The organism is Arthrobacter sp. M2012083 (genome assembly GCF_000281065.1).
GTDB lineage: Bacteria > Actinomycetota > Actinomycetes > Actinomycetales > Micrococcaceae > Arthrobacter.
On sequence record NZ_AKKK01000067.1, the window covers coordinates 1 to 57,671 of the forward strand.

Consider the following 57,671-nt stretch of genomic DNA (forward strand, 5'->3'; position numbering starts at 1 on the left):
GCCTTGACGTTTTCCTTGACCTCAGCCGCGAAATCCGCGTTATCCCACTCACGCCGGCCAAAACCCACCAACGCGAAACTCGGCGGTAACAACCCACGATTAGCCAAGTCATAAACCGCCGGCATGAGCTTCTTACGGGCAAGATCACCAGTGACTCCGAAGAACACCAACGACGACGGCCCGGCAATACGATTCAGGCGCCGATCCCGCGGATCCCGCAAAGGATTCCGGAGACCGGCGTTCTTCCTGCCGTTTTCAGTTTCTGGCATGTTTGGTTCTGTGCCTTAGCTTTCGAGTGCGCTGGCTTGGTTGGCCAACGCAGCGACGACTTCCTGGAGTTGGGCTACGCCCGCAGCGCGCTCAGTGAGGTGCAGGCGCAATACGGGGCGGCCATGGCCTTCCAGGACCTGGGCGTCGCCCGAGGCCTGGGCAGCAATGAGCTGACCGAAAGTGAAGGGCCGCTCCGGGATTTCAAGATCAGTGGAGGATGCTGCAGTGACCTGCAGGAACACTCCGATGGCCGGTCCACCCTTGTGGAACTGGCCAGTGGAGTGCAGGAACCGCGGCCCCCAACCGAACGTCACCGGACGCCCGCTGACGGCGGCGAGTTCATCTCGGATGTCTTCAAGCGGTGCATGGGAAATGCGGTCAAGATAGGCCTGAACGCTCAAGTAGCCATCTGTGCCGAGCTGGCCAAGGAGCGCCTGGACGGCTTCGGAAACAGTGGAGGCAGAGCCAAGCCAGTCGGCGCCGCGAACTTCCACAGCGCCATCGGTGAAGGCTGCCGGTGTGGGTTCAGGGCGGGCGTCCAACAAACCACGCGCAGCCACCTTGGCGGCCTCGACGTCGGGCTGGTCAAACGGGTTGATGCCCAGCAGGCGACCCGCCACGGCGGTGGCAAACTCCCACACAAACATCTGTGAAGCCAGGCCACCGGCAATGGCAACCTCGTTTTCACGAAGTTCCACGTCCGCATCGGCGTCCACCAGCCGGACCACAAGGATGTCCTCGGCACCGTTCAGGGCTTCCGGGGAATCCGGGCCGGCTACGACCGGCAGCACGCCGGTGCCCAGCTTGCCTGTGGATTCAGCGATGAGCTGTTCGGCCCAGTCGGCGAAACCGACTATGCCTGAACCATCCTCGGCGATGACCACCTTGTTGCGCAGCGGGGTAGTACCACCGAGGGCGATACCGAGCGCAAGTCCGATGTTGTCAGTTGAGTCCTCGTTGAGGATCTCAGCAGCCTCTTCTGCTTCGTCCAGGAACGCCTGGATGTCCACGCCGGCCAGTCCGCAAGGCACCAAGCCAAATGCGGTCAGCGCCGAGAAACGGCCGCCGACGTTGGGGTCGGCGTTGAAAACTGCACGGTAGCCGGCCTCGCGGGAAGACTTATCCAGGGGAGAACCCGGGTCAGTGACAATGATGATCCTGCTCTTGGCGTCGATACCGGCATCATTGAATGCCTTCTCGAACACGCGGCGCTGGGAGTCGGTTTCCACGGTGGATCCGGACTTGGAGGAAACGACGATGGCGGTTTCCGCCAAGCGGTCCGCCAAGGCAGCACTGACCTGTTCCGGATCGGTGCTGTCCAAAACAGTCAGCTCGACGCCGGCAGTGCCGGCAGTGCCGGCAATGACCTCGGGAGCCAACGAAGACCCACCCATGCCGCACAGGACAATACGTGAGACGCCGTCGGCGCGGAGGGCATCGCGAAGTTCCAGAATGCCCTCAACCAAAGGTTGGGACACGGTGGCAGCCTCTACCCAGCCGAGACGAATCGCCGACTCAGACTCCGCTTCAGGACCCCACAGAGTGTGGTCTTTCGCGAATATCCGGGTTGCGATCTTTTCCTCGACCAGGCTGTCAATGTGCTGGGCGATGGCCTCTTGGGCAGCACCGCTGGCGTCGTAGCTGATTGTGCTCATGATGGGTTAGGAAGCCTTCCGTGCGGTGACGAGTGCGCCTTCGACGTCGGCGAGGAGTTCCTTCCAGGAGCCCACGAACTTCTCGAGGCCTTCGGTCTCGAGGAGCGTGACGACGTCGTTGTAGGAGACGCCGAGGGCTTCGAGGGCGTTGAGGGTCTCGTTCGCTTCGTCGTAGGTGCCGGTGATGGTGTCACCGGTGACTACGCCGTGGTCGAACGTGGCGTCGAGGGTCTTCTCCGGCATGGTGTTGACCACGCCTGCTGCGACGAGTTCGGTCACGTAGAGGGTGTCCGGGTAGGCCGGGTCCTTCACGCCAGTGGAGGCCCACAGGGGTCGCTGGGGGAGCGCGCCGGCTTCGGCCAGCACTGCCCAGCGCTCGGTGGAGAAGAGCTCTTCATAGACCTGGTAAGCAAGGCGTGCGTTCGCAACACCGGCTTTGCCCTTGAGTGCCTTGGCTTCATCGGTGCCGATGGCGTCAAGGCGCTTGTCGATCTCAGAGTCCACGCGGGAGACGAAGAACGACGCCACGGAGTGGATCTTGGAAAGGTCGTGGCCGTTGTCCTTGGCCTGCTCAAGACCGGACTGGAAAGCGTTGATGACCGCGCGGTAGCGCTCCAGGGAGAAGATCAGGGTCACGTTGACGCTGATGCCCTCGGCCAGGGTTGCCGTGATGGCTTCGAGGCCTTCAAGGGTAGCCGGGATCTTGATGTGGACGTTGTCCTTGTTGACCTTGGCGTAGAGGTGCTTGGCCTCGGCGATGGTTCCTGCGGTATCCCAGGCAAGGCGGGGGTCAACCTCGATGGAGACGCGGCCATCCACACCGTTGGTGGCGGCGGCGATCGGCGCGAAGAGATCGCAGGCGTCAGCGACGTCCGTGGTGGTGATTTCGAAGATCGTTTCTTCGACGCTGGCACCGGCCGCGGCCTGCGCCGCGATGGTGGCGTCGTAATCCGTGCCGGCAGTGATGGCGGCGTGGAAGATCGACGGGTTGGTGGTCACACCAACGACGTTCTTTTCGTCGATGAGCTTCTGCAGGGTGCCCGTCTCCAAGCGGTTGCGGGAAAGGTCATCAAGCCAGATCGAAACGCCGGCGTCGGAAAGCTGCTGCGTGGGAGTTGTAGACATGTGTTTTCTCCTGTGAGAGGGAACAGACTGTTATGCGTTGGAGTCTGCGAGGGAGTCTTTTGCTGCGGCGGCAACGGCTTCGGCAGTGATGCCGAATTCGTTGAAGAGCCGCTTGTAGTCAGCCGATGCGCCGAAGTGCTCCAAGGAGATGGAACGGCCGGCGTCGCCGACGAATTCGCGCCAGCCCAGTGCCAGGCCGGCTTCAACCGAAACACGGGCCTTGACGGCGGCCGGGAGCACGGACTCGCGGTAAGCCTCGTCCTGCTTGTTGAACCATTCAACGCAGGGCATGGACACAACACGGGTGGCGATGCCTTCAGCCTGGAGGGCTTCGCGGGCCTGCACGGCGAGCTGGACTTCAGAGCCGGTGCCGATCAGGATGACCTGCGCGTCAACGGTCTCGCCGTCCTTGGAGGCTTCGGCCAGGACGTAGCCGCCCTTGGCAACCCCTGCGGTGGAGGCGAACGTGTCGCCGCTTGCTTCACCTTCGCCGCGGGCGTAGGTAGGGATGTTCTGGCGGGTCAGGACAATGCCGGCCGGGTTCTCGTGGTTCTCCAGCATGGCCTTCCAAGCTGCCGAGACCTCGTTCGCGTCGCCGGGCCGGACGACGTCCAGGCCCGGGATGGCGCGCAGGGAGGCGAGCTGCTCCACCGGCTGGTGGGTGGGGCCGTCTTCGCCCAGGCCGATGGAGTCGTGCGTCCATACGTACAGGGATGGCACACCCATCAGCGCGCCGAGGCGGATGGCCGGGCGCTGATAGTCACTGAAGATCAGGAACGTGCCGGAGAACGCACGGGTGCGGCCGTGGAGCGAGATGCCGTTCACGATGGATGCGGCGGCGTGCTCACGGATGCCGAAGTGCAGGACACGGCCGTACGGGTTGCCCTTCCAGGCGTCCGTGGAGCGCGAGGTCGGAATGAACGACGGCGAGCCTTCGATGGTGGTGTTGTTGGACTCGGCGAGGTCGGCCGAACCGCCCCACAGCTCGGGAAGAACCGGTCCGATGGCGTTCAGGACCTTGCCCGAAGCCGCACGGGTGGAAACGTCCTTGCCGGCTTCGAACACGGGAAGCGCGGAGTCAATCTCAGCCGGGAGCTTCTTCGCTTCGACGCGTTCCAGCAGGGCGGCGGCGTCCGGGTTGGCGGACTGCCATGCCTCGAAAGAGGTCTGCCATGCTGCGCGGGACTCGGCGCCGCGGTCCAGGACCTTGCGGGCGTGGGCCAGGACTTCTTCGTCAACGTCGAAGGACTTGGCCGGATCGAAACCGAGTACGGTCTTCAGTGCTGCGACTTCCTCGGCGCCCAATGCGGAGCCGTGGATCTTTCCGGTGTTCTGCTTCTTCGGGGCAGGGTAGCCGATGATGGTGCGCAGCGAGATGATGGACGGCTTGTTCGTCTCAGCCTTCGCGGCGAGCAGTGCCGCGTAGAGTTCCTGGACGTCTTCGACGTAGTCGCCGGTCTTGGTCCAGTCGACGCGCTGGGTGTGCCAGCCATAGGCTTCGTAGCGCTTGAGGACGTCTTCGGTGAAAGCGATGTCGGTGTCGTCTTCGATGGAGATGTGGTTCTCGTCGTAGATCACTACGAGGTTGCCCAGTTCCTGGTGCCCGGCGAGCGAGGAAGCCTCGGAGGTCACGCCTTCCTGCAGGTCGCCGTCGGAAGCGATAACCCAGATGGTGTGGTCGAACGGCGATTCGCCGGCGGGAGCATCGGCGTCGAACAACCCACGTTGGCGACGCTGGGAGTAAGCGAAACCAACAGCCGAGGCCAAGCCCTGGCCCAGCGGGCCGGTGGTGATTTCCACACCAGCGGTGTGCTTGTACTCGGGGTGGCCCGGGGTCAGTGAACCCCAAGTACGCAGCGCCTCAAGGTCCTTTAGTTCCAGGCCGTAACCGGAGAGGAACAACTGGATGTAAAGGGTCAACGACGTGTGACCGGGGGACAGGACGAAGCGGTCGCGGCCGATCCAGTCCGGGTTCTTCGGGTCATGACGCATCAGCTTCTGGAACAGCAGGTACGCTGCCGGAGCCAAGCTCATAGCCGTACCGGGGTGGCCATTGCCGACCTTCTCCACGGCGTCAGCGGCCAACACGCGAACGGTGTCAACAGCCTTCTTGTCCAGATCGGTCCATGACAGTTCTTGCTCTTCCAAATGTGGCACGAAAACCGAGCCCCTCTCTGTGCTGACGGCAGGCGTATGGACACGGCACGCAGGAAGCACAGGATGGCGCCCGCTGCAATGTGTCTACCAGCCGTTCACCATTGAAACGTTGATCTCTCATCCAGACGCACGGATATCCAAGAATACGGTTTCCCGGATCGTCAACGTGTGCTGATCTGCTCAACAGCTTAGCCCTAAACGTGTCATGGAACTCAGGGAATCCCACTAACTGGACAGAATTTCCCTTATATGAATCACGATGGCCCGGCGGAAGAGTGAAGATTTGGAAACATTGGCGTATTTTGCGGACATCGGGCCTCTTTCCGCCACGGTATGATATTTGGAGGCCAGCAGCGGTTCATGCGCCCGGTTTGAGGGACGGCAGCCGCTGCGAGAACCCCAGAGCATAGAACAGAGTGACTGCCGCCGTGAGCACAACTGATACGCCCCTTAACGCGTCCCCGGCCCGGGGAAGCATCGGAATGTCCCGTAAGTTCAAGGCGTATCTGGCTCTGACGAAGCCCCGTGTCATTGAGTTGCTCCTGGTCAGCACGCTTCCCACCATGATCTTTGCACAGCGCGGATTCCCGTCCATCGGCTTGATCCTCGCCACCCTCGTTGGTGGCGCATTCGCTGCGGGCAGCGCCGGCGTCTTCAACTGCTACATCGACCGCGACATCGACAAACTGATGCACCGCACGGAGAAACGTCCGCTGGTGACCGGTGAAGTGACTCCCCGCGAAGCACTGGTCTTCGCCTGGATCCTGGGCGCTGCCTCCATCGCAATCCTGTGGTTCGGCGCCAACCCGCTGTCTGCTTGGTTGGGCCTCGGTGCGATCGTCTTCTACGTGGTGATCTACACCATGATCCTCAAGCGCCGCACTGCCCAGAACATCGTCTGGGGCGGCGCTGCCGGATGCTTCCCGGTGCTCATCGCCTGGGCAGCTGTTACCAACACTGTCGAATGGCCCGCCATCGTGCTCTTCATGGTGATTTTCCTCTGGACGCCTCCTCACTACTGGCCGCTGTCCATGCGTTACGGCGAGGACTACCGCAACGCCAAGGTGCCGATGCTCGGCGCCATTGCCGGCGCGAAGGTGGTCTCCGTGCAGGTAGTTCTTTACGCCTGGGCCATGGTTGCCTGCTCACTGCTGATGATCCCGGTGGGCGGGGCCGGATGGGTCTACACGATCGTGGCTGTTGCTGCCGGAGCCTGGTTCCTCTACGAGAGCCACGCATTGTACAAGCGTGCACAGGGTGGCGACGTTTCCAACAAGGGTGCCATGAAGGTGTTCCACGGCTCCATCAGCTACCTGACGTTGCTCTTCATCGCGTTGGCCGTTGATCCCTTCATCGGCTCAGCGATCGTGGGCGGCTAGCCCACCAACGCTCTCTCACGTCCCCCGGGGTTGAGGCCAGCGCTCTCTCACGTCCCCCGGGGTTGAGGCCAGCGCTCTCTCACGTCCCCCGGGGTTGAGGCCAGCGCTCTCCCACATCACGATTCGAAAGATGCAACCAGTCGAGCCAGCGGAGGAGACGCCTGCCCTTCCGGTAGCGCCTTGACTAGCAGGGGTGTATATGGGATCTTGTTCCCGCTGCGCCCCCGAAGAACCGCCGTGACCGCCGTTCCACTGACCGTTCCCGCAACGAGGGCTGGCGTTGCAGGAGCTCAAAGGACCCGAGCTCCCCTTGGTCCGCAATGACGTTGAGCACGGCGTTAACGCCAAGGCATCGGATGAGTTCGTCTTCCAAATCGGCCCTAAGGGCTTGGAAGCCTAGGTCTTCCAGCGGGCCTGTCCTATGCCGGCCCATAGCGGTCGACGAAGTGCACGATGCTTGATGCGCCATTCTGTATCCGGCCTTGGTGGCTTCGCGCTCCAAACCCGCGCAGCTCAACCGGGCATGGAACGAGCTAGTTGGCGGGGCTGTGCTTCGCTAAGTCGGCAGCGTTGGTGGCCGCGCTCATCAGCACGGCGGCGCCGAACATATGTGCACCCACCAGGAGGGCAGGGATTCCGTTGTAGTACTGGGTGAAGCCGATGACAGCCTGCAGCAGTGTGACACCCAGCAGAAGATACGACGCCGAACGGAACGGACCGCCGATCTTGTGCCGGATCACCAGGTACACCGCGAAGAGCGTTCCGGCGGTGATGAGGTACGCAGGGACCGCGTGGATGTGCGAGAAGAGGTCCCAGTCGAGGTCGTTGCGGGGAGCGTCAGCGTCTCCGGCGTGGGGCCCGGCTCCGGTAACGACGACCCCCAGCATCACAGAGAGCGCGGAGAAAAGCGCGACAGCAAGCATCACGGGGCGAGCAAGAGCGGGGAGGGCCGGCAAGGTGCGGTTCATGAAGCGCCCGGCCCGCCCGTAAGCGCGGTTGACCAGCAGAGTGGCAAAGACCACCAACGCCATGGACACCAGGAAGTGCAGGCCCACAACCCAGGGGTTGAGGCCCGATAGTACGGTGATTCCACCGATCACTGCCTGTGCCGGGATGCTGGCAAGGAGTCCCAAGGCAAGCATGAAGAGGTCGCGACGTTCCTTGCGGAGGTTCCACAAGTACACCAACATCATGGCCGCCACTGCGGCGAGGGCGAAGGTGAGCAGGCGGTTGCCGAACTCAATGAACCCGTGAATGCCCATTTCCGGTGTGTTAACCAACGAATCGCTGGTGCAGCGCGGCCACGTCGGGCAGCCCAGGCCGGAGGCCGTGAGTCGTACCGCACCACCGGTCACCACCAGAACGGTCTGCCCAATGAGCGACAACAATGCAAGGCGGCGCACGGCCTTGTTGACCTCGGTTGGCAACTTGGAGGTCAATCGCTGGACGGTTTTTGGTAGGCGCGATGCCGTGCTCACAGGTTTCTCACTTCTCAGTTCTGCGTTGGTGGTTGATGCCTGGTCGGGTTAGTTCCACTTGAACCATCGGACGGCCGCGGCGCCGGCCAGTATGGTCCATAGCAGGAGGACTACTACTGCGGGGAAGGGAACAGCGCCCAACAGGAAGGCATCCCGAAGTGCTTGGCCCAAGGCCCCGGAAGGTAGGACCTGAACGATCCCTTGAAGCAACGGCGGCAATCGTTCGGCGGGCACCACAATGCCGCCTAGTGCCCCAAGGAGGATCCACAGCAGGTTGGTAATCGCAAGGGTAGCTTCCGGCCGCACCGTGCCCGCCACAAGCAAGCCCAATGCGGTGAAGGCGGCAGCGCCGAGAACCAGAACCCCCACGGCTGGAAGCCAAGCTTCCAGCCGTGGTTGCCATCCCAGCAGGCCCGCAACTGCACCCACCACCAGCACCTGAAGGAACAGAACAACCAGCACGGCGAGAATCTTGCCCGCGATGAGTCCGCCCCGGCCAAGGGGAGTGGTGGACAGGAAGCGGAGAACTCCGTATCGGCGATCAAAACCCGTCGCGATGCCCTGGCCGGTGAAAGCCGTGGACATGGCGCACAGCGCCAGGATCCCGGGCGTGGCAACGTCTACGCGGGACCCGCCGAGGCCGTCGAGCAGTGGGGTAACAACCAAACCCACAAGGGCCATCAGGGGCAGGACGACAGCGAGGATGAGTTGCTCACCGTTGCGCAGCATGGTGATGGTTTCGTAGCGGCCCTGCTGCATGATCCGGCGAGGCAGGGATGCTGGTCCGGCGTTGGGAGAGAGAAGCTTGCTCATCGGAGGTCCCTTCCGGAGATGTCCAGGAACACGTCTTCCAGGCTACGCGCTTCCAGTCGCAGCGAAGCGGGCATGATGTTCCGTTCAGCCCACCACGCAGTCAATGATGCAAGGTCTTTCGGCGTGATGGCACCGGTGATTGAGTAACTCCCCGAGCGGGTCTCCGTTATCTGAAGGCCGCCACTGACAGCGCCGGTGAAATCCAATCCTCCAGGGGCATCGAAGTAGAGCGTCCGATCCGTGATGGCAGAATCTGCGGCATGATCGTGCCGGAGTAGCTCGGCGACCGTTCCCTCCACCACGTTGTGACCGCCGTCGATGATGTACACGTAGTCCGCAAGGCGCTCCGCGTCATCCATCAGGTGCGTTGTCAGCACTATGCCCATCCCGGCGTCCCTCAGCTCGGCGATGAGCTCAAAAACCATTTGCCGCGACTGCGGATCCAGACCGGCGCTGGGTTCGTCGAGGAACAGGATTTCGGGATTGCCGATAAGAGCGGCCGCCAGTGCCAGCCGCTGCTTCTGCCCCCCGGAAAGGCGGCGCACGCTTGTCCTGCTGAACTGGTTGATTCCCAGCCGTTCCACCAGCGCATCAACGTTCATGGGCTTTTGGTACATGCCGGCGACGTGCCGCAACAGAGGGATGGGACGGGCCGACGGCGGAAGGCCGCCGTCCTGGAGCATCACACCTACGCGGGACCTCAGGTCGGCACCTGCAGTGTCAGGGTCCGCTCCCAGCAGGGAAATGCTTCCGCCCGTTCGCTTCTGCAAGCCTTGGGCGCACTCCAGGGTGGTGGTTTTGCCAGCGCCGTTTGCACCCAGCAGGGCGGTTACTTGGCCGCGTTCGGCCACGAGGGACAGGCCACTGACCACCCTGAGCATTTTGCCGTCAAGGGAGGCGAGGGGGCCTACATCCTTGATGAGTCCATTTATAGTGAGGACAGGGGAATCGGGGGATCGCACCAGAGTATTCTACGGGAAGTAGTACGGTCACACTTGGCCGCTGGCTAAGGTCAGTCTTGCCTTACTGGATGCATGAAACAAATTACGACATGATTGTGTTGTGTATTCCATGAGCAGTCAAACGTCCATGCCCTCAAGGCGGCATGCCGCAGCGGCAGAGGCTTTCGGCGCCTCGCCTGTGCTGCCGGACGCGGATGACCGTACACGGGACCGCGTCTTGAGCGCTGTACTGGAGAACGGTCCGGTAAGTGCCGCGGAACTTGGCGACCTTCTGGGATTCACGCCGGCTGCAGTTCGTCGGCACCTTGACCATCTGGAACGCAGCGGCGTTATCGAGGTTAAACGAGTGGCCAAAGCTGGGTCCGGTGCAGGCCGCCCGGCACGCCGTTACGTCCTCAGCTCACAGGGGCAGTCCAAGCTCGGCGACGATTACTTGAATATAGCCAGCTCCGCGCTCAGGCGCCTCCAGGAACTTGCCGGCGAGGATGCAGTCCGGGAGTATGCGGAAGAACGCTTCTCGGACATGGAACGCCGCTACGCCCCCGAAGTGGAAGCCGCCGGTGACGACATCACGGCCCGCGCCATGGCACTGTCAAAGGCCCTCAGTCGTGATGGTTTTGTTGCCTCAGCCCACTCCATAGAAGCCAAGGCACCTTTGCCGGCAGCGTTGTCCAGTGTCCAGCTCTGCCAAGGTCACTGCCCGATCCAGCGGCTCGCCGCAGAGTTTCCCGTGTTTTGCGACACGGAGACCAAAGTCTTCTCGCGCTTGGTGGGTGTCGATGTCCGGCGCCTCTCCACGCTAGCGCAGGGCGGACACGTCTGCACCACCCACATACCTACCGGGCGTCCGGCTGCCACGGCATCCCCAGATGTCGCAGAGCAGCCCGGGAATCCGTACCAGGAATCAAACAACCAGCAAGAAAGGCCGTGATGACGGACCAAATAGCAGAGAAAGCGGTAGCTGACGGCACTGTGATCTCGGAGATTCTGGAGAAGAATCCCGAACTGCACGGTATCGGAAACTACGAGTACGGCTGGGCCGACAAGAACGACGTAGGCGCCAACGCCCGTCGTGGCCTCAACGAGGAGGTCGTCCGCGACATTTCCTCGAAGAAGAACGAGCCCGAATGGATGCTCGATCTGCGGCTCAAGGGCCTTAAGTACTTCGACCGCAAGCCCATGCCTACCTGGGGTGCAGACCTCTCCGGCATCGACTTCGACAACATCAAATACTTCGTGCGCTCCACTGAGAAGCAGGCGGCAACGTGGGAAGACCTTCCGGAAGACATCCGGAACACCTACGAAAAGCTGGGCATTCCGGAAGCTGAGCGCAGCCGCTTGGTCTCGGGCGTCGCAGCCCAGTACGAGTCCGAGGTTGTGTACCACCAGATCCGCGAGGACCTGGAAGCCCAGGGCGTCATCTTCCTTGACACTGACACCGCGCTGCGGGAACACCCGGAGATCTTCCAGGAGTACTTCGGCACCATCATCCCTGTGGGCGACAACAAGTTCGCGTCGCTGAACACGGCCGTATGGTCCGGCGGATCGTTCGTGTACGTGCCCAAGGGCGTGCACGTGGACATCCCCCTGCAGGCATACTTCCGTATCAACACGGAAAACATGGGCCAGTTCGAGCGCACGCTGATCATCGCCGATGAGGACTCCTACGTTCACTACATCGAGGGCTGCACCGCTCCGATCTACACCTCGGACTCGCTGCACTCGGCCGTCGTGGAGATCATCGTGAAGAAGGGCGCACGCGTCCGCTACACGACCATCCAGAACTGGTCCACCAACGTGTACAACCTCGTGACCAAGCGCGCAATCTGCGAAGAGGGCGCCACCATGGAGTGGATCGATGGCAACATCGGTTCCAAGGTGACCATGAAGTACCCGGCCGTCTACCTTGTGGGCGAGCACGCCAAGGGCGAGACACTGTCCATCGCTTTCGCGGGCGAGGGCCAGCACCAGGACACCGGGTCCAAGATGGTGCACATCGCACCGAACACCAAGAGCTCCATCATTTCCAAGTCCGTGGCCCGCGGCGGCGGACGCGCTGCTTACCGCGGCCTGGTACAGGTCCGTGAAGGAGCCAAGCACTCGGCCAACACGGTTCGTTGTGATGCCCTCCTGGTGGACACCATCTCCCGTTCGGACACGTACCCGTACATTGACATCCGCGAGGATGACGTTGTCATGGGCCACGAGGCCACCGTTTCACGCGTCAGCGAAGAGCAGCTCTTCTATCTGATGTCCCGCGGCATGCCCGAAGATGAGGCCATGGCCATGATCGTGCGCGGCTTCATCGAGCCGATCGCGCGTGAATTGCCCATGGAATACGCTCTCGAGCTGAACCGCCTGATTGAACTGCAGATGGAAGGGTCCGTCGGTTAACAATGACTGATATCACTACTGAAAAGGCGCGCATCGGCGCGCCCTCGGCCCAGCCGTTTATCAACGGCTTCACCGAGGAAGGCGAGAACCTTTCGCCCGTCAACACCGGAACGAACACCAGCACGACGTCGGAGCAGCCTTCCGCTGGTCCGCTTGCGGGTGCTTCGGCCAAGAGCCACTCGCATGGCGGCGGCGTAGGGATTCCGGACAGCTCCCGTGCTGGTCGTCTCACGTCTTACAAGATGGCGGACTTCAAGCCGTTGAACGGCCTTGAGGAAGACTGGCGCTTCACGCCGCTGAAGCGCCTGCGTGGCCTTCACACCGAGGTCCTCAACGGCGTAGCTCCGGCTGTGAGCGTTACTGCACCGGCCGGCGTCGTCGTTGAAACCGTTGGCCGCGATGACAAGCGCATTGGCCAGGCGGCCATCCCGGAGGACCTCGTGTCCGCCAACGCCTGGGAGAACTTCGCCGAGGCCACTGTCGTCACCGTGCCCGCCGAGCTGCAGGCCGAAAGTGAAGTTTCCGTCCTGATTACCGGCGCTGGAGAGGCACCGTCTGCGCAGCACATCGTGATTGTGGCAGAACGCTTCTCCAAGGCCGTTGTAGTTCTGGACCACCAGGGTTCCGCGGTTGTGTCCGAGAACGTGGAAATCATCGTTGAAGATGGCGCTGAACTGACCGTTGTGTCCTTGCAGGAATGGGCAGATAACGCTGTCCACGCGTCATCGCAGCAGGCAAAGATCGGCCGCGATGCCAAGTTCAAGCACATCGTGGTCAGCCTTGGCGGTGACCTCGTACGCGTTACGCCGTCCACGCGCTTCACCGCGCCGGGTGCCGACGTCGAAATGTTCGGCCTGTACTTCGCGGACGCCGGACAGCACCTTGAGCAGCGACTCTTCGTTGACCACGCAGTGGCCAACTGCAAGTCACGCGTCCTGTACAAGGGTGCCCTTCAGGGCCGCAACGCCCACAGCGTGTGGGTGGGCGACGTCCTGATCCGCAAGGAAGCCGAAGGCACGGATACCTACGAGGCCAACCGTAACCTGGTCCTCACCGATGGCGCCCGCGCGGACTCAGTTCCCAACCTCGAAATCGAAACCGGTTTGATCGAAGGTGCAGGCCATGCCAGCGCCACCGGCCGTTTTGACGACGAGCACCTGTTCTACCTCATGGCCCGTGGCATCCCGGAAAAGGTTGCACGCCGCCTGGTGGTCCGAGGCTTCCTCAACGAGATCATCCAGCAGATCAAGGTTCCGGCAATCGAAGAGCGCCTGACCGCAGCTGTTGAGCGCGAACTCGCCGCGACCGACAACTAAGACAGGCCAGGCAGAGCAACAATGAGTGAAGAAACCAAGGGCGAACTGGTATGCAACGCCAATGACATCCAGGTCAAGCAAGCGCTGCGCGTCCTGATTGATGACTACCCCGTAGCCATTGTCAAGGACTCGATGGGCGACATCCACGCCATCGCCGATACCTGCTCGCACGCGGACATCTCGTTGTCCGAGGGTGAGGTTGAAGGCTGCGCGATTGAATGCTGGGGACATGGTTCCCAGTTCGACCTCCGCAGTGGACAGCCCCTCCAGCTGCCTGCTTACGACCCCGTCCCCGTTTTCGCTGTCACCATCGACGGAGACGACGTTTACGTGGACGTGACCAACGTTGTGAACGGCGCCTCGGTAGATCACTACTGAGCGCCCAGTACCGCCAGACTTACGAACGGAAAGAAAGAAGAGCATGTCAACTCTTGAAATCAAGGACCTGCACGTCAGCATCGAGACGGAGCAGGGCACCAAGGAGATCCTGAAGGGCGTCAGCCTCACCATCAAGACCGGTGAAACGCACGCCATCATGGGCCCCAACGGCTCGGGCAAGTCCACGCTTGCCTCCACCATCGCCGGCCACCCGCGCTACAACGTCACCAGCGGTACCATCACGCTGGACGGCGAAGACGTGCTGGAAATGAGCGTCGACGAGCGCGCCCGTGCAGGCGTCTTCCTCGCCATGCAGTACCCGGTAGAGGTTCCCGGCGTCACCATGACGAACTTCCTGCGGACCGCCAAAACCGCGATCGACGGCGAAGCCCCGGCTCTGCGCACGTGGACCAAGGACGTCAAGGCAGCCATGCAGCAGCTCCGCATCGACGCCGACTTCGCACAGCGCAACGTCAACGAAGGCTTCTCCGGTGGTGAGAAGAAGCGCGTTGAAATCCTTCAGCTCGAACTCTTCAAGCCGAAGTTCGCCATCCTCGACGAGACCGACTCCGGCTTGGACGTCGACGCTTTGAAGGTTGTGTCCGAGGGCGTCAACCGCGCGCATGAAGAGGGCAATATGGGCACCCTGCTCATCACCCACTACACCCGCATCCTGCGCTACATCAAGCCGGACTTCGTCCACGTGTTCGTTGACGGCAAGGTTGTTGAAGAGGGCGGACCCGAGCTCGCGGACCGTCTTGAAGAAGAGGGCTACGACCGCTACGCCCCAGGCGCCGGCGTTGCCGTTGCTCCTGCCGTGCAGGCCTAGTTAGGATCGTTCCATGACCGAAATCAACACGGCGCGAACCAGCCTCGAGGACGTCGAGGAAGCGCTCAAGGACGTCATTGACCCGGAACTCGGGGTTAACGTGGTGGATCTGGGCCTTCTTTACGGGCTCAAGTACTCCGACGAAGATGGCGCGCTCCTGATCGACATGACACTGACGACGGCGGCCTGCCCGCTGACGGACGTGCTTGAAGAGCAGGTGGGCAAGTCCCTCGACGGCGTAGTTGATGATTGGCGCCTGAACTGGGTATGGATGCCGCCATGGGGTCCCGAGCGGATCACCGACGACGGCAAGGACCAGATGCGGGCCCTCGGCTTCAACATCTGATCATCAGTTTTTCGCTTGCTTCGGCGGGCACAAGGAAGGGTTCCGGGCTTGCCGCCCGGAACCCTTCCTTTTTTATGTCGTCAATGCGCTCATGTCGCCACATGCACTACGGCGCAGCAACCCCAAACGTGTCGCACTTGTTGATATCGCCCGTGGTGTATCCCTGATAGAACCACTTCTGCCGCTGCTCACTGGACCCGTGGGTCCAAGATTCGGGAGACACCCGGCCGGTAGCCGCCTCCTGGATCCGGTCATCACCAACGGCGGAAGCGGCCGAGAGCGCATCCTGCAGGTCCTGCTGCGTCAGGGGATCAAGGAAAGGTTTCCCGCTGGCGTCCGTTTGGGTGGTGGCGTGCCGAACCCACAGTCCCGCATAGCAATCAGCCTGGAGTTCCACCCTGACGGCGCCGGACTGGGGACCTTGCGGGTCCTGCTGGGCCTGGTCAAGGTTGCCGAGAATGTTCTGGACATGGTGTCCAAATTCGTGGGCCACTACATACTCCTGCGCCAGGGGACCTCCCGACGAGCCGAAGCGGGTTACCAAGTCATCAAAGAACCCAGGATCAAAGTATGCTGTGGTGTCCGCAGGGCAGTAGAACGGACCCACGGCACTTGTGGCCGCACCGCAACCGGTGTTCGTGGCTTGGCTGAAAATCACGGTTTTGGGACGGGGATACTCCACGTTGTAGTCCGCCAAATAGTCGGGCCAGAAGGCATTGAGGCTGTTCACTGTCCCTGTGATCCGGCAGTCCAGGCGCTTGTCGGCATCGGCACCGGTCTGGCATTCCTGGACACCTCCGGCACCACCACCACTTTCGACGGCGGGTGGCTGGCTTCCGCTGCCTGTGAGGTCCCCGAGGATACTGGGATTGATACCGAAGAGAGCCAGAAGGAGCACCACAATTCCACCGCCGATGCCACCGCCGATCTTGGTGCCGCGGCCCATGCCGCCGCCACGTCTGTCTTCTACTTGCGAGGGGTCAAGCTGCGCGCCGTCATTGAAACTCATACAGTCAGAATAGACGTCACTATTGGTGCCCGGCGCCGGACACTGCCGTAAAATTGTGTGGATGCCTTTCCTGGACAAACTTCAGCTCTGGGCCGAAGAGCGCCCCCACGACACCGCCGTCGTTGTGGGCAGCAGCCGGCTCACTTGGGCGGGACTTCGCGACGCTGCAGCGGGGCTGCTGGGCAACGCGACTGCCACTACTGTTCTTGCCGAGCCCAACTCCGTTCGATTTGTGGAGCGCTACGCGGCCGCGGTGGCGGGGGAGCGTCGCTGTGCGGTGCTGGATCCCGAATGGCCGCTCCCCATGATCGAGGAAGTTTCATCACGCGTTTCCGGGACCACCACCTCCGGTGATGCCGAGCTGGTGGACGGAGACCCGTCCAGTACCTTCCTCATTGGCCTCACGTCCGGTACCACGTCGGTTCCGAAGGCGTTCACAAGGTCACGCCGTTCCTGGCAGGTGTCGTTTGAAGCGTCCATCGAATTTTTTGGCCTTTCGCAGGATGATTGCACCCTTGCGCCGGGGCCCCTGTCAGCCAGCCTGAATCTGTATGCCCTCTCGGAGTGCCTGTACGCAGGGGCCGCGTTCCATACGCTTGAGTCATTCGACGTCGGCGACGCCCATGCTGCCATCAGTCACGACGGCATCACCCGGCTGGTCCTGGCACCCACGGCGCTGCGTCTACTTAGCGAACGGGGACTCGCCGGCGACGTTGATGCTTCCGGCATCCGCAGCATCATTTGCGCGGGTTCCAAGTTGGACGCCCGGACCTTGGAGGCGGCACGGCGATGGGCGCCCCGGGCCGCCATCTACGAGTACTACGGCGCCTCCGAGTTGAGCTTTGTTTCCGGCACACGCCTGGCCGCTGGTGAACCACTGGACGCGGGTGGCACCGGCATTGGCTTGCCTTTCCCAGGTGTTGAACTGAGCATCCTCGATGACACCGGCAAGCCCCTGCCGGACGGCGACCACGGTAATATCAGCGTTCGCAGCGGAATGGTCAGCAACGGCTACCTCTGGGGAGACGATGGCCAAGCCTTGCGGTGCCTTGACGGATGGTACACCGTGGGGGATCAAGGCTTCCTGGAAAACGGCACCCTTCACATTCTCGGCCGCCGCTCGGACATGATCATCACCTCTGGCAAGAACGTCTACCCGCACGAGGTCGAGCTTGCAGTTGCCTCCGTGCCCGGTGTGGACGTTGCGATTGCCGCTGGGGCACCCGACGATATCCGCGGCCAAAAGGTGATTGCCGGCGTCGTGCCTGCCTACGGAGCGGTCACCGCTACCCAGCTGCGCACGGGCCTGGATGGCCTGCTGGCACGCGATAAATGGCCGCTGCAGTACTACTTATTGGCGGAGCTGCCCATGACCGACCGGGGCAAGGTCAGTAGGAGAGTCCTGCTGGATTGGATCAAGAATCATGACCCCCGGGCACAGCCCCTTGGGTAGCAGCAAGCCTGGCGTCGGAATGGTGCACCACGGATCCAATGAATCCCGGCAACCAGTAATCATCGCCGCGCTCCGGTCTCCGATTTGTCGTGCCAACGGGCAACTGAAGCATCTGCGTGCGCCGGATCTCCTGGCGCCCGTGCTGGGTGCCCTTCTGCAGAAAATAGATGCGGACCCTGCGGATGTTGATGATGTCATCATCGGAAACGCCGTGGGCGGCGGCGGTAATGTGGCCCGCTTTGCCGCACTCCAGGCCAGCCTACCCGTCACAGTACCGGGCCTTACCGTTGACCGGCAGTGCGGTTCAGGCCTGGACGCCATTGCGCTGGCGTCACGGCTCGTGGCTGCCGGGGGTACTTCGCTATATCTTGCCGGCGGCGTTGAGAGCATCAGTACCGCACCGGCCCGGGCCAACAGAACCGACGACGGCGAACTCGAGTTTTACTCGAGGGCCAGCTTTGTGCCTCCACAGTTCGGTGACCCCGACATGGGTGTCGCTGCAGAGAACGTGGCCCGCGCGTTTGGCGTGACCCGGGAGAAACAGGACGGGTACGCACTCCGAAGCCATCGCCGCGCGCTTGAAGCTGCAAGCGCGGGCTCTTTTGCGGATGAGATCGTCCCGCTCAAGAGCAACGAAAAGCTGGTGGATTCCGACGACGGCCCCCGGGCTACCTTGCGGGCGTCCCTGATGTCGAGGTTCCCGGCTGCGTTCGTCCCGGGTGGAACGGTCACGGCGGCGAACTCCTGCTTCGATGCAGACGCAGCCTCTGCCGTGGTCATCACCTCACTCGAGCGGGCCCGCGAGATGGGAGCCGTGGACGGATTGCTGGTATTGGGGTGTGACACCGCCGGCGTTGATCCGGAACTCCTTGGTATCGGAGCCGCCCACGCCGCCGAACGGCTCCTCAACCGGCACGAAGTGGCCGCAGGAGACCTTGACCTGATTGAGTTCAACGAGGCGTTCGCCTCCCAAACGATTGCATGCCTGGATTACTTAGGCATAGATCCCGAGCGAGCCAACCTCGACGGCGGCGCCTTGGCTTTGGGCCACGGCTACGGCGCCTCGGGGGCGGTCTTGGTAACACGATTGATGGCCCAGGCACGCAGACGATATGCAACGGATGGAGAGAGCCCGTTGGCGTTGGCAATGATCAGCATTGCAGGCGGCATGGGAACTGCTGCGCTGATGCAGTACAGCAGGCTTTAGTCCCTTTCCGGCTCGCCCAGCCCGCGGGCTGCCAACGCGTCGCCGGTTTGACGGGCGTACGCCACAGTAGTGATGAAGACGGGGAGGATCAGCGCTCGGGGATTGCGTTCAAGGCCACGTGCCCGCGCGGAGTCCCGCACATCGGAGAAAGTGCCCGCAATGAATGGAATGCTCCTGAGCATTACTGCGATGGTCAAAGCGAAGCGTTCAGGATCGGCGCCGAAACGCCGGAACGGTTTTGCCAGCGCCGCCACGCCATCCAGCAGCTCCTGCACGGGGGTGGTGGCTGTCAGCACGGACGCTGCCACCACACAGACAAGCACATTCAGCACGATGCGGGCGGCGGTGGTTCCGCCGAGTTGCCACCACTGGAAGAGGCCGATGACCAGCAGGATGGGCGCCACCATCCAGATGGCCCTCAGAAGTCGCCGTAATCCAGCTCCGGTGAGGATGAACATGCCGCACATGATTGCGAAGACCACAAGGGAAACGGTCCAATCCACAATGAGGAAAGACGCCGTTCCACAGGCGGCCACAACAAGGAATTTCAACCATAGGGGAGTGCGGTGGATGATCGAGTTTCCGCGAACGTAATTCGCAAGGAGGTATCCATGGCCCCTCACCTCGAAACATCGCCTATGGAGCCGCTGGACAGGGCAGCCGCGCACAGCGCACGGTAACGTGCGACGCCGTCGGCAGCACCGCCGTCGAACACGATTCGTCCGGACTCCACCACCAGCACCCGGTCCATGTCGAGCGCGAGGTCGAGATCGTGCGTGGACAAGATTACCTGCTGGTCCAGTTCGCCTAGGGTACGCCGTAGGAGTTCACGGTTCCGGAGGTCCAGGAGGGTGGACGGTTCGTCAAGGACCAGCACTGCCGGATTAACGGCAAGGACTGCAGCCAGTGCCAACAACTGCCTTTCACCACCGGAAAGTTCGTAGATGCTTTGATCGGCAAGGTGCAGCAAGCCAAAACGATCCAGGACTGATTCTGCCCGCGCTGCCCGCTCCTTGGAGTTTTTGATGGAACGGCGCAGGGAAAGCTCAACATCTTCCCTCCCCGTAGGCATCACTAACTGGGACAGGGGATCGGTGAAGACGAAGCCCACATTGCGGCGGACGCGTCTGACGTCGGCAACTGTGTCATCGCCGTGGACAACAACAGATCCAACGCTCGGTTCAACCAGACCGTTCAGGAGACGGAGCAGGGTGGATTTCCCGGAACCGTTGGCGCCGATCACTCCGATCCTGCGCTCGGTCAGGTCCAGGGAGATGTCCTGCAGCAACGTTTTGGGCACGTCGCTTTCATCAACCGGGACACGCACCGAGACACTGCTGAAACTGATGAAGTTCATCTACTGATTGTTCCTGCTTTACTTGACCCGACGCACCAGGACGTCCGGGAAAGCTTTGTGAATCGCCATGGCAATGATCACAGCCAGGACGTTCTTGAGGATGTCACCGGGTACGAACGGGAGGTCTGCGAGGAAAGCTTTGGTGAAGTCCAACTTGGCGTTGACCATCATTCCAAGGATGCCCAGCGCGTGGATGACCACGATGCTGCTGACCATTGCCGCTGCAAAGAGCCAGAGCGCCCGGAACTTAACCGTCCGACGGATGACAACCCTTGCAAGGTAGCCGGTTGCCGCTGCGGCCAAGGGGAACGCAATGATGTAACCGGCGGAGGGGGTCGCGAGAATCCCCAGTCCGCTGCGGCCGCCGCTGAAGATCGGCAGCCCGGCGAAGCCGAGCAACACATAGAGCCCGACGGCGGCGAAACCTCGTCCAGCGCCCAGCACCAGCCCGCTGAGCATCACTGTCAGGGTCACCAAGGTGATGGGAACACCAAGGGCTCCTACCGGAATGCCGGGAACGATCGCGGAGGCGGCGACGAGGGCAGCGAAAACGGCAATGAGGCCGAGGTCGGTGGCGGTCCAGCGTTTGCGGGACGAGGCGGTGCGCTGCGCTGTTGCCCTGGCGGTGGCAGCAGTGTCAGGTTGTGTCTGGCTCATGACGGTCCTATCGGGTGCGGTGCAATGAAAGTTTTTCCCCTGATGACGAGGGTACGGACGGAAGGAGGCCGCGATTTTGGAGCCTTCCCACAAAGGCTTTCGGGAATTGTTTGACCGTTGGCACAGTTTTGCTCTTTGGAGCCCGATGTCAACCTGCGGCCGGGGTACCGGTAGACTTGAACAGGCTGTTCTCACGGCCACACCCCGCCGCACTTATCGGACCCACCGGTCCCCGCGAGCGTTCCCCATTGAAAGGCATCACCCGAATTGATTACCGTCCAGGACCTCGAACTCCGCGCCGGCGCACGCCTGCTCATGGACCAGGTCAACTTCAGGGTGGACAAAGGGGACAAGATTGGTCTCGTCGGACGTAACGGCGCCGGCAAGACAACCCTCACCCGGGTCCTTGCCGGCGAAGGCCTTCCCGCAGGCGGCAAAGTCACCCGCAGCGGCGAGATCGGCTACTTGCCGCAGGACCCGCGGACGCCGGACATGGAGCAGCTTGCCCGCGACCGCATCCTGTCCGCCCGTGGCTTGGATGTCGTGGTGGGCAAACTTAAGAAGGCCCACGAGGACATGGCAAGCGACGATGCGGCGGTGCAACGCAAAGCCATGAACCGCTATGACCGCCTCGAAGCTGAATTCCTCTCCGGTGGCGGTTACGCTGCGGAGGCCGAAGCCGCTGCGATCTCCTCCAACCTCGCGCTGCCGGACCGGCTCCTCAACCAACCGTTGAAAACCCTCTCAGGTGGCCAGCGGCGCCGTGTCGAGTTGGCGCGCATCCTTTACTCGGACGCGGAAACCTTGCTCCTCGACGAGCCCACCAACCACCTTGACGCCGACTCCATTACTTGGCTGCGCGACTTCCTGAAGAACCACCAGGGTGGCTTGATCGTGATCAGCCACGACACGGACCTGCTGGAAGCAACGGTGAACAAGGTGTTCCTGTTGGATGCCAACCGCGCCCAGATCGACTTCTACAACATGGACTGGAAGCGCTACTTGCTCCAGCGCGAAACGGATGAGCGCGCCCGGAAGCGCGAACGAGCCAATGCCGAAAAGAAGGCTCAGGTCCTGATTGACCAAGCCAACAAGATGCGCGCCAAGGCCACCAAGGCCGTGGCGGCCCAGAACATGGCCAAGCGCGCCGAGAGGCTCCTGAGTGGATTGGAGGCTGTGCGCGAGAACGACCGCGTGGCAGCGTTGCGTTTCCCGGATCCCTCTCCGTGCGGCAAGACCCCGTTGACCGCGGAGGGCCTGAGCAAGTCCTATGGCTCGTTGGAAATTTTCACGGACGTTGACCTGGCAATTGATCGCGGTTCCAAGGTGGTCATCCTTGGCCTCAATGGTGCCGGCAAGACCACCCTTCTGCGCATGCTGGCGGGCGTCGATAAACCTGACACCGGCGACATCATCCCCGGGCACGGCCTCAAGGTGGGTTACTACGCCCAGGAGCATGAGACGCTCGACGTCGACCGCACGGTCTTGGAGAATATGCGGTCTTCAGCTCCGGACATGAAAGACGCCGAAGTCCGCGGCATCCTGGGTTCATTCCTGTTCTCCGGTGACGACGTCGACAAGCCCGCGGGCGTCCTTTCCGGCGGCGAGAAGACCCGCTTGGCCTTGGCCACGATCGTGGCGTCCAGCGCAAATGTGCTGCTCCTTGACGAGCCCACCAACAACCTGGACCCCGCCAGCCGCGCCGAAATCCTGGGTGCGCTCAAGAACTACAGTGGCGCCGTCGTCATGGTCAGTCACGACGAAGGTGCTGTGTCAGCGTTGAACCCGGAGCGCGTTGTGTTGCTCCCGGACGGTGTTGAAGACCACTGGAACGAAGACTACCTGGACCTTATTACGCTGGCGTAGCGGACACCGGCCGCTGGGCGCCGCGCTTGATGCGGCGACTAACGGACGTGAAGTTCCTCGGCGTTGGTGATGACTTTCAGTTCTTCGTAGCTGATGGAAAACATCGAGTTGTGGTCTCCCGCGCCGGCCCAGAGAAGCGGGTGCTCTTGGAGCGAGGTGTCCAGGATAGTCCTTATGGGCCGAGGGTGGCCCACTGGCGCGACTCCGCCTACTTCCTGGCCGGTGTGCTTCAGCACGAAGTCAGGCTTTGCGCGGCGTATCCTGCCGGTCCCCAGTTGATCCGCGACGAGTCCCGTGTCCACCCTCGCCGCTCCGCTGGCGAGGATCAGCAGGGGTTCACCGTCAAGCTCGAAGATCAGGCTGTTGGTGATCGCAGCGACCTCGCATCCCAGGACCGACGCAGCGGAGGCCGCTGTCGGGACTTTGTCCTCGAAAATCCGAACCGTGTCCTGGGCGCCGGCCGTGGTCAGCGCAGACTTAACGTTGAGCACGGCGTCAGGGATTGAATCAGTAGCCTTGGGCATCCAGGATGGCGTCTTCCTCTTCTTCGGCCGTGGGCCGCCTGTTTTTTCGGGGGGCAGGGGTGCGCTTCCTGGGTGTGCCACCGGCGGCGAGGATTTGTTCGTCTTCTTCCTCTTCGGCATCGATGGCGGCGTTCCGGGCTTGTTGCCGCGCTGCGTATCCGAACCCGATAAACATCAAGACGCCAAAGGCGAACCACTGTAAGGAGTAGGAAAGGTGTGTTCCTTCCTCGGTGGCAGGTTTAGGGAAGGGAGTGGGCATCGGCTGCACCGCGGGATCCTCGCTGGCCAGCTGCCCGTACGCACCAGTGGCGATGGGATAGGGTAATTCCCCGGCAAATCCGGCGAGGTCAATGGAGGCCAGCTGACCGTCCACGGCACCCCGATCCAGCTTGGGTTCGGCGGGCTTAAGCCGCGCTACCACCGTGACTTCGCCGGTGGGAGGAGCAGGAATGACGTCGGGACGCCCTGGCGTATTATTGCCGATCGGCAACCAACCCCTGTCAATGACCACGGCTTCGCCTGTGGTCAGCCGAAAAGGAACTACGACGTCGTAACCGGGCTGGCCGTTCAGCGGCCGGTTGCGCACAACCCGCTGGCCATCGACGTCGTAGCTTCCACGCAACTCAACCTGGGTCCATTCCCGCTCCGGGTCCAGGGCGTCGAACTGGTTCTTAATTTCCGTATAGGGGATGGGCGTTGCCGAGTAGTTGCTCACCACGCGATTAATCTCGGCCAGCGTTTCCGCCCTGCGGTCCATTTGCCAACGGCCTAGGAAAACGCAGGCGGTGGCGAAGATAACAGCCAGCACGAAGTATCCCAGCCACTTGCTGGAGAAGAGGAAACGATACATTCAGCCGGCCCCGTTTGCTGCTTCTTGACCGGCCGTGAACGGCACAGTTTCTTTCCACAGGCCACGCGTCTGCAGGTAGTCCTCCAGCCAGTCCCGGTGGTCGCCGCACGATAGCCACACCTTGCGTCGATCCGGCGTGTGGATGCGGGGATTGTTCCATAGGAGTTGCCACTGGGCGTCAGCCCTGCAGCCCTTACGGGAGCACAAGGCCGGACCTGTGGCACGTTCGGACTCCTGGCTGGCCGCACCCGGGCCGCCAAGATTAAAGATATTCATGAAGCCGCCCGTTCGTCGCCGGGATACCCGGCCTCGCTTGCATGGCCCGTTGCGGGGCCAGCTTGTTTGCTTGGTGGTTCGTCATCCACCAGTTCTCCTTGAAGCACTGTAGGCGCGTCCGCAGGAGCTTTGTCCGGCTCCGGGGAACGTTCGATCTCAGGAACGTCCACGTAGTCCAGCAGGGACTCACTATGGTCCTCCGCCTTGTCGTTGCCATTGGCTATGACCACAGCGATCCAAGGCAGGAACACGGCACCGGCGATGGCAATGATTTTGAACCAGCCGTCAACCACGAAAATTAGGATGATGCAGACCATGCGGATACCCATGGCCACCGCATACTTGATCATGCGGTCACGCATGTCTTCGGAGTGTGCGGCGGCGGCATCCGTGATGCTGTGGACTTCGGGGTCGCTGGAAACAGCGTCCGGTTCCCCGGGCACTTGCTGCAGGGGACTGTCTTCTCGTGTCACAACTGAATCATCACGCTCCAAAGGCCTCTCTCAATTCTCTCACCAAGGCTGTACCCGCCCAAACCGCGCTGGTTGCCGGTTACCCGCGGGTTGCAGCGGGCTGCGGATAGGATCGAATCAGGAAAATCCCCCTTCACAGCGGCTAACGAATGCCGCGGAACCTGGAGCGAACGCATGTCTGAAGCAGTATCCACCGGCCGCAGCGTCCTTATTACCGGCGGCAACCGGGGCATCGGCCTCGCCATCGCCGAGTCATTCCTTGCCAACGGTGACAAGGTTGCTGTCACCTACCGCAGTGAAACAGAACTGCCTGAGGGCATCCTGGGCGTCAAGGCCGACGTTACGGACGAGGCATCAATCGACGCTGCCTTCAAGATCGTCGAAGAGGCGCACGGACCTGTGGAGGTGCTGGTAGCCAACGCGGGAATCACTAAGGACACGCTGCTCCTGCGAATGAGCGAGGACGACTTCACGTCAGTCCTCGACACCAACCTGACCGGAGCCTTCCGTGTCATCAAGAGGGCGTCCAAGGGCATGATCCGCCTGCGGAAAGGCCGCGTTGTACTCATTTCCTCGGTGTCAGGCCTTTACGGCGCGCCTGGCCAAATCAACTACTCCGCATCCAAGGCTGGCATGGTGGGCATCGCACGCTCCCTGACCCGCGAACTCGGGAGCCGCGGCATCACTGCGAATGTTGTGGCGCCCGGTTTCATCAACACGGACATGACGGCCGAACTGCCCGAAGACACCCAGAAGTCCTACTTGGCCAATGTTCCGGCGGGACGCTTCGCCGAGGCCTCCGAAGTGGCCAACGTGGTGCGCTGGGTTGCCAGCGACGAAGCCGGGTACATCTCCGGCGCCGTGATCCCAGTTGATGGCGGCCTCGGGATGGGCCACTAGAAAACTAGCCTGCACGGCTGTTTTTTGTCCGGGGCCAACAACGGATTTCCTTCGTGCCGCTGGCATGATGGAACCCGAGCCCACGGAATTTGGATGAAGTGAACAAAAGGAGCACGAATGGGAACGCTGGATAACAAGACCGCCATCGTCACGGGGTCTTCCCGGGGAATCGGCGCCGAAGTTGCCAAGATCCTCGCAGGTGAGGGTGCCGCCGTCGTCGTCAACTACCGTCAGAAGGCGCCGCGTGCCAACAAGGTCGTGACTGAGATCCAGGCAGCGGGCGGACGCGCAGCTGCTGTAGGGGCAGACCTCACCACTGACGAAGGTGTGCACGCACTGGCAAGCACCGCCATGGAGGAGTTCGGTTCCCTCGATATCCTGGTGCTCAATGCCTCCGGCGGCATGGAATCGGGGATGGAGGAAGGGTACGCACTCAAGCTGAACCGCGATGCCCAAGTGAACATGCTCAACGCGGCCGTTCCGCTCATGCCCGAGGGTTCGCGCGTGGTTTTCGTCACCAGCCATCAGGCGCACTTTGTGGAAACCGTGCCCACAATGCCCGAGTACGAGCCCGTTGCCAAGAGCAAGCGCGCCGGTGAGGACGCACTTCGCGCCCTCCTGCCCAACCTTGCAGATAAGGGCATCTCCCTGGTGGTCGTATCGGGCGACATGATCGAGGGCACCGTGACGGCCACCTTGCTTGATCGCTCCAATCCGGGAGCCATTGAAGCCCGTCGCGCGGAAGCCGGCAAGCTGTACTCCGTGGAGGAGTTCGCGGCCGAGGTTGCCAAGATGGTGACCGCTGATGTGGAATCCGGTCACACCGAGTACGTGGGCGGCGCAGACTACTTCGGCAAGACTGCCGACTAGCCGGCACAGCAAATCAGCAGCGGCCCGGGACCAACGTCCCGGGCCGCTGCTGCTTAAGTAAGCTCTACTGTCTGTAAATAACAGTTGCATTAAATGTTCGGGTTTTCGCGTCATGAAATAGCGATTACTGTTTCTCGATTTTAGCTTTGCATTAAATGAAGTTATCTGATTGACTCTCCAAGGCGCCCGCGTCCTTGTTTGTCAGCAGGCCGCCGGAACCCAAACGACGGCTTTATGCCAAAACACCCACTCAGACAACAAGTGGAAACTTCGCGGTCGACGCACAGGGGCGGCTATTGTCCTTTTGTTAGGAGCTTTCTTTGGACCTGTTATTGCACGCTGATGATATTCATGCCGCTTACGATCATCGGCGCATCCTCAAAGGCGTCGGACTTTCGGTACACCGTGGCGAGATACTGGGGTTGATCGGCACAAACGGTGCAGGAAAAACCACCCTAATGGGCGTCTTGGCCGGATCCCATAGGCACGACGCCGGAACGATGACGCTGGCCGGAGAAAAGTATGGGCCGGACTCCATGGAGGAAGCGCAGGCCTGCGGGGTTGGTCTCATCCCTCAGAACTTCCGGATCGATCCCCAACTAACCATCGCAAGCGCCATATTCCGAGGTACTTTCCAAGCAGGTAAGTCCCATCACGAACTCCGCGATCAGGCAAGCAAGTTAATCCGGGACATCGGCATCAACTTGGATCCCGACGTGAAGGTCGGAACGCTGATTCGTGCTGAGCAGGCCCTTGTGGAAGTGCTGAGGATGGTTGCCGAAGAGGCCCAGTTGGTCATCATGGATGAGGTTGCCGCGTCGCTGCCGGACCACGACGTCGCCGTCCTGCATCAGGTGCTGCGCATGCTGGTCAGGCAAGGGCGCGCAATCATCTACATCACCCATCGTCTGGATGAGGTCCGATCCATCGCACACCGCATAGCGGTCCTGCGGGAAGGCCGGGTGCACAAAGTACTTGAAGCCAGTCATACCGACGTCGACGAATTGGCATTCCTGTTGCTTCAGCAGGAGCTTGAGGGCAGCGCCAGGCCAATTGACCCGGCCGGCGGTGAGGAGGCCTTGCGTGTGGTGAACCTCGGTATGGAAGACAAGGTCCGGGAGGTCACCTTCAGCGTGGCCAAGGGCGAGATTTTTGGCTTGGTCGGAACACATCGGTCAGGTGTTTACGAGCTGGTCGAAGCGCTTGCGGGAGTTCGGCCCAGCACTTCCGGACACATCCTTTTGCACGGCCGGCCGGCCCGGATCCGAGGGGTCCAGGATGCCTCGCGATTGAAAATCGGTTACTTGTCCGATGCCGCCGGGGAGTGCGGGGAAGCGGGGAGCATTGTGGACGGCATTCAGCCTGTCCGGGAAGCGGACGGAGCCAATCTACGGGACGAGATTTCCCAGCTCCGTGGAGTAACTGATGTCATTCGACGCATGCGCATCAGCACGACGAACATCCACGGCAACATCACGACCCTCTCAGGCGGGGATAGGCAAAAAGTACAACTCGCCAAGTGGATGGCCACGGACTGCGACGTGCTGATCCTAAGCCATCCCAGCCGTGGCATTGACATTGGCGCCAAAGAGACGGTGTACAAGATGCTGAGCGAGCTCAGCGAGACAGGTGTCGCTATTGTCCTGCTGTCTTCCGACTTGTCTGAACTGATTAGCTGGTGCCACCGGGTGGGCGTGATGCGCGACGGCGAACTCGTGACTATCGAGGCCAACGCCAACACCAATGAGGACGTTTTGGTACACCATATGTTAGGTGTGAAGTTTGAATCCGGTGGCGGCGATGCACGCCGCGTGAGAAATTAACGCTGCTTCTTCATTCTGCGAAGAACGATCACACGGTTAAGACAACGAAGGGGACGGTGGCGCACGCACCACCGTCCCCTTCGCCTTCCCTCGGAAATCAGATGGTGATGTCCTTGGCAAGGTTTTTGAGCTTGTGCCGGGCCAGTGCCAGGTTCGCGTAGGTGCGGTCGAGTACAAGGTAGACGAAGAGCCCCTTGGAACCGCTTGAATTCAGGACGTTGATGAGGTGGTACTGGGTGCCCAGCGTAATGAGGATGTCTTCAATGTCACCGTCAAGGTTCAGCTCGGACATGGTACGCAACTTGGCGCTCACTACATTCGAGTTACCTGCCGCGGCGACGCCCAGGTCGAAGCCCGGGCTTCCACCTTGGGCCAACGCCATTCCACTGGAATAGTCCACCACAGCCGCACCGGTGGCTCCTTCGATAGCCAGCAGTTGCTTTATCGCTTCATCAAGAGTGCTCATATCGGGATGTTCCTGTTCTGTTGTGTCACGGGCAGTATCCGTAAAGTTGGCAGTTCGGGTGGCGTGAACGTCGTAGTGATTCGCGTGAAGGATCTCGTGGAGGGGCGTTAAACGCTCATCCATCATTTCCTCGTCAAATTCAGTCGATTCGAATACGTAGTCACGTTTCCACCATTTCCACGTGCGCTCCGAACGGCTCACTTCCTGCCCCCGCACTTCCCTCGTTCCGGACTGCCGCCTGCTATGCGGAGTTATTGATAGAAATCTTTACTTTACACAACAACTTCTGCACCTAAGCAAAATACCCACGCACTAGCCGGAACGTACTTTTTCATTACGTACAAGAATGACAGTTTGATAAATTGTTGCCTTTTCTGCGTCACGAAATTCGTTTAGCTGTTTCACGCTGACTGCTTCTTTTCGGCTGTCGTGTTTCCCGTGCATGCCTGCCTCTTCCGGGCAAAACTAAAGCACCGGTGGAGCATCTCCACCGGTGCTTAGGTCAGGTAACGCTAAGCGGCGGCGTCGCGCAAACGGCGCCGCTTAGCCTCATACGTTGGCGATATGCCGCACTGCGTCAAGATACGGCATCGTGATGACAGCGTCGGCCACCGCGCGGACTGCCGGTTTGGCATTGAAGGCGACACCGAGGCCGGCCGCACTCAGCATGTCCAGGTCGTTGGCGCCGTCGCCCACCGCAATAGTGTGCTCAAGACTGATGCCTTCCGCAGAAGCCCACTCACGCAAGTACTTCTCTTTGGCAGCCCGATCGATAACTGCGCCGAGAACCTTACCGGTCAACACGCCGTCGACGATCTCGAGCTCATTGGCAATCCAGTAGTCCAAACCGAGTTCTTCAGCGATGGGCCCCAAAATTTGATTGAATCCACCGGATACAACAGCAACCACATGCCCTGCCTCTTTGAACGCGGCGACCAGTTCTGCCGCACCCAGGCTAAGGCGTACCTCTTGGCGAACATCATCAACGACGGCGGCAGGCAGCCCGGCGAGGACGGCAACGCGGGCGTGCAAGCTCTGGGCGAAGTCCAATTCACCGCGCATGGCAGCCTCTGTGACGGCTGCGACTTCCTCACGTTTACCGGCGTGAGCTGCCAGCAGCTCGATGACCTCCTGCTGGATCAGGGTTGAATCCACATCCATGATCAGGAACTTCCGGGGGGCTTGGCGCAGGCTCCCGGGGACAATGGCTGTGTCCACCCCTGCCTCGGCGGCTTCGGCCACCAGCCGCCTCACTGTCAAAAGACCTGCTTCCGTGTCGGCGTCCACCGTAAGATCGGCCGTGTGCACACCGAAACGCTCGTCGCCGCCCTGTGATTCCGAAGACACCAAGGCGCCGGCGTCAGCCAGCACTTTGAGCACATTTTCCAGTGATTCGGGGGACAAATTCACGCCGTAGCTGACTGCAGCCAAGTTCGAAGTCATGGCGTCAATCCTACTGAGGGCGCCAGATCCATCCGAATTCGTTTCCCCTCGTAAACGAGGAGATACGCCGGTTATCAGTCACACGTATTTTTGTCCTAGTGTCTACTGCTATGAGTGATGTTCTGGAATTGGCTGCCGTCAGCGTTGTCCGAGGCAAAAAGACCCTGCTGGACAAGGTCGACTGGGAAGTCAACGAAGGAGAACGCTGGGTCATCCTGGGACCGAACGGCGCCGGTAAGACCACCCTGCTCCAGATAGCTGCCGCCCGCATGCACCCAAGCAGCGGCAGGGCCGGGATCCTCGACGAAACTTTGGGGCGCGTTGATGTCTTTGAGCTCCGCCCCCGCATCGGCCTTTCGTCGGCAGCACTCGCTACCCAGATTCCCGAACACGAGAACGTATTGAACGTCGTGGTCACGGCAGCCTATGGCGTCACTGGTCGTTGGCGTGAGGGATACGAACGCGACGACGAACGCCGCGCCTTTGGATTGCTCAACGACTGGGGGATGGGTCCGTTGTTGAACCGCACCTTTGCCACGCTGTCCGAGGGGGAGCGCAAGCGCGTCCAGATTGCCCGTGCGCTGATGACCGATCCTGAACTACTGCTGCTGGACGAGCCTGCCGCAGGCCTCGACCTCGGCGGGCGCGAAGAACTGGTCCACAAGCTCGGTGAGCTCGCCAGCGACGAAGCCGCGCCGGCGATGGTCCTTGTCACTCATCACCTTGAGGAAGTGCCACCCGGATTCACGCATGCCATGCTGCTCCGCGAAGGCGGAGTGGTGGCTGCTGGTCCCATCAAGGAAGTCCTGACGGACGAGCATCTCAGCAAAACCTTCGGACTGGCGTTGGACGTTTCGGAAAATGCGGGCCGCTACACGGCTACCGCCCGCCGCTAGACAGATCGCGTAGTCAACAGTGGAGATCCTTAGCAGCATCCTGGTCTTTTTCGCGGGCCTGTGGGCCGGCACCATCAACGCGGTAGTCGGCTCCGGCACGCTGGTAACCTTCCCCGTGCTCATAGCCCTTGGTGTTACTCCGGTGGTCGCTTCGATGAGCAATGCGATGGGACTCGTGGCCGGCACGGCCGCGGGTGCCTGGGGCTACCGACGCGAACTGGCAGGCCGTGGCAGGCAACTGATGAAACTTCTGCCGGCCTCTTTGCTGGGCGGTATCACCGGAGCGTGGCTGCTGCTGCACCTGCCGGAGAAGGTCTTCCACTATGTAGCACCCGTCCTGCTGGTCCTTGCCCTCCTCATGGTGCTGTTCCAGCCCAAGCTGCAGGCATGGGTTCGCAGCAGGGAAGAGAATCCGGAACACGCCATCCGGGATCGCAGCCACGGATTCCTGCTGGTGGTCCTTGTGTACTTGGCCGGTGTGTACGGCGGCTACTTCGTCGCTGCGCAGGGAATTCTCCTGGTGGGCATCCTCGGGGTGTTCCTCACCGGAACCATGCAAAACGCCAATGCCATGAAGAACTTCCTGGTACTGGGCGTCAACATGGTGGCGGCCACCTCTTACCTGATCTTCGCCTTTGACCGCATCAATTGGCTGGTTGTCCTGCTCATCGCGGTCAGCTCAACCATTGGCGGACTAGTCGGTTCCAAGGTAGGCCGGAAGCTGTCTCCCCGGGTCCTCCGGGCAGTGATCTTCACCCTTGGCATTGTGGCCCTGGGCTTCATGGTCGCCAACCTGCTGAAATAATCACCCGGTGACATTCCATTATCTTGAGTCCGCCAACGATCCCCGCGTGACGGACTACACCACGCTCACGGATGTACATCTGAGGAAGCTGCGGGAGCCCCGGGAGGGCATGTACATCGCCGAATCTTCCAAGGTCCTCCGCAGGGCGTTGGCTGCAGGCCACCAGCCACGTTCCTTTTTTCTGGCTGAGAAGTGGCTGGAGGACCTCGACGACGTCTTCCGGGCTCATCCCGAGGTTCCGGTCTTCATTGGCAAGGCCTCCTTGCTCGAAGAAATCACCGGGTTCCACCTGCACCGCGGTGCCATGGCTGCAATGCACCGGCCGGCTCCTGTGCCGTTATCGGACCTTCTGGCCAACGCGCAGCGGATCGCCGTCCTGGAGGACATTGTGGACCACACCAACGTGGGTGCCATCTTCCGCTCCGCCGCTGCACTCGGAGTGGACGCGGTCCTCGTGTCGCCACGGTGCGGGGACCCCCTGTACAGGCGCAGTGTTCGCGTCAGCATGGGCACAGTGTTCCAGGTTCCATGGGCGCGTTTGGAGAGCTGGCCGGGCGACCTGGCACAACTGAAGGAACAGGGCTTCACAGTGGCGGCCATGGAGCTGACCGATGGCGCCTTGGACTTGGACGATCTGGCGGCACGGAACATCCCCAAACTGGCCCTGGTGCTTGGCACCGAAGGGGCAGGCATGAGCCAGGAGACGTTGACCGCCGTCGATCTCGCCGTCAAGATTCCCATGCGTGAAGGCGTCGATTCGCTTAACGTCGCAGCGGCGTCGGCAGTGGCGTTTTGGGAACTCCGCCCACGCGATTGAGCGGAGTTCGTACGGGATGGCCGTTTCGGCTATGATTGGTTGTTGGCCCGGCCGCTGGAATGTCCGCATTGCAGCAAAGGTCCACCTCCATTCATACCTGGCAGCTGGCAAAATCCAGTTGCGCGAACAAAAGGTCCCATTATGAAGTCTGATATCCACCCGAAGTACGAAGCTGTTGTTTTCAACGACCTGGCTTCCGGTACGCAGTTCCTGACCAAGTCCACCGTGTCTTCCTCGAAGACCATCGAGTGGGAAGACGGAAACACCTACCCGGTTATCGACGTCGAAATCTCTTCGGAGTCCCACCCGTTCTACACGGGCAAGCAGCGCATCATGGACTCCGCTGGCCGCGTCGAGCGCTTCAACGCTCGCTTCAAGGGCTTCGGCGGCAAGAAGTAACCCACTTCACCCCCAAGGCTTTTTCAAAGGCCCGTATCGCTGGTTTCCGGCGATGCGGGCCTTTGCGTTTTCCGGCAAGATGGACACCATGACTTCCCACCCGGCCCAGGAACCGCACACCCACGACGACGACGCACGCCTTCACGGCGAATATAAAGTCCCTGGCGGCAAACTTGTGGTGGTGGACCTGGAGGTGGTTGATGGCCGATTTTCCAAGGTATCGCTGAGCGGCGACTTTTTCCTGGAGCCCGATGAAGCCCTTGAGGACATCAACCGGGCACTGACGGGCCTCCAGGAGAACTCCACAGCGGCAGACATCGCCGCAGCCGTCAACGCCGGATTGCCCGAGGACGCCGTACTGTTCGGGTTCTCCGCCGAGGCGGTGGCTGTAACGGTCCGCCGTGCGCTCTCCAAGGCCACCGGCTGGGCGGACCACCAATGGGAAGTCATTCCACCTTCAGTCCTGCCCACGCAGGTGAACGTGGCGTTGGATGAGGTCCTCACGGAGGAAGTGGGAGCAGGGCGGCGGAACCCCACGTTGCGGTTCTGGGACTGGGAAGAGCCGTCCGTTGTCATTGGCAGTTTCCAGTCGGTGCGGAACGAGGTGGATCCGAACGGCGTCTCCAGGCACGGCATCACGGTGGTGCGCCGCATCAGTGGCGGCGGCGCCATGTTCATGGAAGCCGGCAACTGCATCACCTATTCGCTCTACCTACCGCAGACGCTGGTGGATGGAATCAGCTTCGCGGACTCCTACGCATTCCTGGATGCCTGGGTTATGGCCGCACTGGAGAAGCTGGGTATTACCGCCTTCTATGTGCCCTTGAATGACATTGCCACCGACCAGGGCAAGATCGGAGGCGCGGCACAGAAGCGGCTCGCCAACGGCGGCATGCTGCATCACGTCACCATGAGTTACGACATTGACGCAGACAAGATGGTGGACGTCCTGCGCATCGGCAAGGAGAAACTATCGGACAAGGGAACCCGGAGTGCCAAGAAGCGGGTGGACCCGTTGCGCCGTCAGACAGGCCTTGCACGCTCGGCAATTCTTCAGGCTATGCAGGATGTCTTTGCTGAACGCTACGGTGCTGTGGAAACCCGGCTCACCGACAACGAACTCGACGAAGCAAAGCGGCGCGTGGATGCGAAGTTCGGCACTGAAGAATGGCTGAACCGGGTTCCCTAAGCTCCTTCAGGCCGGCTGTCCCTTGGGCCAGCCGGCCGCTTGCGCCGTCAAAGCCCGCAGCAGGTGGCTCCGTTGCTCAATGACGATGCGGCGCAAGGCACGGGGAGCATCATGGTGGTCACGAAGCCAATGGTCGGCCCGAACCAGTACCGGGTGATCAGCCGGCCGTACGCCTTCCGGCAGGTCCTGCGCTCCGGGGAAGAGGCCGCGGACAACGCGGCCCGCGATTTCAATGCTGCGTTCGGACCACACACGCTCAAGGCACTCGAAGTAGGGCTCAACGTAGCGTTCCAGAAGGTCCCTGGGAGCAGTCACGAAGCCGGATATCGTAGCGCTGAGGATTTCGTTGGAAAGGCCTGTGCTGTTCACCGCAGAATCCCAGGCAGCTGCCTTGACTGAAGCGTCCGGTCGGGCGGCTGAGGCCAGGGCATGGCCCTCCCTGCCCGACGCGGTCGTATCGGCCTTCAGCTCCTGGTCCAGTTCGGCCAGGGTCGCTTGCCCGTGGGCCGCCAGTGCCTGCCAGAGGCTCCATCGTAGTTCGGCGTCCACGGCCAATCCCTCCACCACGGTGCTGCCGTCCAGGATGCCCCGCACGAGGGACAGCTGGCTGTCACCATGTCTGGATACGTCGGCCACGGTTCTGGCCCACGCGAGTTGCGGGTCTGAGCCGGGAGCAGCGGACATCAGCTGCTCAGCAGCTACCGCCAGGAAATCTTTTCGCACGCCTTCCCGTGTCGCCGAGGGTACATAACGCTCGATGGCGCTTGCAGCATTGCCCAGCACGTTCAGCAGGACACCTATGCCCGTTTCCGAAGGCGCGAACTGCTCGACGGCGGACACGTAGCGGGCCGCTGGGGTAACTCCGTCCCGGGCTGAATCCCAGAGCGCGGTCCAGCAGAGGGCGCGCGCCATGGGATCCGAAATTTTGTCCAGGGATGTCCGCACAGTGTTTTCGGACTCGGGGTCCAGCCGCACTTTGACGTAGCTCAGATCGTCGTCATTGACCAGGAGCAGCGCCGGGCGGCGCTTTCCATTCAACGCAGTTACCAGCGTACTTGGACCGGCAACGTCCACGTCGATGCTTTCAGTCCTCACCAAGGCACCGGCCGGATCGGTGTCGTACAAGCCCAGCCGCATACGGTGTGGACGGAGTTCCTGATGGCCGGTCAGGGGATCTACGGCTTCTTGCTGGAGTGTCACGGCCCCGAAGACCCCGCCGTCCTCCACGATCTCAGCGGCAATGGTGGAGATACCGGATGTCTGCAGCCACTGGCGTGCCCACTCAGCCAAGTCCCTCCCGGAGGCAACGCCAAGGGCTTGGAGGAGGTCCTGGAGGGACGTATTACCGAATTCATGATCCCGAAAATACTGCCGGGACCCCATGATGAAGGCATCAAAACCGACATAGGCCACCAACTGCTTCAGTACCGAAGCACCCTTGGCATAGGTGATGCCGTCAAAGTTCTGCTTGGCGGCCTCAAGGTCCGGGATGTCCGCGACAATAGGATGCGTGGTGGGCAGTTGGTCCTGCACATAGGCCCAGGCTTTGCGTTTGCTGGCGAAGTTCACCCATGCCGTGTCCCAGTCCGTAGCGCGGTCCACGCCAAGGGTCCCCATGTAGTCGGCGAACGACTCCTTGAGCCAGAGGTCATCCCACCAGTTCATGGTCACGAGGTCGCCGAACCACATGTGCGCCATCTCGTGCATCAGCGTATTGGCCCGGGCTTGGTACTGGGCATCTGTGGCGCGGGAGGCGTAGACGTACTTTTCCGTAAACGTCACCAGCCCGGGATTCTCCATGGCTCCGAGGTTGTACTCGGGCACGAATGCCTGATCGTACTTGCCCCACGGATAGGGGTAGGCGAAGAGCTCGTTGAAGAATGCCAGTCCACTCTTGGTCAACCGGAACAGGTGTTCGGCATCGAATGAGTCCGCTAAGGAGGCCCTGCAGAAGAGTGCCAGCGGGATGTCCAGGCGCGTGCCGTCGTCGAGTGTTGTTGCCCAGTGATCTTCGGCTTTGAAGTAAGGGCCCGCGAGCACTGTGGTGATGTAGGTGGACATTCGTTTGGTGGTGGTGAAATCCCATCGCGCGGCACCGGGGTCGCCTGGCACGGGTGTGCGGGACTCTTCCACTCCATTGGACGCGACTTCCCAAGCAGCGGGAGCGATCACATGGAACGTAAATTCAGCTTTGAGGTCGGGCTGTTCGAAGTTGGCGAAGACGCGGCGGCTGTCGGCGGGTTCATATTGCGTGTAGAGATAACATTCGCCGTCGGCGGGATCCACAAAGCGGTGCATGCCCTCGCCGGAGCGGCTGTAGAGCGCCGTCCCCGCCACTGTCACGGTGTTTTCGGCCTCGAGGCCCTCCAGGATGATCCTGTCCCGGTCCACTACTGATCCGACGTCGAGAGACCGTCCGTTCAAAAGAACAGACTCGACGCCGCCGCTGATGAAATCCACGAAGGTGGAGGAGCCGGGGTCGGCTGAGAAGGTGATGGTACTGGTGCTCGGGTAACCGGCGACGGCGGGATCTGCCGCCTGGCGGACATCAAGCGTGACGTCGTAGCTATGGGCGGTGATGAGGGCTGAACGGGTGGCGGCTTCATCGCGCGAGAGATTGTGATTCGACACACAGCTATCTAATCATGATCCACGCGGCCCCCAGGCCCAACGATGCGATGAGGAGCCAGGACCCTAAGGCCACCAGAATTGCGCGTCCACCCGTGTGAATCAGGGTGCGCACCCGCACCGCCGAACCAAGCCCGAACAACGCTGTTGCCAAGAGGATGTCCTGAACCGCTGCGGCGATCTCCAGTCCTGCCGCGGGCGCCCAACCCAGGGAGCGGACTACCACCATGGACAGGAAACCGACCACGAACAGCGGGACAATCGGTGGGAACCGCCCGTCAACGCCGTTGGCTGCTTCGACTGTCCCGTTGCTGCGTTCCCTCACATGGACAATCCGCTGGTGTACCCCGGCTGCTGCCGCAACAGGCGCCAGCAGGACCACGCGGGTCAATTTCACGACGACGGCGATCGCCAGCGCCGATGTACCTGCGGTCTGCGCCGTGGCCACCACCTGGCCGACATCGTGCACCGAGGCGCCGGTCCATGCGCCGAACTGTTCAGGATTGAGGTCCAGCGGGTGCATGAGAAGTGGCAGGACGCCGATGGCAAGGGTGCCGCACAGTGTCACAAGCGCCACAGGGAGAACGGTGTCTTGATGCTTGATACGGCGCACAGCTGCCATTGCGCCAATCGCGGAAGCTCCGCAGATGGAGAAACCCGTGGCAATAAGGAGGGCAGCTTCTCCGGGGAGGCGCAGCAGGCGCGCGAGCCCATAGGTTCCCGCGAAGCTCACCAGGACAACACCGGCGATGAGGATCAGGGATAGCCAACCCAGGCCAAGGACGTCGCCGATGCTGACCTTCAGACCCAAAAGCACGATTCCGGCACGCATGAGGTGCTTTCCAGCGAAGTCCAGGCCTGGTCGGGCGCGCCCCGCTGTCAACACGGCCGTGCCCGGTATATTTGCTGAAAGCAGGCCCAAGGCAACAGCAAGTGTCATGGCCGGAACCGCCGGAAAGACAGTGTGGATGGCGAAGGCAAGGCCCGTTGCGACGATACTCAGGACCAACCCGGGCCCCAGCCGGGACAGCTGGGGCGCAAGACTGTTGAAGGGCATGCCTCAACCCTGCCGGATGGGGGCACGGAAGGCGAACCGGGAGTACCCGGAAACGGCCACACAACCAGCGCGAAATGCGCTCGACTCAAAAAGGTGATTACCTGAATCCCATGTCTGACCTATTTCAGGATTACTCCGAAGCCGCCGCGCGCAGCGGTGCCTATGACGAGATGTTTGCCCAAGGCCACGTTGCCAGAAGATCCTATGGTCAGGTTTCCGGGGCTCTCCGCGAGCTTTCCTTGGCGGATGTCACCGCCCGGGCCGATTCCATGGCCCGAACCTTCCTGGACCGTGGCGTAACGTTCGACTACGCGGGGGAGGAGCGGCCCTTTCCTTTGGACATTGTCCCGCGCGTCATTCCCGCCGACGAGTGGGACGTACTGGAGCGTGGCGTTGCCCAGCGCGTCAAAGCCCTTGAAGCATTCCTGAACGATGTCTACGGGCGGATGGCAGTAGTAACTGATGGCGTAATTCCGCGGCAACTTGTGACCACCAGTGCACATTTCCACCGTGCGGTCCACGGTTTCGAACCCTCAGGTGGTGTTCGTGTCCATGTGTCGGGCATTGACGTCGTCCGCGATGCAGCTGGAACATTCCGCGTGCTGGAGGACAACGTCCGCGTGCCTTCGGGTGTCAGCTACGTTTTGGAGAACCGTCGAGCCATGGCCAAGGGTTTGCCCGAGGCGTTCGGCCAGCAACACATCCGGCCTGTGGAAGAGTACCCCCGGCGGCTTCTCTCTGCATTGCGTAAGACCGCTCCCTCAGGCGTGGACGACCCCACCGTTGTTGTCCTGACACCGGGCGTCTTCAACAGCGCCTACTTTGAGCACACCCTCCTTGCAGGGCTCATGGGTGTGGAACTGGTGGAAGGCCGGGACCTCATCTGCCGCGGCAACCGCGTGTACATGCGGACCACTGCCGGTGAGCAGCGCGTGGATGTCATCTACAAACGTATCGACGACGACTTCCTGGATCCACTGCAGTTCCGCTCGGATTCCATGCTCGGCTGCCCCGGATTGGTTAACGCCGCCCGAGCCGGGGGAGTGACCATCGCCAACGCTGTGGGTAACGGCGTAGCCGACGACAAGCTCGTGTACAGTTACGTGCCTGACCTCATCCGGTACTACCTCCACGAAGAGCCAATCATCGCCAATGTCGACACTTTCCGGCTTGAGGAAAAGGAAGCCAGGGAACACGTCCTGGACCGCCTCGACGAGCTGGTGGTCAAGCCCGTGGACGGCTCGGGTGGCAAGGGATTGGTCATCGGGCCGGACGCCACGAAGGACGAGCTTGACGCCCTGCGCAAGCGCGTCATAGCCGATCCCCGAGGATGGATCGCACAGCCTGTCCTGCAGCTTTCCACGGTGCCGACGCTCTCCGGGGACAAGTTCGGCCCTCGCCACGTGGACCTGCGTCCTTTCGCCGTAAACGACGGCGACGACGTCTGGGTCCTGCCCGGAGGCCTCACCCGGGTGGCGCTCAAGGAGGGGTCCCTGATTGTGAACTCCAGCCAAGGCGGCGGTTCCAAGGACACATGGGTTTTGGCCAATTCTCCGCAACTGCCGGCCGAGGTCATTCCCCGCCAATCCGTGACGGTCCGCGAGCAGGTATCCGTATGGCCGGTGGAAAGCAACTGGCGGGACCGCCAAACGGAGCAGCAGCAGTGAACGCGCTCCACCAACACTTGAACTTCGACATGCACCACGCGAAGGAGGCAGTTCCATGCTGAGCCGCATTGCTGAGTCACTCTTCTGGATCGGACGCTACGTAGAGCGCGCCGACGGTACCTCAAGGATTTTGGATGTGCACCTTGAGCGCCTGAACCACTTGCCCCTGGAGGAACAGCGCAGCGTCGCCCGGGAGCTTCTTGCCGTGATGGGCGCCAAGCCGCAGAGCGAAGAGTTCGGCCTTCCCGAACTCCTTCATGCCTTGGCCTATGACAAGCACAGCGCGTCCTCCATAGCCGGTTCACTGGGGGCAGCCCGCGAGAATGCGCGGCGCGCCCGCGAAACTGTCTCCCAGTCGCTCTGGGAAAGCCTCAACACCACCTACTACGGCCTCAACCAACACCGCAAGGACGTTGTGGGAACCTACCGTTTCTGCAACTGGGTTTTGGAGCGGACCGCCATGGTCCGGGGTCTGGCGGACACCACAGTCAGCCATGACGAGAGTTGGTTGTTCATGGTGCTCGGCCGCTCCCTGGAACGGGCCGATATGACAGCCCGCATGTTATCCACCCGCGACGTTCAGTCCGCTGGCATGTCGTGGGTCAACATGCTGCGGTGTGCGGGAGCCTACGAATCCTTCATCCGAACCCGCAGGGCCGCGTTCGGAGACCAGCACGCGGCGGAATTCCTGCTCCTGGACCGGTTGTTTCCGCGTTCGATTGTCTATGCGCTGCGCGATGCCGATGAATGCCTCGCCAAGTTGGATCCTTCAGCGCAGCGTGTGGGGTTCATCAACGACGCCCGCCGAATTGTGGGTCAAGCCCGGACATTCCTTGAATTCCACCGCACAGACGATCTCATGTCCGAACTTCCTGAACACATGGAACGTGTTCAAAAGGCCGTGACTCAGGCCTCGGACGCAATTTCCCGTAAGTACTTCAATCAGGCTGATGAGCACGCCTGGGTGGGAGAAGTTTCATGACCCGGCTGAGCATCGTTCACAAGACTGCCTATAAGTACAACCGCCGTGTGACCTTGTCCTACAACGAGGCCCGGATGACTCCTCTGACCGACGGCCAGCAAGTTGTCCTGGAAGCCTCACTGAAGGTCTCACCCAACCAGGCCTCCGTAAGTAACTACCGTGACTACTGGGGAACGCGGGTCACTGCGTTCGATATGCAAATGCCGCATGAGAGTCTTGAAGTCCTCGCCACGGCCACCGTTGAAGTGCACCGCACCGAACGGGTGGCAACCGAAGATGACATTGTGGGATGGGACGTCATGGCTTCGGACAAGGTCCAGGACGAATTCAGCGATTGGTTGCCCCAGTCCCGGCTCAGCGGGCCCGGGGAGGAAGTCCTGGAGATTGTTCCGGATATCGTCAGGGGAAAGAACCCCCACGAGGCCGCGCTGGCCGTATTCGCGTGGATGGCCGGTGAGATGACCTATATGAAGGGAACCACCGGGGTCACAACGAATGCGGAACAGGCGTGGTCCCAGCGCCAGGGGGTGTGCCAGGATCTTGCCCATTTGGCCATCGGTGCCCTGCGCTGCAGCGGCATTCCTGCCCGCTACGTTTCCGGATACATCCATCCGCGCTCCTCGGCGGACATCGGCGAAACTGTTGCCGGGCAGTCCCACGCTTGGTTGGAATGGTGGGATGGCGAATGGCGAAGCTGGGACCCTACCAACCACAAGCCGGCAGGTGACTACCATGTCACCGTGGCTCGGGGCCGTGACTATCGTGATGTTCCCCCGCTGAAGGGCATACTCTCCGGTGGAGGGGGCTCGGGGCTCTCCGTTTCAGTGGAGATCACCCGCCTCGCGTAAATATGCTTGCATGGATAAGGCCCTCAAGAGTCACTCTTGAGGGCCTTATCTGTACTCAGACTTTCTACCAGGGGGAGGGCTTGTAGTCCTTGAGGAAGACACCGTACTGGTCCTCGCCCTTTTCGCCCATCACGATGGGGTCGTAGACACGCGCGGCGCCGTCGACCAAGTCCAACGGAGCGTGGAATCCTTCTTCCATGAGCCGGACTTTGGTGTAGTGCGGCCGTTCGTCGGTGATCCATCCGGTATCCACTGCGGTCATGAGAATGCCATCGGAATCCAGCATTTCCTGGGCGCTGGTCCGTGTCATCATGTTCAACGCGGCCTTGGCCATGTTCGTATGGGGGTGCCCGGGGCCCTTGTAGGCGCGGGAGAATTGCCCTTCCATGGCGGAGACGTTGACGATGTACTTCCTGTGGGCTGTGGATCGCTTCATGGCATCGCGAAGGCGGCTTACCAGCAGGAAGGGTGCCGTGACGTTGCACAGCTGGACCTCGAGCATCTCCAAGGGATCCACCTCGTCCACTACTTGGGTCCAGCTGTTAATCGACGCGAGATCCGGAACCAAGCCGCCCGCATCGATCGCGGTCCCTGACTCAATTCGCTCCAATGATGCCGATCCGGTGGAGAGCGCCAGCGAGGTGATCGCGTCGCCCGCCAAGACAGGGTGTTCGGTGACGCTGCTGGCGAGGGCAAGCGGGTGCTTGTCATGCGCATGACCGAAGGTCACCAGCTCGGGACCACCGTTGGCCGCTTCAAGGGCCGCAGGCAACGGCTCGTCCTCTGCGTCAACCAAAGGCTTGTAAGCGTTACCGGAGCGCCGCACGGTCTGGGCTGCGTTGTTAATAATGATGTCCAATGGGCCGGCCTCGTTGAGTGAGTCGGTCAATGCCATGACCTGTGCCGGGTCACGGAGGTCTATGCCAACGATCCTGAGCCGGTGGAGCCACTCTCCGCTATCCTCCATGGCAGCAAAGCGTCGAGCGGCGTCCTTGGGGAAACGGGTGGTGATGGTGGTGTGGGCGCCGTCCCTGAGCAGGCGCAAGGCGATGTACATGCCGATCTTGGCGCGTCCGCCTGTCAGCAATGCCCTGCGTCCCGTGAGATCCGTGCGGGCATCGCGTTTGCTGTGGCTGAAGGCAGCGCATTCAGGGCAGAGCTGGTGGTAAAAGGCGTCAACCTGCGTGTAGTGCTTCTTGCAGATGTAGCAGGGACGCGAGCGGATGAGGTGCCCGGCAATCTCGCCTGTGGCCGAAGGCGCCAGCTTGTTGCCGCGGGTTTCGTCGTCAATGCGATCCGGCGCAGCGGTGGCCGTCAAGGCGATGACGGCGCGGTCAGCCTCAGCGATGGAGTCGCGTTTGGTCACACGGCGGTGGCGTTTGACGGCTTTGAACATCTTGCCGGTGGCACGGCGGACAGCAACGTAGTCCGGGTGCTCTTCGTCGTAGACGTGGATCGTGGTCAGAACCTTGAGGCAGGCCTGGATCTCTTCAGGCGTCAGATCGGTGGAGCTCATTGACCTGATTTTACAGCCTTGGGAGGCTATGGCCTGCCTCGGGTTCTGTCAACGCCAGTCGGGTACGTTCGGGCTAATGCGAGGCACCTTGCGCTGCGGCGTCCGCCACGCGTGACTGGATGCCCGCCGCTACCTTTTCGGCGGAATCGCGGATGTCGGGATCATCGTGGGTGGCCGCCTTGACAGCTTCCGGCAGTCCACGCCGATGTTGCGCCGACAGCGCGAGCTCTGCCTCACCGGGCTCCGGAACAACCTGGCCCTTCGCAAGGACGGTAATGCCCGACTCTGTGACCTTGTAGCCGCGTGCCTTATCCAAGGCAGGGTCCAAGCCGATGGCCGCGCCAGCAGGGACTTTGACGTTCTTGTCCAGGATTGCGCGCTTGATCACGGCACCTTCGCCGACACGGACCTTATCCATCAACACAGAGTCCTGGACACGGCTGCCTGCCGCCACATAGGCGTCGTTGGAGATCACGGAACCTTCAACGATGCCACCGGAAACCACCACGCCGCTGGCAACAATGGAATCGAGGGCCGTTCCCACCGTGTTGTTCTCGCCACGGACAAACTTTGCCGGGGGCGAGATGCTCTGGCGCGTGTAGATCGGCCACTCGGAGTTGTAGAGGTTGAAGATCGGCACGGGGGAGATCAGGTCCATATGTGCGTCGTAGAACGAGTCGATGGTACCCACATCGCGCCAGTAGGTCCGGTCGCGTTCGGTGGCACCCGGGATGTCGTTGAGGGTGAAGTCGTACACACCGGCTTCGCCTTGGTCCACGAAGTAGGGAATGATGTCCCCGCCCATATCGTGCTTGGTATCCAGCCGTTCTGCGTCCACGTGCAAGGCTTCAACGAGCGCGTCTGCATTGAACACGTAGTTGCCCATGGAGGCGAGGAACTGCGTGGGGTCGGCTGCCAGTCCGGGGGTGCTGGCCGGCTTTTCCACGAAGGCCGCAATCTTCTGGGAATCGTTCTGGTCTACCTCGATGACACCGAACTGGTTGGCCATGTTCAGTGGCTGCCGCACTGCGGCAACTGTCGCTTTGGCCCCGCTGGCAATGTGCTGCTCCACCATTTGGGAGAAGTCCATGCGGTACACGTGATCAGCGCCGACCACTACCACGATGTCCGGGGCGTCGTCATGGATGAGGTTCAGCGATTGGTAAATTGCGTTGGCACTGCCAAGGAACCAGCTCTTGCCCACACGCTGCTGCGCCGGAACAGAAGCTACATAGCGGCCCAGTTGGGTGGACATACGCCAGGTTTCAGAGATGTGCCGGTCAAGGCTGTGCGATTTGTACTGCGTCAGCACGACGATTTTCAAATATCCCGAATTAACGAGATTGGATAGTGCAAAGTCAATTAACCTGTAGCCGCCTGCGAACGGCACCGCGGGCTTGGCCCGATCCGCCGTCAGCGGCATGAGTCGGTTGCCTTCTCCGCCTGCCAATACGATTGCCAGAACTTTCTTCAACGCCATGGTCACAGCTCCCCGTACGTCTTCGTATCCCCCAAAAGTCCGATTTTCCGGACTCTTTCACACTAGAACACATACGCCGGAACGACTACGTTGGTTAGCGTGCGAATAGACATTGTGACTAAAGAATTCCCTCCGGAAATTTATGGCGGTGCCGGTGTCCACGTTGCCGAGCTCAGCCGGGTGCTGGCAAAGCACGTCGACCTTCACGTCCGGGCGTTCGGCGCGCCCCGTGATGCCGACTATCATGGGGCTTCCGTGGCGTCCTACGCCACGCCCGAAGACCTCGGCGATGCCAACGCCGCCGTCCAGACCCTCGGCGTGGACCTGAGGATAGTTCCGGACATTGCGGGAGCGGACCTCGTCCACTCGCACACCTGGTACGCCAACATGGCCGGCCATCTCGCGTCGCTGCTGCACGGCATTCCGCACGTGCTCAGCGCTCACAGCCTGGAGCCCCTGCGCCCATGGAAGGCTGAGCAGCTTGGAGGCGGCTATGCGCTGTCCTCCTGGGTGGAGAAGACAGCATATGAGGCAGCCGCCGCAATCATCGCCGTTTCCGATGGCATGCGTCAGGACATCCTCCGCAGCTACCCCAACGTGGATCCCGACAAGGTGCGCGTGGTCCACAACGGCATCGATGTCTCCCTGTGGGAGCGTGATGAAGAGGATGACGCGATCCGTGCGCTTGGTATCGATCCCGCCAAGCCCAGCGTGGTCTTCGTGGGCCGCAACACCCGCCAGAAGGGGGTGCCGTACCTGCTCCGTGCTGCGTCAAGCCTGCCGGAAGATGTCCAGTTGGTGTTGTGCCTCGGGGCTGCGGACACTCCCGAACTCGCCGCTGAAACTGCACGCCTTATTGAAGAACTGCAGGCCAAGCGGGAGGGTGTCATCCTCATCGAGCGGATGCTGCCCCGCAAGGAGCTCATTCAGGTCCTCAGCCATGCCACCGCGTTCGCCTGCCCTTCGATTTACGAGCCCCTGGGGATCGTGAACCTCGAAGCCATGGCATGCGGCGCGGCAGTGGTGGCAAGTGCCACAGGCGGCATTCCGGAAGTGGTCCAGCATGGCGAAACCGGGCTCCTCGTCCAACTTGAGCAGGTCACTGACGGGACCGGGACGCCATTGGATCCCGAGAAGTTCGTCAGCGACTTCGCTGCGGCCCTGAACGAGGTAGTTGCGGATCCCGCGCGCGCCCGTGAGATGGGAATTGCTGGACGACGCCGTGCGGAGGAGCACTTCTCTTGGGAGTCCATCACTGAGACAACGCTTGAGGTCTACCGATCAGTCCTGCGCTAAATCCCCGGCGTTCCACGAGCAAGACAAACCTCGACGGCGCCGTCCCCCTTTGGTGGGGACGGCGCCGTCGAGGTTTTCAAGAGTTCCGCAATTGTTCACCGCGTGGAAGCGAACTCCTGCTAACGGGCCTTGGATGCTTTCAGCGCCAGCAGCGTTTTCTCATCCGCAGGGGCATTGCCGCTGGCCCGCTGTTCGCTGAAATGCTTGCGGGCAGCATCCTGGCGGGTAGCTTCTGCGCCGGTTGCGATGGAGGCGCGAAGATGCTCCGGGCCGTAGCCGAAGGCGTCGACGAGGTCTACCGCGTGGGGCCGGATCTTGACAAGGAGTCGGTTGATGTAGGTGCCAACAGTCCGGCCCCGCTGCATCGAAAGCCTTCCATTCATCAGGTACCACGACAGGTGCTTCTCGATCAGGGACAAGCCGAAGAGGTCGCGCAGCCACGTCAAGACGCGTTTGGTTCCCTCATCCGATACATGCGTGAGGGCTTCGGTGAAGGCTTCCCACTGAAGAAGTTCCGCATGGGCCTGGGCCGCTTCGATGAGTTCGTGTTGGTGCTGGTTGAACAGGGCCGCGGCTTGGTGTTGTGGAAGTTTGTTGGCTCCCTTCAGTGCAGCACCGACTTCGGCAACCATCGACTGAACGCGGTCAGCAAGGAGGGTGCGCTGGCCTTCCTCGTCCCGCAACGCCAAAGCCGCCTTCTGGACTGAGCCGGTATCAGCCACGAACTGGGCAACCTGCCGGAGGCCTGTCCGGTGCAGGGCCACACCGGCAGCTTGATCAACTACATAGCGGGCAAGCACGCCGAAGTCGGCGCTGCGGAATTCCTTGGCGTAGTCTGCCAGGAGCCGCTTGGCTACCAGTTGCAGGAGCACGGTGTTGTCACCTTCAAACGTGACGTACACGTCCAAGTCCGCGCGCAACGAGGCAAAGCGGTTCTCGATCAGGAAGCCGGCCCCGCCGCACGCCTCCCGGCACTCCTGCAGAGTGTCCAAAGCATGCCACGTGCTAAGGGGCTTGAGCGCGGCCGCCAGCGTTTCCAGGTCCTGGCGGTCGGCATCTGTATCGTGCGCGCCGGAGAAGACGTCGTCGAACTTTTGCAGGAGCTGTTCATGGGCGAAGCTGGCCGCGTACGTGGTCGCCAACCGCGTGAACAAGCGGCGCTGGTGCCGCTGGTAGTCGAGCAGGACCTCTTCATCGGTGCTGGACGAGGCATTGAACTGCCGGCGCTCGGTGGCGTACTGAATAGCTGTCTTGAGGGCCACCTTGCTCGCGGCAACAGCGGCTCCATCGAGGGAAACGCGCCCCTGGACCAGAGTGCCGAGCATAGTGAAGAAGCGGCGCCCCGGGCTCTCAATGGTGGAGGAGTACGTGCCGTCCTCAGCGACGTCGCCGTAACGGTTCAGGAGGTTTGTCCGGGGGATACGTACATTCGTGAAGTGCAGTCGGCCGTTGTCAATGCCGTTCAGGCCGCCCTTGATGCCGTCATCTTCACCGCCGATTCCCGGAAGGAACTCTTTGGTGGCGGGGTCACGGAGTTCCACGTAGAACGCGTGGACACCATGATTCACGTTCTTGGTGATCAGTTGGGCAAACACCACAGCGGCGAGGCCGTCGTTGGCCGCATTGCCGATGTAATCCTTCCACGCCGCCCGGAAGGGGGTGGTGATGACGAATTCCTGGCTGGCTTCATCGTAGGTCGCCGTGGTGGCGATGCTGGCAACGTCCGAGCCATGGCCCGTCTCGGTCATGGCAAAGCAGCCGGGAATTTCGAGGCTCATGATGCCGGGAAGCCACTTGTCCTGATGTTCCGCCGTGCCGAGGTGCATGACAGCCGAGCCGAAGAGGCCCCACTGGACGCCGGCCTTGATCTGAAGGGAGGGGTCGGCTGTGACGATCTCTTCGAAGCCGGCGATGTTGCCGCCGTGATCGTCGGAGCCGCCCAGCCGGGTGGGGAAGGCACGGTGGACGGTGTTGTTGTCCACCAGGAACTTCAACTGCTCAAACACCCGGGCACGATGCTCGGTGTGGTGCAGGCCTTCGATCTTTTGCACCACTGGATTGCCTGCCACCTTGCGGGCTTCGTGGCGTATATGGGCCCATTTTCCAAGGAGCTGCTCCCCGAGGGCAGCGACGTCGACCACCGGGTCTGCGCCGGTGGCAGCTTCTTCGCGGCCGGAGGGTTGCCGGGCGGTTGAGGCCCGATCCACTACTTCAGTCATGTTGCTTCCTTCTTTGGTTCCGACAACTGATGAGTTATTGCTGGTGTCACGTGCTGCTTTTGAGCTCCGGGGCGATGCCGAGGCACAACCAATCCGTAATCTGCGCGGCCATGGTTGCCTGATCCGGCTTGGTGCTGCCGACAGGACTTCCCAGCCACATTTCTCCGGCGTTCCTCACGAGTCCGATAGCGGCCGTGGGCCAGTAAACGATGACCGCTTCTTTCTCTTTGCCCAAGTGCTCCCGCATGGGAGTCGCGATCATGTCCGTAATTTGTTCGAAGAAGTTGCCCAATGCGCCTGAGGCCGCGATAGCGTCCTGGGCCGAGGCCTCCCCGGGGGTCAGCCGGGTGATGAAGGCGTATACGTTGGGGCTGGATTCGGCCATCTGCAAATAGGCGGAAACCATGGCGAAGAGTCCCTCCCGCGGGGTTTGCGCCAGTTGTGCGGCCTCCTGCATGCGGCGTTGCATCTGCCCAAGAACCACTTCGCCCATTGCTTGCTGTAGACCTGCTTTGTCCCCGAAGTAACGGTAGAAGACCGATTTGGATGTACCGGCGGAGCCGGCTATGTCCTCCATGGAGGCGTCGCTTCCGAGCCTATGAACAGCTTTTCGCGCGGCCTTGATGAGTTCGCGCCGGCGCTCTTCACGGTGGGACTGCCACCGGGCCGCACGTCCATCTACCAAGGCCTCTGCCTCCGCGGGTGGAAGGCCTTCAACGGCAACCCCTGCCGAGCCTGCGGCGGTGGCGGGTTCTTCATCGCGACTGTTCACGATACCCAGCGTATCAGGTACGCTGGGTATCAGTAACTGGCATTGATCGAAGGAGACAAGCATGGCTACAGCAGACGTGACCACGGACGGGCCCTTGGAACCGACCTTTGGCCCGCAATCAACACGCGCGGCGGTCATCGTGGGCGGCAACCGCATCCCGTTCGCACGGACCGGCGGCGCCTACGTAAAGTCCTCCAACCAGGACATGCTGACCGCGGCCCTCGAGGGGCTGGTGGCCAGGTTCGGACTCCAGGACGAACGCATCGGAGAGGTAGCGGCAGGAGCAGTGCTTAAGCACTCAAGGGACTTCAACCTCACCCGGGAAGCCGTGCTCGGCTCCGCCTTATCGCCCGAAACCCCCGCTTACGACCTCCAACAAGCCTGCGCAACGGGACTGGAGACCGTTCTTGGGTTGTCCAACAAGATCAAGTTGGGCCAAATTGATTCAGGGATCGCCGGTGGCGTGGACTCGGCATCGGATGCCCCGATCGCCGTCAGTGAGGGACTGCGCGAAATACTGCTTGATCTGAACAGGGCAAAGACCACCGTGCAAAAGCTGAAGATCATCGGCCGGATCCGACCCAAGGATCTGGCCCCCGATGCTCCCAACACAGGGGAGCCCCGCACGGGGCTGTCCATGGGCGAACACCAGGCCCTCACTACTGCGCAGTGGAAGATCTCCCGGGACGCGCAGGACGAGCTTGCTTTCAACAGCCACCGCAACCTGGCTGCCGCCTACGAGCGGGGCTTCTTCGATGACTTGATCACCCCGTACCGCGGGCTTACCCGTGACTCCAACCTGCGCGCAGACACCACACTGGAGAAGCTCTCCACCCTTAAACCCGTCTTCGGCAAGAACCTCGGCTCCGAAGCGACGATGACCGCGGGCAACTCCACACCGCTGACAGACGGCGCTTCCACCGTCCTCCTGGCCACGGAAGAATGGGCAGATGCCCGCGGCCTGCCGAAACTCGCCACAGTCCTGGACGGCGAAGCGGCCGCCGTCGACTTCGTACACGGCAAGGACGGCCTCCTCATGGCGCCTGTCTTCGCGGTTCCCCGCTTGCTGGCTCGGCACGGACTCACTTTCGAGGACATCGACTTCTTCGAAATCCATGAGGCCTTCGCCGGAACCGTCCTCAGTACGTTGACCGCGTGGGAAGACGAAGAGTTCGGCCGGACGCGCTTGGGACTTGACGGCGCGCTGGGAAAGGTGGACCGGGCCAAGCTCAACGTCAATGGCTCATCGTTGGCTGCAGGCCACCCGTTTGCGGCCACGGGTGGCAGGATCGTAGCTTCACTTGCGAAGATGCTGCATGAGAAGGGCACCGTTAATGGCCGCCCTGCGCGGGGCTTGATTTCCGTGTGCGCCGCCGGTGGTCAGGGCGTTGTGGCGATTCTCGAAGCAGCATAGGGGGAGTGCGATGACAGACAAGTACACACAGCTGGTAAGTCACGGACTGGGAAAGGACGTAGCCAAGAAGCTGGGTCTGCCCCAGCCGGTGGTGCTTCGACGCCACGAACCCGGCGCACCGCTCATCACGGGCCCGGTTTTGGTCAGTGGGGACAGTGCAGGGGCAGATGACATTGCCACCACCCTGCTTGGTTGGGGTTTGGACGTCCGCCGAAACGCGCTGCCCAAGGAGAAACTTGGAGCAATCATCCTGGTCCTTGATGCAGTCCAGCACCCCGAGGACCTGGGAAAATCAGTCCTTACCGCTGGCGCATCCCTGCGGGACCTCTCGACCAACGGCCGTGTCATCACCATGTCGCGGACGTCCCGGTCAGCCCGGACTCCGGCGTCTGCTGCTGCGCGGCAGGGCATTGACGGATTCCTGCGGTCCCTTGCCAAGGAACTGCGCGCGGGAGCGACGGCCAACGGCATTCTCCTGGATGACCAGCTCGCGACCACCAGCCCTTCGGCCCTGGGGGCCCTGAGGTTCTTCCTCTCGGGCCGCTCTGCTTATGTGGACGGGCAGTTCCTGACCGTACGCTCAACGTCAGGCAGCTTACCGAACGACGCCGACAAGCCCCTCACCGGAAAAGTAGCAGTTGTTACCGGCGCAGCGCGGGGGATCGGTGCAGCCATCGCCCGTACACTGCACCGCGACGGGGCCAGGATCGTGGCTGTGGACATCCCGGCCGCAGGGGACCACCTCGCAGCTGTAGCCAACGAGGTACGCGGGACGGCCCTGCAGCTTGATATCAGCAGGGATGACGCCGGACACCGCATCATCGAACATGCCGTGGAACGCCACGGCCGGCTCGACATCGTGGTGCACAACGCAGGGATTACCCGTGATCGGCTGCTTGCCAACATGGACGAGGGCCGCTGGCAATCAGTCATAGCTGTCAACATCGCGGCCCAGCTGAGAATCAACGAGGCACTCCTGGCTTCGGAGCATTTCAAGGAATCGCCGCGCATTGTGTCGGTCGCATCCACCAGTGGCATTGCCGGAAACAGGGGCCAGACCAACTACGGCGCATCCAAGGGTGGCGTCATAGGCATGGTGCGATCCACGGCGGCGCTGATGGAACCTTTCGGCGGGACCATCAACGCGGTAGCTCCCGGTTTCATCGAAACTGAGATGACAGCCAAGATGCCCTTTGCGATACGTGAGGCGGCGCGCAGGCTCAACTCCCTCAAGCAGGGTGGCCAGCCCCAGGATGTGGCCGAAGCCATCGCGTTCCTTTCAAGCGATGCTGCCGGTGGAATCTCCGGTGAGGTATTGCGCGTGTGCGGGCAACAACTGGTGGGAGCATGATCCATCCCCAGCCGGTTGTCCTTGGTGAGCTTCCGTCGCTCTCCAAGTTGTACGTCAACGCCGCAACCGCGGCAGCCCGCCGACGGGTCCTGGGGGCATCGTCCGGGAAGAAGCGGCTTCCTGCGGTCAGCCACGAGGTCAGGGGAGTTCGGGCCGACGTCGAAAATTTGACCGCCTACCAACATTTGGTGGGTGAGACGGCCAGTGACACCCTCCCTGCCGGCTATGTTCATGCTTTGGCTTTCCCCGTATCCATAAGCGTCATGAACCGTGAAGACTTTCCGCTGCCGCTTCTTGGGATGATTCACCTACGGAACCGCATCGAACAGCTGGTCCCCATCCAGTTCTCCGAGGAACTCGACATTCGCTCCTGGGCTGAGAACCTTGCCGGCCACAGGGCCGGAACCCAGATGGATGTAGTGGCCGAGGTCCGTTCCGGTTCCAGCGGTGACTTACTGTGGCGCGGCGTTTCCACCTACTTGGCCAAAGGCGTCTTCCTGCCGGGCATCGACAAACCAGGCAGCTCGAACGGCGCCTCCGGGGCGAGCGACTTTGTGCCACCCAATCCCACGGCACTCTGGCAGCTGAATTTGGACACAGGCCGGAGCTACGCAGCGGTTTCCGGTGATTTCAATCCGATTCATTTGAGCGTCCTGTCGGCCAAGGCTTTAGGGCTTCGGGGATCCATTGCCCACGGCATGTACTTGGCCTCCCGGGCACTGGCGGACGTGGGAGCGGTCAAGTCCGACTCGTTCTCGTGGGACGTCACCTTCGAAGCCCCTGTGTTCCTTCCAGCGCGTGTTGCCTTGGACATCACCACCGTCCAGGCGGAAGCGGGCACGTGGGAACGCTCGGACTACGTGGCGTGGAATCCACGCAGCGGCAGGCGGCACTTTGCAGGAAGTGTTGTTGCTTTGGCATAAGCTGCAGCAACGACAAATGGCGGCGGCCACCACCAGGTGACTGCCGCCATTTCTTTGCTCACGACAAGTGAGGAAACAGTTGTGACGAAGCTCGCATGCCGTTCTTGTCGACGTAGATCAGGGCAAACAAAACAAGGCCCGAAATCCGTGGATTTCAGGCCTTGCGATGGTGCGCGGAGGGGGACTTGAACCCCCACCCCCTTTCGAGGACTAGCACCTCAAGCTAGCGCGTCTGCCATTCCGCCACCCGCGCAGGTGGTGTTCAGATGGTTCGTTTTGCACCTTGCGGTGCTTCACTTTCCTCCGAAGCAGCGAGAAAAACTCTAACACGGTTTCAGGTTGCTGAAAAATCGACCCTGGACGGGCATATCCGATCCCTCCCCGTGAGCGTGCGCTCATACACAATCCGGACGTCTCCCGCCACTGGTGGGTAGGCTGATGGGACACGGGACGGAAACGCTGGGACTACAGCGTGCGTCACCGGAACCTGCAGCCCAGCCACGCAAGGAGAGTTTCCATGTCTGTCATCCGCCCCGAAGACGAAGTTGTCCGGATCTGCCAGGAGCTCATCCGCATCGATTCGTCCAACTTTGGAGACGACTCGGGTCCGGGGGAGCGCGCGGCAGCCGAGTACACGGCAGGGCTGATCAGCGAAGTCGGACTTGAAGCAGAGATCTTCGAGTCCGCCCCTGGCCGCGCCAACGTGGTAACCCGCATGACCGGCGAAGACCCCTCGGCGGACGCCCTGGTAGTACATGGGCACTTGGACGTTGTCCCTGCCCTCAAGGACCAATGGAGTGTTGACCCGTTCAGCGGGGAACTCAAAGACGGCTTGGTCTGGGGTCGCGGCGCCGTGGACATGAAGGACATGGACGCCATGATCCTTTCAGTCATGCGTAACTTTGCAAGGACGGGACGAAAGCCCAAACGCGACATCATCTTCGCTTTCTTCGCAGATGAAGAGGCCGGGGGCACCTACGGTGCCAGGTACGCCGTCGAGCACCGACGCGAACTTTTCGACGGCGCCACTGAGGCGATCTCGGAAGTCGGCGGATTCTCCGCCACTATTGGCGGACAACGTACCTACCTGCTGCAGACTGCCGAGAAGGGCTTGTCATGGTTGCGGCTGGTAGCGCACGGCCGGGCCGGTCATGGCTCCCAGATCAATACTGACAACGCCGTCACCCGGCTTGCCGCTGCTGTGACCAGGATCGGCGAACACAAGTGGCCCGTGGAATTGACGCCAACCACGCGACAGTTCCTTGACGGTGTTACCGAACTCACCGGCGTCGAGTTCGACGCCGACAACCCGGACATCCTCCTCAAGGAACTTGGTACTGTGGCACGGTTCGTCGGCGCCACCCTTCAGAACACATCCAACCCCACGTTCCTGCGCTCCGGCTACAAGCACAACGTCATTCCCGAGTCGGCCGAGGCATTCGTTGACTGCCGCACACTGCCGGGGCAGCAGGAACTGGTGTTCGAGACCATCAAGGAACTCGCCGGAGACGGCATCGAGATCAGCTACGTCAACAAGGATGTTTCCTTGGAGGTGCCCTTTGCAGGGAACCTGGTGGACTCCATGATCGATGCCCTGCACTCCGAGGACCCGGGCGCCAAGGTCCTGCCCTATACGCTCTCCGGGGGCACGGACAATAAGTCGTTGAGCAAGATCGGCATCACCGGATATGGTTTCGCTCCGCTGATGCTGCCCGACGAACTCGACTTCACGGGGATGTTCCACGGCGTCGATGAGCGCGTGCCGGCCGAATCCCTCCAGTTCGGCGCCCGCGTCCTGAACACCCTGCTCAGCAACTACTAAAAGCCTCAGGGACCACTACTAAAGCCAGCACAGAAGGAGCGCCATGACTCCCGAAGAAATCCTTCCCGACCAACTCCTTGAACGGCTGCGTGGCCGCGCCGCAGGTTACGACCAGAACAACCAGTTCTTCCATGAGGACCTGGAAGAACTCGCAGACGCCGGTTACCTGAAGCTGTTCGTGCCGGAGGCCGACGGCGGTTTCGGGCTCGGGCTCGAATCGGTGGCTGCGCTGCAGCAGCGCCTCGCCACGGCCGCCCCGGCCACGGCGCTGGCGGTGAATATGCACTTGGTCTGGACCGGCGTCGCGCAGGTCTTGGCGGCCCGAGGCGACAATTCCCTGGATTTCGTGTTGAAAGATGCGGGACAGGGTGAGGTCTTTGCTTTCGGCATATCCGAAGCCGGGAATGACTCCATGCTGTTCGATTCCGGCACGGTTGCCGAGCCGCTGCCTGACGGGAGCTACCGGTTCACTGGCCGGAAGATCTTCACAAGCCTTTCCCGCGGCTGGACCCGGCTGGGAACGTTCGGCAAGGATGCCGACGCCAGGGATGGTGAAGGTGAACTCGTCTTTGGCTTTCTCCGCCGCGATGAACCCGGGCATGAAACCCTGAGCGACTGGGACACCCTGGGTATGCGTGCCAGTGCCTCCAACAGCACCCTCCTGCACGGAGCCGTGATTCCACCGGAAAGGATCTTTCGCAAGCTCCCCGTGGGACCCAACAAGGACCTGTTGATCTTCGCGATCTTCGCGTGTTTCGAGACGTTGCTCGCGGCTGTTTACACGGGCGTTGCCGAGCGTGCATTCACCCTTGGCGTGGCGAACGCCAAGCGTCGGGTTTCAGCCAAACACGGTGGTCGGAGTTACGCCCAGGACCCTGATATCCGTTGGAAGGTGGCTGAGGCTGCCTTGGCCATGGACGGAATCGCGCCTCAGATCTCTTCCCTGGCCCGGGATGTGGATAACCTGGTGGACCACGGAGCCCAGTGGTTCCCCAAACTGGTGGGACTAAAATCCCGGGCTACGGAGAATGCACGCCATGTAGTGGACTTGGCGATCCGTGTCACGGGCGGATCCAGTTACTTCCGCGGCTCTGAGATGGAGCGGCTCTACAGGGATGTCCTGGCAGGCATCTTCCATCCTTCCAACGATGAGTCCGCCCATAACACTGTGGCGAACGCATGGTTGGGTCCGTTGGAAGACTGGCGATAACACGTGGAAGGGTGCAGCCGCTGTGCTCAGACGGTTCGCTGCACGGAATAGACTTTGCGGCGCAACCAGAAGCGGCGCCCGCCTCCGAGGTAGAGCACGCTGCGCTCAAGCTCCCACTTGCCGTATTCGGAATGCTCGGCGAGTCGGCGTCGGGCTTCCGGCAGTGAATCGTCAGGTCCCACCGTCAGTACGAGGTATTCGTACTGACGTGCGTAGTCTCGTTGGCGCTCAACGGAGCTGCCCGGAAATTGTTCTCTCATCCCTCTCCATTTTCGTCCTTTTCCGGCTAACGTGAAGTCATGAGCATCGATCCGCGTGTCGCGCTTCAATCACTGACCGCCGCCCTGGAAGAACATCTGGCTGCCGCATCAGCGCGTAGGGGCGAAGGTGACCCCAACGTCGAAGCGGCTTTTTTCGCCGTCGCCGATGCCTTCGAAGTTTATGAGGACGCGCTGTACGAGGCTTACTCCGAGGTTACTCCGCTCCAAGTCTTTGACGACGAAGATGAAGAAGACGAGGAAGTCCTGGACGAAGACATGGAAATCGTAGAGGACTAACCGCTTGGATGAACCGGCCACCTCGGGGTGGCCGGTTTTTTTGTGTCCCCTCACGGCACTTTTGTGCTGGTTTCAGCCCGGAATTCCGCGGTTATTGTGCTCCTATACGGCACGAAAGCACGTAGTGCCGCCGTCGCCGGCTAGGTACTCGCACGTAGGTGTGATGGGTAAACCTGCGCAAACTTGAGTACAGACTACTGGTGCGCCTCCTGACAGCCGCCGCTTCACTGATAGGTAGGCAATGGCAGGTCTGCAAAGAAGGCTGACATGGTGAAAGTTCCAGTCTTGCGTACGGGCAAGGTAGCGGCACCCACGGGTGCGGACCATGCCGTGGCGGGTTCAGTCTTTCCCGCAAAAACAGCCATCGCCAACGTCAATCCGCCGGTGTCTCCCTGGATTGACAAGTCCGTTGCTGCACAACGGACTGAGAAGGCGGGACTGGCGGCGCCGAGCTCCGAGGTCACCCTGGACTTCGTGCCGCCAGTCACCCGCAGGACCCCACGGATCACGTTCCCCCGCCGGGGCAGGACCGATTGGGCGCATTCGCTGACCAACAGTCTTCGCATGACGGACACGGCCCTCGTTGCTGCCGCAGTGTTCGCCGGCTTCGTTCTGAACACCGAAGGCCTGACTCTGGCTGCGGAGAGTCCTGCCTACACACGCCATCTGGTGACGGGACTGATTCTTGGACTGGTTTGGTTGGGTTCATTGGAGATCTACCGCACCCGCGACCCCAAAGTCCTGGGCGTAGGTCCCGAGGAGTACAAGCGCGTCCTGTCTGCAAGTTTTCGTGTCTTCGGCTTCCTGGGCATCGTTGCCGTGGTTTTCCGGCTTGATGCCGTCAGCTCATTTGTACTCGTCTCCTTGCCGCTTGGCCTGGTGGCGCTCACCGGCAGCAGGTGGAGTTTCCGTCGGTGGCTGAGCCACGAAAAGTCCCGCGGCCGCTGCCTCTCCCGCGCGATCGTTGTAGGTGAACCCCAAGACGTCCGGTACGTCATCAAGCAGATCAACCGAAAGTCCGGCACGGCGTACGACATCCTCGGAGCATGCCTTCCAGGGGCACGCCGGGGGGCGGTCCTGAAGGTGGACCACCTCCGCGTCCCTGTCCTTTCTTCGATCTACGGGATCGCCCACACCGTCCGGCAAACAGGCGCCAACGCAGTGATTGTGGCCGGCCCCGTGCCCGGTGGAAACCAGTTCATCCAGGAGCTCGGGTGGCGGCTGGAGGAAAATTCCGCGGAACTTGTCCTCGCTGCGGCACTAACGAACGTGGCGGGTCCGCGAATCCACTGGCGGCCGGTCGAGGGACTTCCCCTGATGCACGTTGACATCCCGCACTACTCCGGGGGCAAGCACACGCTCAAGCGTTTGATGGACATTACGGTCTCAGCGTCGGCTTTGCTCGTCCTTTCACCGATCCTGCTGCTCCTGGCAGCCATAGTTCACCAGGACAGCCCCGGACCCGTACTTTTTCGCCAGGAACGGGTCGGCAGGAGGGGCACTACCTTCCACATGCTGAAGTTCCGTTCCATGGTGGTGGACGCCGA

52 protein-coding genes, 1 tRNA gene and 1 pseudogene (1 of these 54 running past the window's edge) are annotated in these 57,671 nt (G+C 61.5%); 29 read left to right on the forward strand and 25 right to left on the reverse strand.

Going from position 1 to position 57,671, the window contains the following annotated elements:
* From A477_RS22665 to tkt, 4 genes and pseudogenes are all read right to left on the reverse strand, one after another.
* A pseudogene (locus A477_RS22665) lies at positions 1–269 on the reverse strand (glucose-6-phosphate dehydrogenase); the annotation flags it as partial.
* Positions 270–284: 15 nt separating this feature from the next.
* Positions 285–1,925, reverse strand: a complete 1,641-nt coding sequence (locus A477_RS0121305) for a phosphoglucose isomerase-related protein (protein WP_017200877.1) — start codon at positions 1,923–1,925, stop codon at positions 285–287.
* Between the two features lie 6 nt (positions 1,926–1,931).
* The gene (tal, locus tag A477_RS0121310; RefSeq protein ID WP_017200878.1) at positions 1,932–3,050 is read right to left on the reverse strand and encodes a transaldolase; all 1,119 of its coding nucleotides are present in this window, start codon (positions 3,048–3,050) and stop codon (positions 1,932–1,934) included.
* 30 nt (positions 3,051–3,080) lie between these two features.
* Positions 3,081–5,207 (reverse strand): transketolase, encoded by a 2,127-nt coding sequence (gene tkt / locus A477_RS0121315; protein ID WP_502685509.1) that lies wholly within the window; start codon positions 5,205–5,207, stop codon positions 3,081–3,083.
* 416 nt (positions 5,208–5,623) lie between these two features.
* Here tkt and A477_RS0121320 point away from each other — a divergent pair, with 416 nt between their 5' ends.
* Positions 5,624–6,586 carry a heme o synthase gene (locus A477_RS0121320; RefSeq protein WP_017200880.1) on the forward strand — a complete coding sequence of 321 codons (963 nt, stop codon included), beginning with the start codon at positions 5,624–5,626 and terminating at the stop codon, positions 6,584–6,586.
* Between the two features lie 533 nt (positions 6,587–7,119).
* Here A477_RS0121320 and A477_RS0121330 read toward each other — a convergent pair.
* The 3 genes from A477_RS0121330 to A477_RS0121340 are packed head-to-tail and all read right to left on the reverse strand — an operon-like array spanning position 7,120 to position 9,839.
* A complete protein-coding gene (locus A477_RS0121330; RefSeq protein ID WP_017200882.1) occupies positions 7,120–8,064 on the reverse strand; it encodes a COX15/CtaA family protein in 945 nt (314 codons plus the stop codon).
* A gap of 48 nt (positions 8,065–8,112) precedes the next feature.
* On the reverse strand, positions 8,113–8,877 hold the full coding sequence (locus tag A477_RS0121335; RefSeq protein WP_017200883.1) for an ABC transporter permease: 765 nt from the start codon (positions 8,875–8,877) through the stop codon (positions 8,113–8,115).
* On the reverse strand, positions 8,874–9,839 hold the full coding sequence (locus tag A477_RS0121340; protein ID WP_017200884.1) for an ABC transporter ATP-binding protein: 966 nt from the start codon (positions 9,837–9,839) through the stop codon (positions 8,874–8,876). The genes A477_RS0121335 and A477_RS0121340 overlap by 4 nt, the downstream gene beginning before the upstream one ends.
* 109 nt (positions 9,840–9,948) lie before the next feature.
* On the opposite strand from A477_RS0121340, the gene A477_RS0121345 reads away from it, so the two are divergent.
* From A477_RS0121345 to A477_RS0121370, 6 genes are read left to right on the forward strand one after another with little or no spacing between them, the layout of a single operon-like run.
* Positions 9,949–10,770, forward strand: coding sequence for a helix-turn-helix domain-containing protein (locus tag A477_RS0121345; RefSeq protein WP_020372866.1), 822 nt, complete (start codon positions 9,949–9,951; stop codon positions 10,768–10,770).
* Entirely contained in the window at positions 10,770–12,233 is a 1,464-nt protein-coding gene (gene sufB / locus A477_RS0121350; RefSeq protein WP_011774792.1) for a Fe-S cluster assembly protein SufB, read from the forward strand. Before A477_RS0121345 ends, sufB begins: the two co-directional genes overlap by 1 nt.
* A 2-nt stretch (positions 12,234–12,235) precedes the next feature.
* The gene (sufD, locus tag A477_RS0121355; protein WP_017200886.1) at positions 12,236–13,549 is read left to right on the forward strand and encodes a Fe-S cluster assembly protein SufD; all 1,314 of its coding nucleotides are present in this window, start codon (positions 12,236–12,238) and stop codon (positions 13,547–13,549) included.
* A gap of 21 nt (positions 13,550–13,570) precedes the next feature.
* Complete coding sequence (locus A477_RS0121360; RefSeq protein ID WP_017200887.1) at positions 13,571–13,927, forward strand: non-heme iron oxygenase ferredoxin subunit; 357 nt, start codon at positions 13,571–13,573, stop codon at positions 13,925–13,927.
* 43 nt (positions 13,928–13,970) lie between these two features.
* Entirely contained in the window at positions 13,971–14,756 is a 786-nt protein-coding gene (sufC, locus tag A477_RS0121365; protein WP_011774795.1) for a Fe-S cluster assembly ATPase SufC, read from the forward strand.
* 13 nt (positions 14,757–14,769) lie between these two features.
* Positions 14,770–15,102: a metal-sulfur cluster assembly factor gene (locus A477_RS0121370; protein WP_011774796.1), complete on the forward strand. Its 333-nt coding sequence runs from the start codon at positions 14,770–14,772 to the stop codon at positions 15,100–15,102.
* 106 nt (positions 15,103–15,208) lie between these two features.
* On the opposite strand, the gene ypfJ is transcribed toward A477_RS0121370, so the two are convergent.
* Positions 15,209–16,111, reverse strand: a complete 903-nt coding sequence (gene ypfJ, locus A477_RS0121375) for a KPN_02809 family neutral zinc metallopeptidase (protein WP_017200888.1) — start codon at positions 16,109–16,111, stop codon at positions 15,209–15,211.
* Between the two features lie 61 nt (positions 16,112–16,172).
* Between ypfJ and A477_RS0121380 the strand changes: the two genes are divergently transcribed.
* The gene (locus A477_RS0121380) at positions 16,173–17,564 is read left to right on the forward strand and encodes a class I adenylate-forming enzyme family protein (protein WP_017200889.1); all 1,392 of its coding nucleotides are present in this window, start codon (positions 16,173–16,175) and stop codon (positions 17,562–17,564) included.
* Between the two features lie 19 nt (positions 17,565–17,583).
* On the forward strand, positions 17,584–18,771 hold the full coding sequence (locus tag A477_RS0121385) for a thiolase family protein (protein ID WP_026005829.1): 1,188 nt from the start codon (positions 17,584–17,586) through the stop codon (positions 18,769–18,771).
* Here the strand turns inward: A477_RS0121385 and A477_RS0121390 are convergent.
* The 3 genes from A477_RS0121390 to A477_RS0121400 are packed head-to-tail and all read right to left on the reverse strand — an operon-like array spanning position 18,768 to position 20,785.
* A complete protein-coding gene (locus tag A477_RS0121390; protein WP_017200891.1) occupies positions 18,768–19,394 on the reverse strand; it encodes an energy-coupling factor transporter transmembrane component T family protein in 627 nt (208 codons plus the stop codon). The two genes, A477_RS0121385 and A477_RS0121390, sit on opposite strands and share 4 nt — an antisense overlap.
* A complete protein-coding gene (locus tag A477_RS0121395; protein ID WP_017200892.1) occupies positions 19,391–20,128 on the reverse strand; it encodes an energy-coupling factor ABC transporter ATP-binding protein in 738 nt (245 codons plus the stop codon). The genes A477_RS0121390 and A477_RS0121395 overlap by 4 nt, the downstream gene beginning before the upstream one ends.
* Positions 20,129–20,146: 18 nt before the next feature.
* Positions 20,147–20,785, reverse strand: coding sequence for a biotin transporter BioY (locus A477_RS0121400; RefSeq protein ID WP_017200893.1), 639 nt, complete (start codon positions 20,783–20,785; stop codon positions 20,147–20,149).
* A gap of 267 nt (positions 20,786–21,052) precedes the next feature.
* On the opposite strand from A477_RS0121400, the gene A477_RS0121405 reads away from it, so the two are divergent.
* A complete protein-coding gene (locus A477_RS0121405) occupies positions 21,053–22,651 on the forward strand; it encodes an ABC-F family ATP-binding cassette domain-containing protein (protein ID WP_011774803.1) in 1,599 nt (532 codons plus the stop codon).
* A 38-nt stretch (positions 22,652–22,689) separates the two neighbouring features.
* Here the strand turns inward: A477_RS0121405 and A477_RS0121410 are convergent, their stop codons facing one another.
* From A477_RS0121410 to A477_RS0121425, 4 genes are read right to left on the reverse strand one after another with little or no spacing between them, the layout of a single operon-like run.
* Positions 22,690–23,175 (reverse strand): YbaK/EbsC family protein, encoded by a 486-nt coding sequence (locus A477_RS0121410; RefSeq protein ID WP_017200894.1) that lies wholly within the window; start codon positions 23,173–23,175, stop codon positions 22,690–22,692.
* Positions 23,159–24,025 (reverse strand): SURF1 family cytochrome oxidase biogenesis protein, encoded by an 867-nt coding sequence (locus A477_RS0121415; RefSeq protein WP_017200895.1) that lies wholly within the window; start codon positions 24,023–24,025, stop codon positions 23,159–23,161. The genes A477_RS0121410 and A477_RS0121415 overlap by 17 nt, the downstream gene beginning before the upstream one ends.
* On the reverse strand, positions 24,026–24,301 hold the full coding sequence (locus A477_RS0121420) for a hypothetical protein (protein ID WP_017200896.1): 276 nt from the start codon (positions 24,299–24,301) through the stop codon (positions 24,026–24,028).
* Complete coding sequence (locus A477_RS0121425) at positions 24,298–24,795, reverse strand: DUF3099 domain-containing protein (RefSeq protein ID WP_017200897.1); 498 nt, start codon at positions 24,793–24,795, stop codon at positions 24,298–24,300. The genes A477_RS0121420 and A477_RS0121425 overlap by 4 nt, the downstream gene beginning before the upstream one ends.
* 153 nt (positions 24,796–24,948) lie before the next feature.
* Between A477_RS0121425 and A477_RS0121430 the strand changes: the two genes are divergently transcribed.
* From A477_RS0121430 to A477_RS0121440, 3 genes are all read left to right on the forward strand, one after another.
* Positions 24,949–25,674: a beta-ketoacyl-ACP reductase gene (locus tag A477_RS0121430; protein ID WP_026005830.1), complete on the forward strand. Its 726-nt coding sequence runs from the start codon at positions 24,949–24,951 to the stop codon at positions 25,672–25,674.
* A gap of 117 nt (positions 25,675–25,791) precedes the next feature.
* On the forward strand, positions 25,792–26,544 hold the full coding sequence (locus A477_RS0121435; protein ID WP_017200899.1) for an SDR family oxidoreductase: 753 nt from the start codon (positions 25,792–25,794) through the stop codon (positions 26,542–26,544).
* A gap of 332 nt (positions 26,545–26,876) precedes the next feature.
* A complete protein-coding gene (locus A477_RS0121440; RefSeq protein WP_237715856.1) occupies positions 26,877–28,367 on the forward strand; it encodes a sugar ABC transporter ATP-binding protein in 1,491 nt (496 codons plus the stop codon).
* A gap of 97 nt (positions 28,368–28,464) precedes the next feature.
* Here A477_RS0121440 and A477_RS0121445 read toward each other — a convergent pair whose 3' ends face one another.
* A complete protein-coding gene (locus A477_RS0121445) occupies positions 28,465–28,833 on the reverse strand; it encodes a hypothetical protein (protein WP_026005831.1) in 369 nt (122 codons plus the stop codon).
* Positions 28,834–29,382: 549 nt separating this feature from the next.
* Positions 29,383–30,276 (reverse strand): phosphoserine phosphatase SerB, encoded by an 894-nt coding sequence (gene serB, locus A477_RS0121450; RefSeq protein WP_017200902.1) that lies wholly within the window; start codon positions 30,274–30,276, stop codon positions 29,383–29,385.
* A gap of 110 nt (positions 30,277–30,386) precedes the next feature.
* Between serB and A477_RS0121455 the strand changes: the two genes are divergently transcribed.
* The 5 genes from A477_RS0121455 (at position 30,387) to lplAB (ending at position 34,382) form a co-directional block, all read left to right on the forward strand.
* On the forward strand, positions 30,387–31,172 hold the full coding sequence (locus A477_RS0121455; RefSeq protein ID WP_026005832.1) for an ABC transporter ATP-binding protein: 786 nt from the start codon (positions 30,387–30,389) through the stop codon (positions 31,170–31,172).
* 19 nt (positions 31,173–31,191) lie between these two features.
* Entirely contained in the window at positions 31,192–31,977 is a 786-nt protein-coding gene (locus A477_RS0121460) for a sulfite exporter TauE/SafE family protein (protein ID WP_017200904.1), read from the forward strand.
* A gap of 7 nt (positions 31,978–31,984) precedes the next feature.
* Positions 31,985–32,794: a TrmH family RNA methyltransferase gene (locus A477_RS0121465; RefSeq protein ID WP_017200905.1), complete on the forward strand. Its 810-nt coding sequence runs from the start codon at positions 31,985–31,987 to the stop codon at positions 32,792–32,794.
* A gap of 141 nt (positions 32,795–32,935) precedes the next feature.
* The gene (locus tag A477_RS0121470) at positions 32,936–33,193 is read left to right on the forward strand and encodes a type B 50S ribosomal protein L31 (RefSeq protein WP_017200906.1); all 258 of its coding nucleotides are present in this window, start codon (positions 32,936–32,938) and stop codon (positions 33,191–33,193) included.
* An 88-nt stretch (positions 33,194–33,281) separates the two neighbouring features.
* Complete coding sequence (lplAB, locus tag A477_RS0121475) at positions 33,282–34,382, forward strand: lipoate-protein ligase LplAB (protein WP_192812034.1); 1,101 nt, start codon at positions 33,282–33,284, stop codon at positions 34,380–34,382.
* Between the two features lie 6 nt (positions 34,383–34,388).
* On the opposite strand, the gene pepN is transcribed toward lplAB, so the two are convergent.
* Both pepN and A477_RS0121485 read right to left on the reverse strand, forming a co-directional pair.
* Positions 34,389–37,013, reverse strand: a complete 2,625-nt coding sequence (gene pepN / locus A477_RS0121480; RefSeq protein ID WP_017200908.1) for an aminopeptidase N — start codon at positions 37,011–37,013, stop codon at positions 34,389–34,391.
* 4 nt (positions 37,014–37,017) lie between these two features.
* Positions 37,018–38,067 (reverse strand): YeiH family protein, encoded by a 1,050-nt coding sequence (locus tag A477_RS0121485; RefSeq protein ID WP_017200909.1) that lies wholly within the window; start codon positions 38,065–38,067, stop codon positions 37,018–37,020.
* A gap of 110 nt (positions 38,068–38,177) precedes the next feature.
* On the opposite strand from A477_RS0121485, the gene A477_RS0121490 reads away from it, so the two are divergent.
* The 3 genes from A477_RS0121490 to A477_RS0121500 are packed head-to-tail and all read left to right on the forward strand — an operon-like array spanning position 38,178 to position 41,564.
* On the forward strand, positions 38,178–39,734 hold the full coding sequence (locus A477_RS0121490; RefSeq protein WP_017200910.1) for a circularly permuted type 2 ATP-grasp protein: 1,557 nt from the start codon (positions 38,178–38,180) through the stop codon (positions 39,732–39,734).
* A 55-nt stretch (positions 39,735–39,789) separates the two neighbouring features.
* Positions 39,790–40,716 (forward strand): alpha-E domain-containing protein, encoded by a 927-nt coding sequence (locus tag A477_RS0121495; protein ID WP_017200911.1) that lies wholly within the window; start codon positions 39,790–39,792, stop codon positions 40,714–40,716.
* Complete coding sequence (locus A477_RS0121500; RefSeq protein ID WP_017200912.1) at positions 40,713–41,564, forward strand: transglutaminase family protein; 852 nt, start codon at positions 40,713–40,715, stop codon at positions 41,562–41,564. The genes A477_RS0121495 and A477_RS0121500 overlap by 4 nt, the downstream gene beginning before the upstream one ends.
* A gap of 64 nt (positions 41,565–41,628) precedes the next feature.
* Here A477_RS0121500 and A477_RS0121505 read toward each other — a convergent pair whose 3' ends face one another.
* Together A477_RS0121505 and glgC are read right to left on the reverse strand one after the other, a co-directional pair.
* Positions 41,629–43,080 (reverse strand): SDR family NAD(P)-dependent oxidoreductase, encoded by a 1,452-nt coding sequence (locus A477_RS0121505; protein ID WP_017200913.1) that lies wholly within the window; start codon positions 43,078–43,080, stop codon positions 41,629–41,631.
* Positions 43,081–43,153: 73 nt separating this feature from the next.
* The gene (gene glgC, locus A477_RS0121510; RefSeq protein WP_017200914.1) at positions 43,154–44,566 is read right to left on the reverse strand and encodes a glucose-1-phosphate adenylyltransferase; all 1,413 of its coding nucleotides are present in this window, start codon (positions 44,564–44,566) and stop codon (positions 43,154–43,156) included.
* Between the two features lie 93 nt (positions 44,567–44,659).
* Between glgC and glgA the strand changes: the two genes are divergently transcribed.
* Positions 44,660–45,856 carry a glycogen synthase gene (gene glgA, locus A477_RS0121515; protein WP_017200915.1) on the forward strand — a complete coding sequence of 399 codons (1,197 nt, stop codon included), beginning with the start codon at positions 44,660–44,662 and terminating at the stop codon, positions 45,854–45,856.
* A gap of 119 nt (positions 45,857–45,975) precedes the next feature.
* Here the strand turns inward: glgA and A477_RS0121520 are convergent, their stop codons facing one another.
* Complete coding sequence (locus A477_RS0121520) at positions 45,976–48,075, reverse strand: acyl-CoA dehydrogenase family protein (RefSeq protein WP_017200916.1); 2,100 nt, start codon at positions 48,073–48,075, stop codon at positions 45,976–45,978.
* Positions 48,076–48,121: 46 nt separating this feature from the next.
* On the reverse strand, positions 48,122–48,910 hold the full coding sequence (locus tag A477_RS0121525; RefSeq protein ID WP_017200917.1) for a TetR/AcrR family transcriptional regulator: 789 nt from the start codon (positions 48,908–48,910) through the stop codon (positions 48,122–48,124).
* Between A477_RS0121525 and A477_RS0121530 the strand changes: the two genes are divergently transcribed.
* From A477_RS0121530 to A477_RS0121540, 3 genes are read left to right on the forward strand one after another with little or no spacing between them, the layout of a single operon-like run.
* Positions 48,909–50,261 (forward strand): acetyl-CoA C-acetyltransferase, encoded by a 1,353-nt coding sequence (locus A477_RS0121530; protein WP_017200918.1) that lies wholly within the window; start codon positions 48,909–48,911, stop codon positions 50,259–50,261. The genes A477_RS0121525 and A477_RS0121530 overlap by 2 nt on opposite strands.
* Before the next feature lie 10 nt (positions 50,262–50,271).
* Positions 50,272–51,612 carry a 3-oxoacyl-ACP reductase gene (locus A477_RS0121535; protein ID WP_017200919.1) on the forward strand — a complete coding sequence of 447 codons (1,341 nt, stop codon included), beginning with the start codon at positions 50,272–50,274 and terminating at the stop codon, positions 51,610–51,612.
* Entirely contained in the window at positions 51,609–52,535 is a 927-nt protein-coding gene (locus A477_RS0121540; protein ID WP_017200920.1) for a MaoC/PaaZ C-terminal domain-containing protein, read from the forward strand. The genes A477_RS0121535 and A477_RS0121540 overlap by 4 nt, the downstream gene beginning before the upstream one ends.
* Before the next feature lie 167 nt (positions 52,536–52,702).
* On the opposite strand, the gene A477_RS0121545 is transcribed toward A477_RS0121540, so the two are convergent.
* Positions 52,703–52,788 (reverse strand) — tRNA-Leu (locus tag A477_RS0121545).
* Between the two features lie 264 nt (positions 52,789–53,052).
* Between A477_RS0121545 and A477_RS0121550 the strand changes: the two genes are divergently transcribed.
* Entirely contained in the window at positions 53,053–54,357 is a 1,305-nt protein-coding gene (locus A477_RS0121550; protein ID WP_026005836.1) for a M20/M25/M40 family metallo-hydrolase, read from the forward strand.
* 43 nt (positions 54,358–54,400) lie between these two features.
* A complete protein-coding gene (locus A477_RS0121555; protein ID WP_017200922.1) occupies positions 54,401–55,567 on the forward strand; it encodes an acyl-CoA dehydrogenase family protein in 1,167 nt (388 codons plus the stop codon).
* Between the two features lie 26 nt (positions 55,568–55,593).
* Here the strand turns inward: A477_RS0121555 and A477_RS0121560 are convergent, their stop codons facing one another.
* Positions 55,594–55,827 carry a DUF5703 family protein gene (locus A477_RS0121560; RefSeq protein ID WP_017200923.1) on the reverse strand — a complete coding sequence of 78 codons (234 nt, stop codon included), beginning with the start codon at positions 55,825–55,827 and terminating at the stop codon, positions 55,594–55,596.
* Positions 55,828–55,866: 39 nt separating this feature from the next.
* Here A477_RS0121560 and A477_RS0121565 point away from each other — a divergent pair, with 39 nt between their 5' ends.
* The gene (locus A477_RS0121565) at positions 55,867–56,124 is read left to right on the forward strand and encodes a hypothetical protein (RefSeq protein ID WP_017200924.1); all 258 of its coding nucleotides are present in this window, start codon (positions 55,867–55,869) and stop codon (positions 56,122–56,124) included.
* A gap of 267 nt (positions 56,125–56,391) precedes the next feature.
* A protein-coding gene (locus tag A477_RS0121570) for a sugar transferase (protein WP_017200925.1) crosses the window boundary here: on the forward strand, positions 56,392–57,671 show its 5' portion. The gene runs 400 nt beyond the window's last position; only the first 1,280 of its 1,680 coding nucleotides appear in the window; the start codon lies at positions 56,392–56,394; the stop codon falls past the right edge of the window.

Coding starts and splice junctions, on each gene's coding strand:
- lplAB (WP_192812034.1), top strand. CDS start 33,282: ATGACTTCCCACCCGGCCCAGGAACCGCACACCCACGACGACGACGCA.
- A477_RS0121550 (WP_026005836.1), top strand. CDS start 53,053: ATGTCTGTCATCCGCCCCGAAGACGAAGTTGTCCGGATCTGCCAGGAG.
- A477_RS0121485 (WP_017200909.1), bottom strand. CDS start 38,067: ATGCCCTTCAACAGTCTTGCGCCCCAGCTGTCCCGGCTGGGGCCCGGG.
- A477_RS0121305 (WP_017200877.1), bottom strand. CDS start 1,925: ATGAGCACAATCAGCTACGACGCCAGCGGTGCTGCCCAAGAGGCCATC.
- serB (WP_017200902.1), bottom strand. CDS start 30,276: ATGACTTCGAACTTGGCTGCAGTCAGCTACGGCGTGAATTTGTCCCCC.
- A477_RS0121560 (WP_017200923.1), bottom strand. CDS start 55,827: ATGAGAGAACAATTTCCGGGCAGCTCCGTTGAGCGCCAACGAGACTAC.
- A477_RS0121495 (WP_017200911.1), top strand. CDS start 39,790: ATGCTGAGCCGCATTGCTGAGTCACTCTTCTGGATCGGACGCTACGTA.
- A477_RS0121335 (WP_017200883.1), bottom strand. CDS start 8,877: ATGAGCAAGCTTCTCTCTCCCAACGCCGGACCAGCATCCCTGCCTCGC.
- A477_RS0121525 (WP_017200917.1), bottom strand. CDS start 48,910: ATGCTTGTCTCCTTCGATCAATGCCAGTTACTGATACCCAGCGTACCT.
- A477_RS0121540 (WP_017200920.1), top strand. CDS start 51,609: ATGATCCATCCCCAGCCGGTTGTCCTTGGTGAGCTTCCGTCGCTCTCC.
- A477_RS0121520 (WP_017200916.1), bottom strand. CDS start 48,075: ATGACTGAAGTAGTGGATCGGGCCTCAACCGCCCGGCAACCCTCCGGC.
- A477_RS0121565 (WP_017200924.1), top strand. CDS start 55,867: ATGAGCATCGATCCGCGTGTCGCGCTTCAATCACTGACCGCCGCCCTG.
- A477_RS0121500 (WP_017200912.1), top strand. CDS start 40,713: ATGACCCGGCTGAGCATCGTTCACAAGACTGCCTATAAGTACAACCGC.
- ypfJ (WP_017200888.1), bottom strand. CDS start 16,111: ATGAGTTTCAATGACGGCGCGCAGCTTGACCCCTCGCAAGTAGAAGAC.
- sufC (WP_011774795.1), top strand. CDS start 13,971: ATGTCAACTCTTGAAATCAAGGACCTGCACGTCAGCATCGAGACGGAG.
- A477_RS0121455 (WP_026005832.1), top strand. CDS start 30,387: ATGAGTGATGTTCTGGAATTGGCTGCCGTCAGCGTTGTCCGAGGCAAA.
- A477_RS0121490 (WP_017200910.1), top strand. CDS start 38,178: ATGTCTGACCTATTTCAGGATTACTCCGAAGCCGCCGCGCGCAGCGGT.
- A477_RS0121370 (WP_011774796.1), top strand. CDS start 14,770: ATGACCGAAATCAACACGGCGCGAACCAGCCTCGAGGACGTCGAGGAA.
- A477_RS0121395 (WP_017200892.1), bottom strand. CDS start 20,128: ATGAACTTCATCAGTTTCAGCAGTGTCTCGGTGCGTGTCCCGGTTGAT.
- A477_RS0121385 (WP_026005829.1), top strand. CDS start 17,584: ATGGTGCACCACGGATCCAATGAATCCCGGCAACCAGTAATCATCGCC.
- A477_RS0121415 (WP_017200895.1), bottom strand. CDS start 24,025: ATGTATCGTTTCCTCTTCTCCAGCAAGTGGCTGGGATACTTCGTGCTG.
- A477_RS0121435 (WP_017200899.1), top strand. CDS start 25,792: ATGGGAACGCTGGATAACAAGACCGCCATCGTCACGGGGTCTTCCCGG.
- A477_RS0121505 (WP_017200913.1), bottom strand. CDS start 43,080: ATGAGCTCCACCGATCTGACGCCTGAAGAGATCCAGGCCTGCCTCAAG.
- A477_RS0121400 (WP_017200893.1), bottom strand. CDS start 20,785: ATGAGCCAGACACAACCTGACACTGCTGCCACCGCCAGGGCAACAGCG.
- sufB (WP_011774792.1), top strand. CDS start 10,770: ATGACGGACCAAATAGCAGAGAAAGCGGTAGCTGACGGCACTGTGATC.
- tal (WP_017200878.1), bottom strand. CDS start 3,050: ATGTCTACAACTCCCACGCAGCAGCTTTCCGACGCCGGCGTTTCGATC.
- A477_RS0121380 (WP_017200889.1), top strand. CDS start 16,173: ATGCCTTTCCTGGACAAACTTCAGCTCTGGGCCGAAGAGCGCCCCCAC.
- A477_RS0121470 (WP_017200906.1), top strand. CDS start 32,936: ATGAAGTCTGATATCCACCCGAAGTACGAAGCTGTTGTTTTCAACGAC.
- A477_RS0121445 (WP_026005831.1), bottom strand. CDS start 28,833: ATGAGCACTCTTGATGAAGCGATAAAGCAACTGCTGGCTATCGAAGGA.
- A477_RS0121410 (WP_017200894.1), bottom strand. CDS start 23,175: ATGCCCAAGGCTACTGATTCAATCCCTGACGCCGTGCTCAACGTTAAG.
- A477_RS0121535 (WP_017200919.1), top strand. CDS start 50,272: ATGACAGACAAGTACACACAGCTGGTAAGTCACGGACTGGGAAAGGAC.
- A477_RS0121420 (WP_017200896.1), bottom strand. CDS start 24,301: ATGAATATCTTTAATCTTGGCGGCCCGGGTGCGGCCAGCCAGGAGTCC.
- sufD (WP_017200886.1), top strand. CDS start 12,236: ATGACTGATATCACTACTGAAAAGGCGCGCATCGGCGCGCCCTCGGCC.
- A477_RS0121345 (WP_020372866.1), top strand. CDS start 9,949: ATGAGCAGTCAAACGTCCATGCCCTCAAGGCGGCATGCCGCAGCGGCA.
- A477_RS0121530 (WP_017200918.1), top strand. CDS start 48,909: ATGGCTACAGCAGACGTGACCACGGACGGGCCCTTGGAACCGACCTTT.
- A477_RS0121430 (WP_026005830.1), top strand. CDS start 24,949: ATGTCTGAAGCAGTATCCACCGGCCGCAGCGTCCTTATTACCGGCGGC.
- A477_RS0121360 (WP_017200887.1), top strand. CDS start 13,571: ATGAGTGAAGAAACCAAGGGCGAACTGGTATGCAACGCCAATGACATC.
- A477_RS0121555 (WP_017200922.1), top strand. CDS start 54,401: ATGACTCCCGAAGAAATCCTTCCCGACCAACTCCTTGAACGGCTGCGT.